The sequence below is a fragment of the Serratia sp. BNK-12 genome (assembly GCF_047456085.1).
Lineage (GTDB): Bacteria > Pseudomonadota > Gammaproteobacteria > Enterobacterales > Enterobacteriaceae > Serratia > Serratia liquefaciens.
In genome coordinates this window covers 2123602-2179631 of sequence record NZ_CP179896.1, presented here as the reverse complement: position 1 = coordinate 2179631, position 56030 = coordinate 2123602, and the positions used below count along the sequence as shown (strand labels likewise).

At 53.9% G+C, this 56030-nt stretch carries 56 protein-coding genes (1 of these 56 running past the window's edge); 24 read left to right on the top strand and 32 right to left on the bottom strand.

The genetic code is table 11. The features are described 5' to 3' along the window. Nucleotides 1-58 precede the first annotated feature (58 nt). Both ACMGG1_RS10020 and ACMGG1_RS10015 read left to right on the top strand, forming a co-directional pair. Nucleotides 59-619 carry a 3'-5' exonuclease gene (locus ACMGG1_RS10020; protein ID WP_115058663.1) on the top strand — a complete coding sequence of 187 codons (561 nt, stop codon included), beginning with the start codon at nt 59-61 and terminating at the stop codon, nt 617-619. Between the two features lie 109 nt (nt 620-728). After that, on the top strand, nt 729-1922 hold the full coding sequence (locus ACMGG1_RS10015; protein ID WP_259217514.1) for a multidrug effflux MFS transporter: 1194 nt from the start codon (nt 729-731) through the stop codon (nt 1920-1922). 3 nt (nt 1923-1925) lie between these two features. Here the strand turns inward: ACMGG1_RS10015 and dadX are convergent, their stop codons facing one another. Together dadX and ACMGG1_RS10005 are read right to left on the bottom strand one after the other, a co-directional pair. Continuing rightward, entirely contained in the window at nt 1926-2999 is a 1074-nt protein-coding gene (dadX, locus tag ACMGG1_RS10010) for a catabolic alanine racemase DadX (protein ID WP_142815094.1), read from the bottom strand. Nucleotides 3000-3072: 73 nt separating this feature from the next. Beyond that, nucleotides 3073-4377, bottom strand: coding sequence for a D-amino acid dehydrogenase (locus ACMGG1_RS10005; RefSeq protein WP_259217515.1), 1305 nt, complete (start codon nt 4375-4377; stop codon nt 3073-3075). Nucleotides 4378-4915: 538 nt separating this feature from the next. Between ACMGG1_RS10005 and ACMGG1_RS10000 the strand changes: the two genes are divergently transcribed. Continuing rightward, the gene (locus ACMGG1_RS10000; RefSeq protein WP_198639872.1) at nt 4916-6451 is read left to right on the top strand and encodes a SpoVR family protein; all 1536 of its coding nucleotides are present in this window, start codon (nt 4916-4918) and stop codon (nt 6449-6451) included. Between the two features lie 63 nt (nt 6452-6514). Here the strand turns inward: ACMGG1_RS10000 and fadR are convergent, their stop codons facing one another. Next, a complete protein-coding gene (gene fadR, locus ACMGG1_RS09995) occupies nt 6515-7234 on the bottom strand; it encodes a fatty acid metabolism transcriptional regulator FadR (protein ID WP_020827234.1) in 720 nt (239 codons plus the stop codon). 243 nt (nt 7235-7477) lie between these two features. Between fadR and nhaB the strand changes: the two genes are divergently transcribed. Further along, complete coding sequence (nhaB, locus tag ACMGG1_RS09990; RefSeq protein WP_020827235.1) at nt 7478-9049, top strand: sodium/proton antiporter NhaB; 1572 nt, start codon at nt 7478-7480, stop codon at nt 9047-9049. 124 nt (nt 9050-9173) lie between these two features. Further along, nucleotides 9174-9704, top strand: a complete 531-nt coding sequence (dsbB, locus tag ACMGG1_RS09985; RefSeq protein ID WP_020827236.1) for a disulfide bond formation protein DsbB — start codon at nt 9174-9176, stop codon at nt 9702-9704. Nucleotides 9705-10212: 508 nt separating this feature from the next. On the opposite strand, the gene ACMGG1_RS09980 is transcribed toward dsbB, so the two are convergent. Continuing rightward, complete coding sequence (locus ACMGG1_RS09980) at nt 10213-10659, bottom strand: YcgN family cysteine cluster protein (RefSeq protein WP_020827237.1); 447 nt, start codon at nt 10657-10659, stop codon at nt 10213-10215. 409 nt (nt 10660-11068) lie between these two features. Here ACMGG1_RS09980 and ACMGG1_RS09975 point away from each other — a divergent pair, with 409 nt between their 5' ends. Further along, entirely contained in the window at nt 11069-11317 is a 249-nt protein-coding gene (locus ACMGG1_RS09975; RefSeq protein WP_012145476.1) for a CsbD family protein, read from the top strand. A 68-nt stretch (nt 11318-11385) separates the two neighbouring features. On the opposite strand, the gene ACMGG1_RS09970 is transcribed toward ACMGG1_RS09975, so the two are convergent. The 3 genes from ACMGG1_RS09970 to ACMGG1_RS09960 all read right to left on the bottom strand — a co-directional run bounded on the left by ACMGG1_RS09970 (nt 11386) and on the right by ACMGG1_RS09960 (nt 13519). Then, entirely contained in the window at nt 11386-12042 is a 657-nt protein-coding gene (locus ACMGG1_RS09970; protein WP_044551811.1) for a fumarylacetoacetate hydrolase family protein, read from the bottom strand. An 83-nt stretch (nt 12043-12125) separates the two neighbouring features. Then, the gene (locus tag ACMGG1_RS09965; RefSeq protein ID WP_414161338.1) at nt 12126-13190 is read right to left on the bottom strand and encodes a lytic murein transglycosylase; all 1065 of its coding nucleotides are present in this window, start codon (nt 13188-13190) and stop codon (nt 12126-12128) included. Between the two features lie 56 nt (nt 13191-13246). Continuing rightward, a complete protein-coding gene (locus tag ACMGG1_RS09960; protein WP_414161337.1) occupies nt 13247-13519 on the bottom strand; it encodes a YcgL domain-containing protein in 273 nt (90 codons plus the stop codon). Nucleotides 13520-13655: 136 nt separating this feature from the next. On the opposite strand from ACMGG1_RS09960, the gene minC reads away from it, so the two are divergent. From minC to minE, 3 genes are read left to right on the top strand one after another with little or no spacing between them, the layout of a single operon-like run. Then, the gene (gene minC / locus ACMGG1_RS09955) at nt 13656-14357 is read left to right on the top strand and encodes a septum site-determining protein MinC (protein ID WP_020827241.1); all 702 of its coding nucleotides are present in this window, start codon (nt 13656-13658) and stop codon (nt 14355-14357) included. A 25-nt stretch (nt 14358-14382) separates the two neighbouring features. Beyond that, on the top strand, nt 14383-15195 hold the full coding sequence (gene minD, locus ACMGG1_RS09950) for a septum site-determining protein MinD (protein ID WP_020827242.1): 813 nt from the start codon (nt 14383-14385) through the stop codon (nt 15193-15195). Between the two features lie 3 nt (nt 15196-15198). Further along, complete coding sequence (gene minE, locus ACMGG1_RS09945; RefSeq protein ID WP_012145482.1) at nt 15199-15468, top strand: cell division topological specificity factor MinE; 270 nt, start codon at nt 15199-15201, stop codon at nt 15466-15468. Between the two features lie 233 nt (nt 15469-15701). Here minE and rnd read toward each other — a convergent pair whose 3' ends face one another. The 5 genes from rnd to ACMGG1_RS09920 all read right to left on the bottom strand — a co-directional run bounded on the left by rnd (nt 15702) and on the right by ACMGG1_RS09920 (nt 22188). Further along, complete coding sequence (gene rnd, locus ACMGG1_RS09940; RefSeq protein ID WP_041415435.1) at nt 15702-16823, bottom strand: ribonuclease D; 1122 nt, start codon at nt 16821-16823, stop codon at nt 15702-15704. Between the two features lie 89 nt (nt 16824-16912). Then, complete coding sequence (gene fadD / locus ACMGG1_RS09935; RefSeq protein ID WP_046373352.1) at nt 16913-18601, bottom strand: long-chain-fatty-acid--CoA ligase FadD; 1689 nt, start codon at nt 18599-18601, stop codon at nt 16913-16915. A 208-nt stretch (nt 18602-18809) separates the two neighbouring features. Next, nucleotides 18810-19400, bottom strand: coding sequence for a Slp family lipoprotein (locus ACMGG1_RS09930; protein ID WP_041415437.1), 591 nt, complete (start codon nt 19398-19400; stop codon nt 18810-18812). A gap of 101 nt (nt 19401-19501) precedes the next feature. Further along, entirely contained in the window at nt 19502-20203 is a 702-nt protein-coding gene (gene tsaB / locus ACMGG1_RS09925) for a tRNA (adenosine(37)-N6)-threonylcarbamoyltransferase complex dimerization subunit type 1 TsaB (RefSeq protein ID WP_122080638.1), read from the bottom strand. 80 nt (nt 20204-20283) lie between these two features. Further along, complete coding sequence (locus ACMGG1_RS09920; protein WP_046373351.1) at nt 20284-22188, bottom strand: ATP-dependent DNA helicase; 1905 nt, start codon at nt 22186-22188, stop codon at nt 20284-20286. 133 nt (nt 22189-22321) lie between these two features. Between ACMGG1_RS09920 and ACMGG1_RS09915 the strand changes: the two genes are divergently transcribed. Beyond that, a complete protein-coding gene (locus ACMGG1_RS09915; protein ID WP_020827248.1) occupies nt 22322-22666 on the top strand; it encodes a RidA family protein in 345 nt (114 codons plus the stop codon). Between the two features lie 50 nt (nt 22667-22716). Here ACMGG1_RS09915 and mdtI read toward each other — a convergent pair whose 3' ends face one another. From mdtI to zwf, 4 genes are all read right to left on the bottom strand, one after another. Next, nucleotides 22717-23046, bottom strand: coding sequence for a multidrug/spermidine efflux SMR transporter subunit MdtI (mdtI, locus tag ACMGG1_RS09910; protein ID WP_020827249.1), 330 nt, complete (start codon nt 23044-23046; stop codon nt 22717-22719). Beyond that, complete coding sequence (mdtJ, locus tag ACMGG1_RS09905; RefSeq protein WP_046373350.1) at nt 23033-23401, bottom strand: multidrug/spermidine efflux SMR transporter subunit MdtJ; 369 nt, start codon at nt 23399-23401, stop codon at nt 23033-23035. Before mdtJ ends, mdtI begins: the two co-directional genes overlap by 14 nt. Nucleotides 23402-23966: 565 nt before the next feature. Continuing rightward, nucleotides 23967-24608: a bifunctional 4-hydroxy-2-oxoglutarate aldolase/2-dehydro-3-deoxy-phosphogluconate aldolase gene (locus ACMGG1_RS09900; RefSeq protein ID WP_046373349.1), complete on the bottom strand. Its 642-nt coding sequence runs from the start codon at nt 24606-24608 to the stop codon at nt 23967-23969. Nucleotides 24609-24762: 154 nt separating this feature from the next. Continuing rightward, on the bottom strand, nt 24763-26238 hold the full coding sequence (gene zwf / locus ACMGG1_RS09895; RefSeq protein ID WP_020827252.1) for a glucose-6-phosphate dehydrogenase: 1476 nt from the start codon (nt 26236-26238) through the stop codon (nt 24763-24765). Between the two features lie 417 nt (nt 26239-26655). Here zwf and ACMGG1_RS09890 point away from each other — a divergent pair, with 417 nt between their 5' ends. From ACMGG1_RS09890 to ACMGG1_RS09880, 3 genes are all read left to right on the top strand, one after another. Next, on the top strand, nt 26656-27528 hold the full coding sequence (locus ACMGG1_RS09890) for a MurR/RpiR family transcriptional regulator (protein WP_020827253.1): 873 nt from the start codon (nt 26656-26658) through the stop codon (nt 27526-27528). 188 nt (nt 27529-27716) lie between these two features. Next, nucleotides 27717-29159 carry a pyruvate kinase gene (gene pyk, locus ACMGG1_RS09885; RefSeq protein ID WP_020827254.1) on the top strand — a complete coding sequence of 481 codons (1443 nt, stop codon included), beginning with the start codon at nt 27717-27719 and terminating at the stop codon, nt 29157-29159. A 107-nt stretch (nt 29160-29266) separates the two neighbouring features. Further along, a complete protein-coding gene (locus ACMGG1_RS09880) occupies nt 29267-30151 on the top strand; it encodes a leucine-rich repeat domain-containing protein (protein ID WP_414161336.1) in 885 nt (294 codons plus the stop codon). Between the two features lie 68 nt (nt 30152-30219). Here the strand turns inward: ACMGG1_RS09880 and lpxM are convergent, their stop codons facing one another. The 3 genes from lpxM to znuA form a co-directional block, all read right to left on the bottom strand. After that, a complete protein-coding gene (lpxM, locus tag ACMGG1_RS09875) occupies nt 30220-31188 on the bottom strand; it encodes a lauroyl-Kdo(2)-lipid IV(A) myristoyltransferase (protein WP_020827256.1) in 969 nt (322 codons plus the stop codon). 149 nt (nt 31189-31337) lie between these two features. Then, the gene (gene mepM, locus ACMGG1_RS09870) at nt 31338-32660 is read right to left on the bottom strand and encodes a murein DD-endopeptidase MepM (protein WP_041414635.1); all 1323 of its coding nucleotides are present in this window, start codon (nt 32658-32660) and stop codon (nt 31338-31340) included. 21 nt (nt 32661-32681) lie between these two features. Further along, nucleotides 32682-33647 carry a zinc ABC transporter substrate-binding protein ZnuA gene (gene znuA, locus ACMGG1_RS09865; protein WP_046373347.1) on the bottom strand — a complete coding sequence of 322 codons (966 nt, stop codon included), beginning with the start codon at nt 33645-33647 and terminating at the stop codon, nt 32682-32684. A 78-nt stretch (nt 33648-33725) separates the two neighbouring features. Here znuA and znuC point away from each other — a divergent pair, with 78 nt between their 5' ends. Together znuC and znuB are read left to right on the top strand one after the other, a co-directional pair. Further along, the gene (gene znuC / locus ACMGG1_RS09860) at nt 33726-34484 is read left to right on the top strand and encodes a zinc ABC transporter ATP-binding protein ZnuC (protein WP_020827259.1); all 759 of its coding nucleotides are present in this window, start codon (nt 33726-33728) and stop codon (nt 34482-34484) included. Further along, nucleotides 34481-35266 (top strand): zinc ABC transporter permease subunit ZnuB, encoded by a 786-nt coding sequence (gene znuB / locus ACMGG1_RS09855; RefSeq protein WP_020827260.1) that lies wholly within the window; start codon nt 34481-34483, stop codon nt 35264-35266. The genes znuC and znuB overlap by 4 nt, the downstream gene beginning before the upstream one ends. A gap of 69 nt (nt 35267-35335) precedes the next feature. Here the strand turns inward: znuB and ruvB are convergent, their stop codons facing one another. The 7 genes from ruvB to ACMGG1_RS09820 all read right to left on the bottom strand — a co-directional run bounded on the left by ruvB (nt 35336) and on the right by ACMGG1_RS09820 (nt 41220). Then, entirely contained in the window at nt 35336-36340 is a 1005-nt protein-coding gene (gene ruvB, locus ACMGG1_RS09850) for a Holliday junction branch migration DNA helicase RuvB (protein WP_020827261.1), read from the bottom strand. A 20-nt stretch (nt 36341-36360) separates the two neighbouring features. Next, nucleotides 36361-36975: a Holliday junction branch migration protein RuvA gene (gene ruvA, locus ACMGG1_RS09845; RefSeq protein ID WP_020827262.1), complete on the bottom strand. Its 615-nt coding sequence runs from the start codon at nt 36973-36975 to the stop codon at nt 36361-36363. A gap of 259 nt (nt 36976-37234) precedes the next feature. After that, nucleotides 37235-37756 (bottom strand): crossover junction endodeoxyribonuclease RuvC, encoded by a 522-nt coding sequence (gene ruvC, locus ACMGG1_RS09840; RefSeq protein WP_020827263.1) that lies wholly within the window; start codon nt 37754-37756, stop codon nt 37235-37237. 73 nt (nt 37757-37829) lie between these two features. Beyond that, nucleotides 37830-38573 (bottom strand): YebC/PmpR family DNA-binding transcriptional regulator, encoded by a 744-nt coding sequence (locus ACMGG1_RS09835; protein ID WP_020827264.1) that lies wholly within the window; start codon nt 38571-38573, stop codon nt 37830-37832. A gap of 19 nt (nt 38574-38592) precedes the next feature. Further along, nucleotides 38593-39039 (bottom strand): dihydroneopterin triphosphate diphosphatase, encoded by a 447-nt coding sequence (gene nudB, locus ACMGG1_RS09830; RefSeq protein ID WP_020827265.1) that lies wholly within the window; start codon nt 39037-39039, stop codon nt 38593-38595. Next, nucleotides 39039-40829, bottom strand: a complete 1791-nt coding sequence (aspS, locus tag ACMGG1_RS09825) for an aspartate--tRNA ligase (protein ID WP_128864709.1) — start codon at nt 40827-40829, stop codon at nt 39039-39041. The genes nudB and aspS overlap by 1 nt, the downstream gene beginning before the upstream one ends. Nucleotides 40830-41031: 202 nt before the next feature. Continuing rightward, nucleotides 41032-41220 (bottom strand): FmdB family zinc ribbon protein, encoded by a 189-nt coding sequence (locus ACMGG1_RS09820; protein WP_041415442.1) that lies wholly within the window; start codon nt 41218-41220, stop codon nt 41032-41034. Between the two features lie 241 nt (nt 41221-41461). Here ACMGG1_RS09820 and ACMGG1_RS09815 point away from each other — a divergent pair, with 241 nt between their 5' ends. The 5 genes from ACMGG1_RS09815 to cmoB all read left to right on the top strand — a co-directional run bounded on the left by ACMGG1_RS09815 (nt 41462) and on the right by cmoB (nt 45242). Next, nucleotides 41462-42040, top strand: coding sequence for a hydrolase (locus tag ACMGG1_RS09815; RefSeq protein WP_116690313.1), 579 nt, complete (start codon nt 41462-41464; stop codon nt 42038-42040). Between the two features lie 74 nt (nt 42041-42114). After that, nucleotides 42115-42930, top strand: a complete 816-nt coding sequence (locus ACMGG1_RS09810) for a DUF72 domain-containing protein (protein WP_046373344.1) — start codon at nt 42115-42117, stop codon at nt 42928-42930. Between the two features lie 102 nt (nt 42931-43032). Further along, nucleotides 43033-43428, top strand: coding sequence for an MAPEG family protein (locus ACMGG1_RS09805; RefSeq protein WP_020827270.1), 396 nt, complete (start codon nt 43033-43035; stop codon nt 43426-43428). 102 nt (nt 43429-43530) lie between these two features. Next, nucleotides 43531-44274 (top strand): carboxy-S-adenosyl-L-methionine synthase CmoA, encoded by a 744-nt coding sequence (gene cmoA, locus ACMGG1_RS09800; RefSeq protein WP_046373343.1) that lies wholly within the window; start codon nt 43531-43533, stop codon nt 44272-44274. Continuing rightward, entirely contained in the window at nt 44271-45242 is a 972-nt protein-coding gene (gene cmoB / locus ACMGG1_RS09795) for a tRNA 5-methoxyuridine(34)/uridine 5-oxyacetic acid(34) synthase CmoB (RefSeq protein ID WP_128864711.1), read from the top strand. The genes cmoA and cmoB overlap by 4 nt, the downstream gene beginning before the upstream one ends. A 51-nt stretch (nt 45243-45293) precedes the next feature. Here the strand turns inward: cmoB and ACMGG1_RS09790 are convergent, their stop codons facing one another. Further along, nucleotides 45294-45791 carry a hypothetical protein gene (locus ACMGG1_RS09790; RefSeq protein ID WP_232807799.1) on the bottom strand — a complete coding sequence of 166 codons (498 nt, stop codon included), beginning with the start codon at nt 45789-45791 and terminating at the stop codon, nt 45294-45296. A 336-nt stretch (nt 45792-46127) separates the two neighbouring features. Between ACMGG1_RS09790 and ACMGG1_RS09785 the strand changes: the two genes are divergently transcribed. Continuing rightward, a complete protein-coding gene (locus tag ACMGG1_RS09785; protein ID WP_259217537.1) occupies nt 46128-46250 on the top strand; it encodes a hypothetical protein in 123 nt (40 codons plus the stop codon). Nucleotides 46251-46820: 570 nt separating this feature from the next. Continuing rightward, nucleotides 46821-47915 (top strand): acyltransferase family protein, encoded by a 1095-nt coding sequence (locus ACMGG1_RS09780; RefSeq protein WP_128864713.1) that lies wholly within the window; start codon nt 46821-46823, stop codon nt 47913-47915. A gap of 113 nt (nt 47916-48028) precedes the next feature. Here ACMGG1_RS09780 and cutC read toward each other — a convergent pair whose 3' ends face one another. Continuing rightward, nucleotides 48029-48787: a copper homeostasis protein CutC gene (gene cutC, locus ACMGG1_RS09775; RefSeq protein ID WP_128864714.1), complete on the bottom strand. Its 759-nt coding sequence runs from the start codon at nt 48785-48787 to the stop codon at nt 48029-48031. 100 nt (nt 48788-48887) lie between these two features. Here cutC and ACMGG1_RS09770 point away from each other — a divergent pair, with 100 nt between their 5' ends. After that, nucleotides 48888-50039 (top strand): MalY/PatB family protein, encoded by a 1152-nt coding sequence (locus ACMGG1_RS09770; RefSeq protein ID WP_414161335.1) that lies wholly within the window; start codon nt 48888-48890, stop codon nt 50037-50039. Here the strand turns inward: ACMGG1_RS09770 and ACMGG1_RS09765 are convergent. Then, a complete protein-coding gene (locus ACMGG1_RS09765; RefSeq protein WP_122079624.1) occupies nt 50036-50599 on the bottom strand; it encodes a VOC family protein in 564 nt (187 codons plus the stop codon). The two genes, ACMGG1_RS09770 and ACMGG1_RS09765, sit on opposite strands and share 4 nt — an antisense overlap. A 918-nt stretch (nt 50600-51517) precedes the next feature. On the opposite strand from ACMGG1_RS09765, the gene argS reads away from it, so the two are divergent. Next, a complete protein-coding gene (argS, locus tag ACMGG1_RS09760) occupies nt 51518-53248 on the top strand; it encodes an arginine--tRNA ligase (protein WP_020827278.1) in 1731 nt (576 codons plus the stop codon). A 71-nt stretch (nt 53249-53319) separates the two neighbouring features. Here argS and murJ read toward each other — a convergent pair whose 3' ends face one another. The 3 genes from murJ to ACMGG1_RS09745 form a co-directional block, all read right to left on the bottom strand. Then, nucleotides 53320-54855 (bottom strand): murein biosynthesis integral membrane protein MurJ, encoded by a 1536-nt coding sequence (murJ, locus tag ACMGG1_RS09755; protein WP_041414637.1) that lies wholly within the window; start codon nt 54853-54855, stop codon nt 53320-53322. A 121-nt stretch (nt 54856-54976) separates the two neighbouring features. Beyond that, a complete protein-coding gene (locus ACMGG1_RS09750; RefSeq protein ID WP_048760132.1) occupies nt 54977-55897 on the bottom strand; it encodes a Gfo/Idh/MocA family protein in 921 nt (306 codons plus the stop codon). After that, a protein-coding gene (locus ACMGG1_RS09745) for a YceH family protein (RefSeq protein WP_414161334.1) crosses the window boundary here: on the bottom strand, nt 55890-56030 show its 3' end. The gene runs 504 nt beyond the window's last position; only the last 141 of its 645 coding nucleotides appear in the window; its start codon lies beyond the right edge, outside the window; its stop codon occupies nt 55890-55892. The genes ACMGG1_RS09750 and ACMGG1_RS09745 overlap by 8 nt, the downstream gene beginning before the upstream one ends.

The window sequence follows — 56030 nt, the reverse complement described above, 5'->3', positions numbered from 1 at the left end:
GCATCCTGATCCGGTTTGTAGTAACATTATTTTTATCTCTACCAGCCGGGAGTCCCCCATGCACCATCTGATGTTAGACATAGAAACGCTGGACATAAAACCGAGCGCGGTGATCCTGGTGGTGGCCGCCGTGTTTTTCGATCCCCAAACCGGCCAACTCGGTGCCGAATTTGAAAATGCCGTCAGCAGCCAAAAAGATCAGCCAGGCAGAACCATCAACCTGGATACCGTCGCCTGGTGGGCCAAGCAGTCAGATGAAGCACGCAAGCTGGCATTTGGCGGCACGGAGAGCCTCAAGCGCACGCTGACCAATTTGAGTCGCTTTATCCATATGAACAGCACTGACCAGGTTAAAGTCTGGGGCAATGGCAAGGAGTTCGACTGCACTATCCTCGAGCATGCCTTTCAGCAACTGGACATGCCCTGCCCGTGGAAGTTTTGGGACACACAGGACGTGCGTACGGTGATCACTCTGGCCGAATTGCTGGGCTTTAATCCGAAAAAAGAACGGGCATTCGAAGGCACACCTCATCGTGCGCTGGACGACGCCAAACATCAGGCCCGCTACGTGGCGGATACCATCTCCGCACTTTACTATCGCAAAGCCGCGTCGCTTTGATTCCAGTAAGTTAGGCATGCCGAAGGTCGGCCGATGTTTTGCCCCTTTCCATTTATCGCCAGAGTCTCTACTCTAGCCCTCTTTGTCACTCGGATGTGCTGTTTTTGTTATGCAAAAATTTCTGTTTCTGCTCCTTAGCCTGGTGCTGCTCGGCCCGCTGGGTATCGATCTTTATCTGCCAACTATCCCGGCCATCGCTCTTGGCCTTAACAGCAGTGAAGCGCTGATCCAGTCCACCATTTCACTGTTCATTTTGGTGCTGGGTCTTGGGCAGATTATTGCCGGGCCACTGGTGGACAACTACGGCCGCAAACCCGTGGCGCTGGCCGGTATCGTCATCTACATGATTGGTGCCGCCATGGCCGCGCTGGCCACCACCCCGACGGTGTTCGTCGCTTCACGTTTGCTGCAGGGCGTAGCGGTCTGCTGCACCGCCGTTGTGGCATTTAGCGGCGTGCGCGATCGGATGAACGGCGACGACGCGGCTCGCGCCTTCGGCTTCCTCAACGGCACGCTTAACATTATTCCCGCACTGGCCCCGCTGCTGGGTGGGTTACTGGCGGAAGCCTTAGGCTGGCGCGCGCCTTTCTGGTTCCTGGTATGTTATGCCCTGGCCGTGCTGGTGTTGATCGCTCTGCGCCTGCCGGAAACCCGCCCGGCAGATACGGTGCGTGTTAAAGGTTTACCGGTACGCCAATATGCTCGCATCCTCAAAGATCGCCGTTTTCTGTCCTTCGCCGTGGTCAACTCCGGCGCGATGGGTATGGCATTGACCTACGTCTCGCTGGCACCCAACGTGCTGATGGGCACCGCCGACCTGACGCCATTGCAATTCTCTCTGGTGTTTGGTGCCAACGGTTTTTGGATCATGCTGGTGAGTTTCTTTGCCAACCGCATCATTCACAAGGTGGGACGCCCGGTGTGTCTGGCAACCGGGGGAATTCTGATGGGTATCGGATGCGTAGGCCTGCTGCTCGGGGTTACCTGGCTTTCCGGCTCGGCGCAAACTCACTGGCTGGCCTATATGCTGCCCGTCGCCAGCGCCTGCGCGGGCTTAGCTTTCGTGATGGGCCCGGCGACCAGTTATGCGCTTGAGCCCTACTCCAACGAGGCCGGTGTCGCTTCTGCGCTGGTAGGTTTTGTGCAGATGGCCGGCGGCGCAGGCCTGGGTCTGTTGGCGATGGCGCTGCCGTTGCAGCCCAAGCTGTCGCTGGCGCTGGTGATGCTGGTAGGTTGCCTGCTGGCGCTGCACGCACGGCAGCGCAGCAAGCAAATCAAGGGGCAACTGAAGAAAATTGCCTGAGGCTCAGGCCTCGGTAACGATAGGCACTCTGGCGGCCAACGCCGTCAGCAATTCATAGCCCAGCGTGCCTGCCGCGGCAGCGACATCGTCAACCGGCAGGCGCCGCCCCCACAACTCCACTTCAGCACCAATATCGGCATGCGGGCAAGGCGTCAGATCGACCGCCAGCATGTCCATCGACACCGTACCCAGCGTTCGCGTCAGCACGCCATCCACCCAGACCGGCGTGCCCGTTTGCGCATGGCGCGGGTAGCCGTCTGCATAGCCGCAGGCTACCACCCCGATGCGTTGTGCACCTTCGGCGCGATAACGCCAGCCATAGCCAACCTGATCGTTCTGTTTTAGCGTTTGAACACCAATAATTTCGCTGCTCAAGGTCATCGTAGGCTGCAGCCCGCTGTCGGCAATATCCTGCGATTGGCCGCTCGGCGAAGCGCCATAGAGAACTATGCCCGGCCGCACCCAACTGCAATGGGTTTCCGGATGCCACAAGGTGGCGGCAGAGTTGGCCAGACAGCGCGGCGCAGTAATGCCCGCCGCCGCTGTCTTAATGGTCGCCATCTGCGCTTCGACGCCCTGTGGACCGTCGGCGGTGGCGAAATGGCTCATTAGCGTCAGGCTGGCAATATTGCTTATCTGCTGAGCTTTCAGCCAAACGGCGTGCAACCGCTCTGGGGCAAATCCCAGACGATTCATGCCGCTGTTCACTTTCAGGTAAACATCCAGCGGTGCCGATAGTTTGGCTTCGGCTATCGCCGCCAGTTGCCAATCGCTGTGCACCGAGGTCGTTAAACGGTAGCGATCCAACAGGGCTAAATCCTGCGCTTTGAAAAAACCTTCCAACAGCAAGATCGGTCCTTGCCAACCTGACTCGCGCAGCATAATCGCTTCGGCGAGATCCAACAGGGCAAAACCATCCGTTTGCGCCATGCTACGCCAAACATGTTTAATGCCATGACCATAAGCATTGGCCTTGACCACTGACCAGACTTTGGCACTTGGAGCACAGCGACGGACCACTTGCAGGTTATTTTCAAAGGCGCCAAGGTGCAGCGTGGCGGTAATCGGGCGAGGCATGGGAACTCCTACGGACCTGCGAATGCGGTCACGGACCTACATCCGCGACCGCAACATTGTCTAATTAAGGTTTTTAACGCGCGTGATGCACATCATTCAAGGGCGCAGTGTAAGCGCTGCGAAATCCGGCGCTGTAGCGCGCTACCGCCAGGTCATCTGACGGAATAGCCGGCGTGATGCCGGAAATCAGATCGGAAAGCAGCTGGCCAGAACCACAGGCCATTGTCCAACCCAGAGTGCCATGCCCGGTATTCAGGAACAGGTTTTTCAGCGAAGTCTTGCCGACAATCGGCGTACCGTCCGGCGTCATCGGACGCAAACCGGTCCAGAAAGTTGCCTCCTCCACCCGCCCACCGTTAGGGTAAAGATCGCGTACCACCATCTCTAGCGTCTCGCGGCGTTTTTGTTCGAGCTGGGTATTAAAACCGACAATTTCCGCCATGCCACCGACGCGAATACGCTGGTCGAAACGGGTGATGGCGATTTTGTAAGTTTCATCCAAAACGGTCGAGAATGGTGCCGCGGCCTCATCCGTAATGGGAATGGTCAGTGAGTAGCCTTTCAACGGATACACAGGGATCGAGACCAGATCGCGCAGCAGCGCGGTGGAATACGAACCAAAGGCCACCACGTAGCTGTCGGCCTTGAAGATCTCCCCGCCACATTGCACGCCGCTGATTTTATCCCCTTCCACCAGCAGGCGATCGACGCTGCGGTTATACAGGAAAGTCACGCCCGCTTGCTGGGCCAGCTTGGCCAACTGCTGGGTGAAGAGTTGGCAATCGCCGGTTTCATCGTTTGGCAGTTGCAGACCGCCGGTCAGCTTATGCGCCACCTGAGCCAGCGCAGGTTCGACGGTGGACAGTTGACTGGCTTCCAACAGTTTGTAAGGCACGCCGGCGTCTTCCAGCACCGCGATGTCCTTGGAGGCGCTTTCAAACTGTTGCTGGGTGCGAAACAGCTGCAGCGTACCGCCCTGACGGCCTTCGTACTGAATGCCGGTTTCCTGGCGCAACGCTTTGATGCAATCGCGGCTGTATTCCGCCAACCGCACCATGCGACCTTTGTTGGTCATGTAGTGTTCGGTGTTGCAGTTTTTCAGCATCTGCCACATCCAGCTCAGCTGGAAACGGCTGCCGTCCAAACGAACCGCCAGCGGCGCATGGCGCTGGAACATCCATTTGATTGCCTTCAACGGTACGCCAGGCGCAGCCCACGGCGCCGCATAGCCCGGCGAGATTTGCCCGGCGTTTGCCGCGCTGGTTTCCATGGCCGGACCAGGCTGACGATCGATTACCGTCACCTCATGCCCCGCCTTCGCCAAATACCAGGCACTGGCAACGCCCACCACCCCACTACCTAAAATTACCACTCGCATCGCTGACTCCAGCTCAAGGCTTCACAAAGCATAATCTTCTGCTCACAGGAAATTAACTCAGTGGAAAAATCCGTCCAACATCTTCATCATCAAACGTGACAACATTCACAATTAATTTATCGTTCATGGCCGGTTCTTTTGCAATAGCTACCTATAAATAGCGATAAGATGTTGTCAAAGGCAGATTAATGAGCGAAACGGCCCCTATTATGCTGTCATTGACAGCATTGAGAGCACCAAGAAAAGCTACAACGCGTAACAAGGTTTTAACAGAACATAAAAATGAAACAGGCCCACAGAAACAGAATAAAAAACCACTTAAAAGCCATTTCATCGAGATAACATTTCATACATATCCGCAGTCGCTTCAGCAGAAAAAACTCGCCCTAAAATGCCCCTGTCGCTTCCTGAGGCGGGAAGGCGACGTCAGATCGTTGAATTTTTAAGCTTTATATCATTATTACCTCTGCCCAGATTGAGCTACGATTGATCTAGGGTCTGCCGTTCGAGCAAGGTCCGTAATAACGAGGGTGCGCTGATGACTACTTCAACACATGAAAAGGTCAAGGAAGATAAACGTCTGAGCGATGGACCGGACTGGACGTTCGAGCTGCTGCAGGTGTATCTGGAGCACATCGATCGCGTAGCCAAACATTACAAGCTCGATACCTACCCGCATCAGATCGAGGTGATTACCTCAGAACAGATGATGGACGCCTATTCGAGCGTCGGCATGCCGATTAACTATACCCATTGGTCATTCGGTAAAAAATTCATTGAGACCGAGCAGCGCTACAAACATGGGCAGCAGGGGCTGGCCTATGAAATCGTCATCAACTCCAACCCTTGCATCGCCTACCTGATGGAAGAAAATACCATCACCATGCAAGCGCTGGTCATGGCGCACGCCTGCTACGGCCACAACTCGTTTTTCAAAAATAATTACCTGTTCCGCAGTTGGACCGACGCCAGTTCGATCGTCGATTATCTGCTGTTCGCCCGCCACTACATCAGTCAGTGCGAAGAACGCTACGGCGTTGAAGAAGTGGAGAAGCTGCTCGATTCCTGCCACGCGCTGATGAACTACGGCGTGGACCGCTATAAACGCCCGCAGAAGATTTCCCTGGTCGAAGAAAAAGCCCGCCAGAAGAGCCGCGAGGAGTATCTGCAAAGTCAGGTCAATACGCTGTGGAAGACCCTGCCGCGGGTAGAACGCGAAGAGGCGCCTGAACAAGCGCGTCGCTATCCAAGCGAGCCGCAGGAGAACATCCTCTACTTTATGGAGAAAAATGCGCCGCTGCTGGAACCCTGGCAGCGTGAGGTGCTGCGCATCGTGCGCAAAGTGAGCCAGTATTTTTATCCGCAAAAACAAACGCAGGTGATGAACGAAGGCTGGGCGACATTCTGGCACTACACCATCCTCAACCATCTTTACGATGAAGGCCGGGTGACCGAACGCTTTATGCTGGAGTTTTTGCACAGCCACACCAACGTGGTGTACCAGCCGCCTTACAATAGTCCTTATTACAACGGGATTAACCCTTACGCGTTGGGCTTTGCCATGTTCCAGGACATCAAGCGCATCTGTCAGTCGCCGACCGAAGAAGATCGCTACTGGTTCCCGGACATTGCCGGTAAAGACTGGCTGGAAACGCTGCACTTCGCCATGCGTGATTTTAAGGACGAAAGTTTTATCAGCCAGTTCCTGTCCCCGAAAATCATGCGTGACTTCCGGCTGTTCACCGTGCTCGATGACGACCGCAATAACTACCTGGAGATTGCGGCGATCCATAATGAGGCGGGCTATCGGGCGATCCGTCAGGAGCTGTCGGCGCAATATAACCTGAGCGACCACGAGCCGAACATTCAGATCTGGAATGTGGATTTGCGCGGCGATCGCTCATTGACGTTGCGTTATATTCCACAAGACCGGGCGCCGCTGGACAAAAGCCGGCGTGAGGTGATGAAACACCTGCATCGCCTGTGGGGCTTCGACATTATTCTGGAACAGCTCAACGAGGATGGCAGCGTCGAGCTGCTGGAACGTTGTCCGCCGCGGGCGACTCCGCTGTAGGATTTAGTGACCATGACAAAGGGGCGCCACTGGCGCCCCTTTTGCGTAATGCGAGAGGTGAAACTAACGGCGGGCTTCGGTCAGATCGCTCGGCATGGTGCCTTGCATGCTCTGCCAGATGGCCCCGCTGTCTTTACCGTAGTTACGCACGCAATCCATCACCTGATCGTACGACTTTTCATGGCACAGCGTCGACAGCTTGCTGTAGAAAGTCAGCGCCAGCTTGCGGGACTCCGGATTTGAGAAGTAGTAACGACCGACACGGGTGTACAGGCCTTTGAGGCCGTTGAAGATCAGACCGTAAATCGGGTTGCCGGAAGCGAATGCGAGACCGCGGAAAATTTCGTAGTCCAACAGGTTGAAAGCGTCCGCCTGATCTTCCACTTGAGTCGCTTTCGCCAAGACTTCCTGAGCAGCCTCAGGATGATTACGCACCGCTGCGCGAATAAAGATTGCGGCAATATTGGTACGAACCGACAGCAAGTTGTCGATCAACTGTGGAACACTTTTGTGATCGAGGCGTGCCACCGTCTCAAGAATATTGAGGCCGGATGTTTCCCAGAAATTATTTACTTTGGTCGGTTTGCCATGCTGAATGGTCAGCCAGCCATCACGGGCCAGGCGTTGTAAAACTTCGCGTAACGTGGTGCGCGTAACACCAATCAATTCTGAAAGCTCACGCTCCGCGGGCAAAATAGAGCCAGGAGGGAAGCGATTATTCCAGATACTCTCGATAATGTATTCTTCCGCGAAACCGGCAGGACTCTGCGCCTTTATGACCATGTGTTTGACGTTCCGTAGCAACGATAATCAGTAATAGTAGTCGGCTGATCATACCAGATCGCCTTGGCATGACATAGCGTGAGCGAAAAACATTAAACGAAAGTGTGCATAAAGTGGCAAAAAACGTGCAAAAACACCGCGTCAGAGAAATTTCACGTCGTAAAGCAAGCCCGTATTGCTTCTGCCCCTGCGGCATTGTTAGGGTAATATGTGACAACTTATTTTCAGGACGTGTAACGCATAATGGAAACGACTTTACGCAGTGCCCTGGTGAAAAACTTCCTCGGGCAATCACCTGACTGGTACAAACTGGCCATCCTCATCTTCTTGTTGGTCAATCCGCTGGTTTTCTTCCTGGTCGATCCCTTCATCGCGGGTTGGCTGCTGGTCATCGAATTTATCTTCACGCTGGCGATGGCGCTGAAGTGCTATCCCCTGCTGCCGGGCGGCCTGCTGGCCATTGAGGCGGTATTGATCGGCATGACCAGCCCCGATCGGGTGGGCGAAGAGATTGCCCATAATCTGGAAGTCCTGCTGTTGCTGATCTTTATGGTGGCCGGCATCTACTTTATGAAGCAGCTACTGCTGTTCGTCTTCACCAAGCTGCTGCTCAATATTCGCTCTAAAATACTGCTGTCTTTAGCCTTCTGTTTTGCGGCAGCATTTTTGTCCGCCTTCCTCGATGCGCTGACGGTGGTTGCGGTAGTCATCAGCGTCGCAACCGGTTTTTATTCGATTTACCACAACGTGGTGTCGAACCCTTCCGGCGGCGCTGCCGACGTCAACGACGACAGCAACCTGGTAAGCGACGATAACAAACAGACGCTGGAGCAGTTCCGCGCCTTTTTGCGCAGTCTGCTGATGCATGCTGGTGTCGGTACCGCGCTGGGCGGTGTGATGACCATGGTGGGCGAACCGCAGAACCTGATTATCGCCAAAAGCGCCGACTGGGGCTTTGTCGACTTCTTCCTGCGCATGGCGCCCGTCACTTTACCGGTATTGATCTGTGGTCTGCTGGTCTGCCTGCTGCTTGAGCGCTTCGGCGTCTTCGGCTACGGAGCAAAACTCCCGGAGCGCGTGCGCGAAGTGCTGACAGAGTTTGACCGCCAGGCGACTGCCGGGCGCAGTAAGCAAGAGCAGGTCAAATTAGTGGTTCAGGCACTTATCGGCGTTTGGCTGATTGTCGCCCTGGCCTTCCATCTGGCGGAGGTTGGCCTGATTGGCCTGTCGGTGATTATCCTCGCCACTTCCCTGTGTGGCGTAACCGATGAGCACGCCATCGGCAAAGCCTTCCAGGAGGCCTTGCCCTTCACCGCCCTGCTGACGGTATTTTTCACCGTGGTGGCGGTGATCATTGAGCAACACCTGTTTACCCCGGTGATTCAATTCGTTTTGCAGGCGGAACCCTCTTCCCAACTTTCGCTGTTTTATCTGTTCAATGGCTTGCTGTCTTCAGTATCCGACAATGTGTTCGTCGGTACGGTTTACATTAATGAAGCGCGCGCCGCATTTGAAAATGGCGCCATTTCCCTGAAGCAGTTTGAAATGTTAGCGGTCGCCATTAATACCGGGACCAATTTGCCGTCGGTCGCCACGCCGAATGGCCAGGCCGCCTTCCTGTTCTTGCTGACCTCCGCACTGGCCCCCCTGGTACGTTTATCCTATGGGCGAATGGTATGGATGGCATTGCCTTATACTGTGGTATTAACCCTGGTTGGTCTGTTGTGCGTACAGTTCACCCTGGCGCCCGTGACCGACCTGCTGACCCAGTGGCATTGGCTGACGCTGCCGTCGCTCGAAGCCGCTGCACACTAACCCTGTAAACCCGCTCCGCTGTCAGCGACTATTTTTGTGCTGAATCCGGCTCAGGTGGCTGGCAGCGGGGTTGAATTGGTTTACACTGCCAGTTCAATTGCTTACTGCATGGAAGAATAAATATATGTTGCAATTCTTTAACCGCTGCTCACAGGGGCGCGGTGCTTGGCTGTTGATGGCCCTGACTGCGCTGGCGCTGGAATTAGTCGCACTCTACTTTCAGCACGTAATGCTGCTGCAACCCTGTGTCATGTGCATTTACGAACGCTGCGCGCTGTTTGGTATTCTCGGTGCCTCGCTGCTGGGTGCCATCGCGCCGAAAACGCCGTTGCGTTATGCCGCTATTCTGCTGTGGATTTACAGTGCCTGGGAAGGCCTGCAGCTGGCATGGAAACACACCATGATCCAACTGCACCCTTCGCCGTTTAATACCTGCGATTTCTTCGTCAGCTTCCCGTCCTGGCTGCCGCTGGACAAATGGCTGCCTGCGGTGTTCCACGCATCTGGCGACTGTTCGGTACGCCAATGGGAATTCTTGACGCTGGAAATGCCGCAGTGGCTGGTTGGCATCTTTGCAGCTTATTTGTTGATTGCTATCGTTGTGCTGCTGGCGCAATTTGTCCGCCCACGCCGCCGCGATCTGTTTGGCCGCTGAGCATGACAGCATGAAAAACGGCGCCTCAGGGCGCCGTTTTTCATCGAGTGACTGATGATCTTCAGAGGTAATGCGAGATTAGGTATGTGTAAGGTAATAAACGAGCACTATTAGTGCTCCAGCTATGGCAAACAGGCGTATCATTTTCATTATTTTACTCTCGAAACTTAGCGTGAGAGCGCTCAAACTACCTAACATCAGGTTTAAAAAGAAGCATCTGGGCAGGATTTGACGCGTAATTTACATAACATTAAGTTAGAAGAGTAAAATGTCTTATCTACGAAAGCCTCGCTTCACTTTTTCGGTCTTACCTCACAAAAATTCTGGCGCAACGATTTTCCTCGCCACTCACTTCATACAAAAAAATTCATCATAGCGATGCATTATTGCATCGATATTTTGATGAAGTTTTATCAGAGAATCCCTATAATATCCGCAAGTTAATATTTAACGATTTCCCTGGTGTTGTTGTGTGTCTTGCCCCTCATCTTTGCAGGGGCTTTTTTCCTTATCTCGCCCAGCTCGGTTTGTTCAAGATGTGATCCTGCCAGTCCACCACTTCACTTTCCCGCACCGCAATATGCCGTACCGTAATACGCTCACCGTGCATCGCAGCTTTAGAACCGCTGACCAGCGGGTGCCACGCAAACAGCGGCTTGCCTTCACCAATCAAACGGTATGCGCAGGTCGGCGGCAGCCAATCGAAGGTGGTGAGGTTTTCACGCGTCAGTTTGATGCAGTCCTCTTCCAGCTCAAAGCGGCGCTCATAGTTGCGGCACTGGCACGACTTAATATTCAGCTGGTTACAGGCTACGTTGGTGAAATAAATCTCGTCGGTATCTTCGTCGATCAGCTTATTCAGACAGCATTGCCCACAACCGTCGCACAGCGATTCCCACTCTTGTTCTGACATTTCCGCCAGCGTTTTTTGTTGCCAAAAAGGGGTTTGTGACATGTTCGCGTCCGGTATAGGTAAATGAATAGATAACCTGCAAGCAGGTTTTGAGGGTGCACTATATAGATATCCCAGCCAAATGGAAAGGCTGAAAACACAATATAATCATAGCGATAACAATATGTTCGCTTAAAAAAAACGCTATTTAAAACAACGATATTCAACATTTTCGGCCAGTATTATCAGGCCGTTACCCTTGATGCTGAAAGGGATAAAACACACCAAGCATGTCGTCTAATTATACGTACAAAACTCAGGTCTATCATCCTTTCGTTTCCCTCTCATCCATATCCCTGTTCATCATTATTCACGGGTAAGATTCATCTCATAAAGCACATTTTGCCGCCAAGAAGCGCATATCCCTGCTATGTTTAATGTTCGCCTTTTGAATGAAGATAAGGAACCAAGTATGTTTGGGAAAGCAGAAGACAAAGTAAATGAAGCTGCCGGCGCCGTTGAAGAAGCTTTTGGTAAAGCAACGGACTCACCGGATCATCAAGTCAAAGGCGCAGCCCGCAAATATGCCTCTCAGGCCAGTTACGCGGCTCGAGATGCTGCCGATACGGTGCGGACTCAGGTTGAATCTAACCCGCTGGCCGGCGTAGCCATCGCCGCCGCCGTCGGGATTGTTTTCGGTTTCTTACTGGGCCGTAAATAAGCGTTTTGACCTATCGTCACCGAAAAAAAGGCCCTGCGGGGCCTTTTTTATTGCGTTTTACCCAGGTTTCAAATCACGCGTGTGGTCAGTGATTTACCGTTGAGGGTGACTTTCAGCATGTCGCCAGAGCTCATCGGGCCGACGCCCTGCGGCGTGCCGGTAAGGATAATGTCGCCTGCGCGCAACGTGAAAAAGCGGCTCATATAGCTGATCAACGGCAGGATCGGCGTGATCATGTCGCGAGTATTGCCTTGTTGTCGCACCTGGTCATTGACCGTCAGGGACAGCTCCGCATTTTGCGGATCGCCAAACTCCGCTACCGGTATAAACCCGGATATCGGGCAAGAACCGTCGAAACCCTTGGCTTTTTCCCAAGGCTGTCCCGCCTTCTTGAAGCCCGCCTGCAGTTCCCGCAGCGTCAGATCAAGCGCAACACCGTATCCGGCGATGGCACGCGCCACGCGATCTTCATTAGCCTGCTTTAGCGGCGTACCGATCAGCACAGCCAGCTCCACTTCATGATGTACCGAACCAAACTCTTTGGGGATCGCCACCGGCTGGCGAATATCGCACAGCGCCGTTTCAGGCTTGATAAACACTACCGGCTCTGCCGAGGTTGCACTGCCCATTTCCTTGATGTGATCGGCGTAATTACTGCCGACGCAAACCACTTTATTTACCGGAAAATCAAGTAATGAACCCTGCCAGTCTCTATGTTGATACATACCGCCTCTCCCTACAATCATGTAGGGGCTTAGCATGCTAAGCCCGTTATTCCACGCGCTGGTGGAGGCACCGCAGCCTTTTTCTATTGCCCGATACCGTCAGCCATCATACCCACACCGATCGCAAAATAGTAAGAGCGATTCCAGTGCATAATCGTGCGGAAATTATCATAAACCAGGAATGCCCGGCCCTGCATGTCATCCGGTGTGATCAGCCAACTTCGCAGGCTGGAATGCGGCAGCGCTGAACCATCCGGACGCCGCACCCCGCGTTTTTGCCATTCATTGACGCTGTGCGCCTGGCTATCCTTTAGCCCCACAGCCTCGGTGCTGAAGCCGGCAGGCAACCTGACCTCTCTGCCCCAACCCACACCACGCTGCCAGCCTTCGCTCGACAGATAGCGGGCCGTAGAGGCAAAGACATCGTCAACGTTGTTCCAGATATCAATGCGGCCGTCACCGTCGCCGTCCGCAGCATAGTTAAGGAACGACGTCGGCATAAATTGGCATTGCCCCATGGCACCGGCCCAGGAGCCTTTCAACTGCTCGCGGCTTACATGACCCTGCTCGAGGATTTGCAGCGCCGCCATCAGCTGTTGACTGAAGAACGCCTCGCGTCGCCCTTCAAAAGCCAAGGTGGCGAGCGCAGATATCACATCTTCACGCCCCTGGATTTTGCCGAAGGCGCTTTCCATGCTCCACAGTGCCACAACATAACGTCCCGGCACGCCGTAGTGCGCGGTGAGCCGCGAAAGCTTAGGATGATACTGCTGATATAGCGCACGGCCTTGTGCGATCTTGGCGGGTGGCAATACGCGTTTGAGGTAGTCGTCCAGCGTGATTTTCTTTTCCGGCTGATTACGGTCAGCCTTGATCACCCGATCGACAAAATGCACGTCGGTGAAAGCACTGTCGACAATCGCCGGGCTGATGCCCTGCGCCAGCGCCTGGCGCTTTAACTGTTCAACGTAGGCCGGGAACTGCGCAGGATCGCGACCCGTTTCAGAGAGTCGGCTCTGAGCCGCAGGAGTAGCTGTGCCCGACGAAGCTTCCGACGCCGATGTGGCCCCTTGCGCCATCGCCTGTTGGCCGACTGTGCATCCTAACGTCAACAGCGTCGATAGCAGGGTTATTGCCGACAATCTCATCACGCGGCTCCTTTATCAGTTTTGAGCGCTTCCAGCCTCTCCTACATCTTCGCAGGTTATTTTTTGTCGCCAGACAAATGCTGGTTTAATAAATTTTCCAACGGCGGGGGGACCTGAAGATAAAACCCTTCTTCTTTCAGGGCTTCTTTCACTTTCTCAATATCCGCCGAGGCTAACTTTTCCCGCTCTTCAAGGGAAAGCACCATTGCCAATTGCGGCGTACCGAAACTTTTCATCAGATCTTCCGGCACACGGGAGAAATCGTCTTTTTTTTCGACATAAAGATAAGTTTGATCGCGTTTAGAACTTCTATAGATCACACAAAGCATGTTTTTAACTCTATTTAATTGGGGCAGCGTCTTGCCTGGATATAACTCTGACTATAACATGCTTATAGTACTTCGGAATATCGCACCCCGATTGGTATTCCGGGGATTTAAAGTTGCTGAGACTGAGTCAGGATAGATGTCACAATCGCCAATTGAGCTAAAAGGCAGCAGTTTTACCCTATCGGTTGTTCATTTGCATAATTCGGAACCCGAGGTAATACGTCAGGCGTTACTGGAAAAAGTAGAGCAAGCGCCCGCTTTTTTGAAAAACGCCCCTGTTGTTATCAACGTTGCAACGCTGAACGGCGACGCAAACTGGAAAGAACTTCAACAGGCTGTCACGGCAGCAGGTCTGCGCGTTGTGGGTATCAGCGGTTGCAGAGATGAGCGGCAGAAACGCGCAATAACCCGTGCCGGGCTGCCGTTGCTGAACGAAGGCAAAGGCCAAAAGATGGCCACACCGGAACCGGCGCCTGCGCCAGCCCCGGTGGTGGATCCCAACGCCCCCGCCAAGACGCGCATCATCAGTACCCCTGTCCGTTCCGGCCAACAAATTTATGCCCGCAACAGCGATCTGATAGTGACCAGCAGCGTTAGCGCCGGCGCTGAATTAATTGCCGATGGCAACATTCACGTCTACGGCATGATGCGCGGTCGTGCGCTGGCCGGTGCATCAGGTGATACACAGTGCCAGATTTTTTGCACGCACCTGGGTGCTGAGCTAGTCTCTATCGCAGGGCAGTACTGGTTGAGCGACCAAATCCCGTCCGACTATGTCGGGCAGGCAGTACGACTCAGCCTGTTGGATAACGCTTTAACCATACAACCTTTAAATTAAGCCCTTTTGACAAGGAATCCATTTCATGGCACGCATTATTGTTGTTACATCGGGTAAAGGGGGCGTTGGCAAGACCACTTCAAGCGCGGCCATCGCTACCGGTTTAGCCCAAAAAGGAAAGAAAACCGTAGTGATCGATTTCGATATCGGCCTGCGTAATCTTGACCTGATCATGGGCTGCGAACGCCGGGTTGTTTACGATTTCGTTAACGTGATTCAGGGTGATGCCACACTGAATCAGGCGTTGATCAAAGACAAGCGCACCGAAAATCTGTTTATCCTGCCAGCTTCGCAAACGCGTGACAAAGACGCGTTAACCCGCGAAGGCGTTGAGAAGATCCTCAACGACCTGGGCGAAATGGATTTTGATTTTGTGGTTTGTGACTCTCCGGCGGGCATCGAAACCGGCGCACTGATGGCACTGTATTTTGCTGATGAAGCCATCATCACCACCAACCCGGAAGTCTCCTCGGTACGTGACTCTGACCGTATTCTGGGCATTTTGTCTTCCAAATCTCGCCGTGCCGAGAGAGGCGAATCGCCAATCAAGGAACACCTGCTGCTGACCCGCTACAACCCAGGTCGCGTCAGCCGTGGCGACATGCTGAGCATGGAAGACGTGCTGGAAATTCTGCGCATTCCATTGGTCGGCGTTATCCCGGAAGACCAATCCGTACTGCGCGCATCCAACCAGGGTGAACCGGTGATCCTCGACGCCGAGTCGGATGCCGGCAAAGCCTATGACGATACCGTTAGCCGCCTGTTAGGGGAAGAACGCCCCTTCCGCTTCATTGAAGAAGAGAAGAAGGGTTTCCTGAAACGCCTTTTTGGGGGATAAACCATGGCATTACTAGACTTCTTTCTGTCCCGCAAAAAGCAGACAGCCAATATAGCCAAGGAACGGCTGCAGATTATCGTCGCAGAGCGTCGTCGCGGGGACAGTGAGCCCCCGTATCTGCCTGATTTGAAACGCGATATTCTGGCGGTAATTTGCAAATATATTCAAATCGACCCTGAAATGCTGCACGTGCAGTTTGAGCAGAAAGGGGATGATATTTCGGTACTTGAACTCAACGTGACATTACCGGAATCGGAAGAAGTAACTAAATGAGTGTGACGCACTAATTACCCCCTGTATATTTTCTTGCAGGGGGTAACTGTATGCATAACCAGTTATTGAGATAAAAATCGCCTAATAATCGTTTTTAGCCTTTGGGATTAATCTCAATTAATCTTGCGTCACTGTTGTTTAAAGTAAATGCTGTCGGTAAGTGTTGTTATGGTTATTTCTAATAAATAATCGGAGCAGCGTTTCCTTACCCTGCCCCAAGTTTTACCACTCGATTAATAATCCTTCAAAATAGCCTGCAGTGGCGCCGCCAATAAATCACCGCGCCAACCGCTGATTAATTCTGGCAGGCTGTCAGCACCCTTCAATTTCCAATGCCAATTCAGCAGTTGGTTAATCTGTCGGCGCGATGCCAGTAATTCACTGCTCAACCCGCTTTGCTCACTGACAATGACGATCGCCGCCTTGATATCCTTGAACACTTTCTTGTAGCCCGGCTGATCGATCAGGTTCGACAACGGTGCTGGCAGTGCAGCCTCATCCAGCTCATTAGCCTCTGCCACCAGCGCCAACAGCGTTTTACCGTGATAACGAATTTCCGGACCGCTCAGGCCCAGAGAGTCCAATTCCCCCAGCGATGTCGGCATATGTCGCGCCACCTGCCAAAGGTTTTCCTCACGTACCACGAAGTTTACCGCCAGATCGCGCTCACGCGCCTGACGCAGGCGCCATTCAGCCAGCTTCTGCAAGCAGCCCAACTGACGCGGACGCAGTTGCCAGGCATTGGTGATTTCACGGTAGGCCAATTCTGGCGCCAGCGTCTCGCTACGGCGTTGGCATAGCAACAGGCATTCATTATTAGCGGCAGCCGTCCAACCGGCCTCTTCAGTTTCCTGAACCAGGCGTTTGGCCATCGGCAGCAGATAGAACACGTCAGCCGCCGCATAGACGCACTGTTTTTCCGTCAGCGGACGCGCCAGCCAGTCGGTGCGGGCTTCGCTTTTATCCAACTCCACCTGCATATACTCCGCCACCAGGGTCGCAAAACCGCAAGACAGCGGTCGACCGGTGAAGGCCGCCAGAATTTGGGTGTCCACCATCGGAGTCGGCAGCGTTTTGAACGCGTTGAGGAACACTTCCAGATCCTCACTGCCGGCGTGCAGGAACTTCACAATCTGAGTATTACTCAGCAGCTCGATAAACGGCTGCCATTGCTTGATTGGCAGGGGGTCAATCAGGGAGAGTTGTTCACCGTCGTATAACTGAATCAGGCCTAACTGCGGATAATAGGTGCGCGTTCTGACAAATTCGGTGTCCAGCGCTATCTGGGCATGCTTTTTCGCCTGCTCGCAGACCTGCTGCAATCCGGCATCGGTAGTGATCAACTGATAGTTCAAAACGTCATTCTCTTGGTCGCTTTCATGATTCAAACACAACAACGCCGGCATTCACCGGCGTTGTTGATCTGTAAGGCGTGGATGATAACCTAGGCGGCATCGGCCGCTGCAGGTTTTTTCTGCTCATCACGCAGTTCTCGCCGCAAAATTTTACCGACGTTAGACTTCGGCAACTCGTCACGGAACTCAACAATTTTAGGCACTTTATACCCGGTAAGCTGCCGACGACAATGGGTCAACAGCTCTTCTTTGGTCAGCGAAGCGTCTTTCTTCACCACGCAAATTTTAACCGTCTCACCGGTTACCTCATTCGGCACGCCAATCGCCGCGCATTCCAATACTTTCGGATGCTGACTGACCACATCTTCAATCTCGTTCGGGTATACGTTAAACCCGGAAACCAGGATCATGTCCTTCTTCCGGTCGACGACGCGGACAAAGCCCATATCGTCCACTGTAACGATATCGCCGGTCGCGAGCCAGCCATCTTTCAATACTTCATCGGTGGCATCCGGCCGCTGCCAGTAGCCTAACATAACTTGCGGTCCTTTGACCCACAGTTCACCCGGCTCACCAACCGGCACGTCCTGACCGTTATCGTCCACCAGTCGAATATCCGTCGAGGGTACAGGCAAACCGATACTGCCGCTGTAGTGTTTCAGATCGTAAGGGTTACCGGAGACCAGCGGCGCACATTCCGTCAGGCCGTATCCTTCCAGCAAGTGCTTACCGGTGGTTTTCTCCCACTTGTCCGCCACCGATTTCTGTACTGACATGCCGCCGCCGACGGAAAAACGCAGCGTGGAGAAATCCAGCTTGTGGAAGTCCTCGTTGTTCAATAGCGCATTGAACAGGGTGTTCACCCCACTCATGGCGGTGAACGGATATTTGCCCAGCTCTTTCACCAGCCCCGGAATGTCGCGTGGGTTGGTGATCAGCAAATTGCGCCCACCCAAATCGATAAACAGCAGGCAGTTCACCGTCAGCGCGAAAATGTGATACAGCGGCAGCGCCGTTACCACCAACTCCTGCCCTTCACGAAACAGCGGCAAATAGGCAGCTTTAGCCTGCTCCAGGTTGGCCTGCATATTACGGTGCGTTAGCATCGCGCCTTTGGCCACACCGGTAGTCCCACCGGTATACTGCAGGAACGCCAAATCGGTGTTGATAATATCGGGTTTAACATACTGTTGGCGACGCCCGCGCTGGAGCGCACTGCGAAAAGAAACGGCAGCCGGCAAATGGTATTTCGGCACCAGCCGCTTGATGTATTTGACGACGAAGTTAACCAGCGTGCCTTTGGCGGCGGAGAGCTGATCGCCCATACGCGTCAGGATCACATGCTTGACCTGGGTGTTGAACACCACTTTTTCCAGCGTGTGAGCAAAGTTGGAGACGATCACGATGGCACTTGCGCCACTGTCGTTCAGTTGATGTTCCAATTCACGTGGCGTATACAGCGGGTTAACGTTCACCACCACCATACCCGCACGTAAGATACCAAACAGCGCGATGGGATACTGCAACAGGTTCGGCATCATCAGAGCAACGCGGTCGCCTTTCTGCAGCCCCAGCTCATTTTGCAGGTAAGCCGCGAAAGCCCGACTACGTTCTTCCAGCTTGCGGTAGGTCATCACCTCACCCATGTTAATGAAAGCCGGTTGATCTGCGTAGCGCTGAACCGCATTTTCAAACATTTCGACCAAAGATGAATAACGATCGGCGTCGATCTCTGCCGGAACATCCGCCGGGTAACGTTTTAACCAGACCTTATCCAAGGTATTACTCCTGAAATTATTATTCATTATCATCATCGCAGCCCCCAAATATGCAGCCAAACCATAACAATATTTTAACTCAGCAGACCAGTTTGAGTTTTAAACAATATTCAGGTTGCGATGTACGTCACTAATTGGCGGTCATTCCCTACGCCAAAAGAATAAGGCGGCCGGAGCCGCCCTATTAAAATTTAACAACCAGCAAGCATTACTCGGTAACGATGGTTTGCACCTGCACTGGGCCAGGGTTGTACCAGCCATACCCCACGCCCCAACCGGGGCCCCAGGTACCGCTACGCCAGCCCCAGGGGCCCATCGGCGCCGGTGGCATCATCACCTGCTGAGACAGATGCCAGCGTTTGTAGCCAGTGGCATTCATGGTAACAAACTTGTACGGTGTCATGCCGATCTTGCCGTCTTTCACGCCGGTGATTGGCCCAACTACCGTCACTAACTGGCCCTTAAAATCAACCGGTTCCAGGAAGCCATTAACCGAGGCTATCAGACGACCCCGTGACGGCTCACCCAATATCGGCCGGGCGCCGGAATCGAGCGGCACGGCCGCAATTTCCAGTAACGTGCGCCCCTGCTCATTGGCAACGTTCACAACGGTACCGCCAAAGCGAGCTTCAGCGCCGACAAACAGGTTCGGCGCATTCTGTACCGAAGACAGCTGCTGCACCGGCGTTGCCGTGCTGCCTTTAATCGCATCAGGCACGGTTACGCAACCTGACAGCGCCAGCACGCTGCCGGCAATAGCCAGCAGCGACATTTTTTTACAAACAGTGCGGGTTAACATCGTCGCAATCTCCTGAAATGGCTGTAACTTTGACATCAATTCACGGAGCAAGTTGCAGATCATTCCTGTCCCTATTGCCGCCAAAGCACAATAGGTTGCGGCTATTCGCGCCCCGGCAATTTTTTCCAGGTGACTTCATTACGCAAATAGGTCGGCTCGGCATTTTCTACCGCCACCGCCAAACCCTGTTGCCAGGCATGCAGCGCCAACGGCAGCATATCTTCCGCCTGCGGTAACAACATTTGCCCATCGCTCAGGGTTAACGTGGAACCGGCAACCAAATCCGGATAGGTTTGCCAGCCGGTGCCGACATGCGCCCAGTGGCCTTGCAGACCTTGCGCACGCACCAGCGCCTGCGCCGGGGTAAGTACCGCTTCACCTTCACTTTCAAGCCAGTTACCGTCTTGCTGGCGTTCAAACTGACCCCAGTAGACTTCGCCCATACGCGCATCTATCGCCGACAGCACACGCTCAGCCCCGGTGAGTCGCCAGGCGCCCTGCGCCATGGTTTGCAGCGTGGAAACGCCCAGCAAGGGCAAGTCGGCGCCCAGCGCCAAGCCCTGAGCAATGCCAATGCCGATACGCACGCCGGTAAAGCTGCCTGGCCCACGGCCAAAAGCCAGCGCATCGAGCTGGCCAAGGGTGACCCCGGATTCCGCCAGCACCTGCTGCACCATAGGTAAAATACGTTGCGTATGCTCACGTGGGCACAGCTCAAACAGGGCGTGGATTTCGCCTTGATTCCAGATGGCAACGGAACAGGCTTCCGTCGCTGTATCGATCGCTAAAATTCGCGTGGACATGCCAACCTCAGGCGGGAAAAAAACAGGGTTTTTCATACAGGGCGCGCATTGTAGCACAGCCCTGGGGTCACGCCTATCCGCTAGCGATCTGCCTGCAGGAAGGCAATCGCCTGGGCGATATCGCGGGTACGCGGCGTCGGCGGCAGGCTATTGAGGAAAACTTCACCATAGGGGCGCATCACCAACCGATTGTCGCAAATCACCAGCACGCCGCGGTCGTCGGTATCGCGGATCAGGCGTCCAACCCCCTGTTTCAGGGTAATGACCGCGTCCGGAAGTTGCACATCGTTGAATGGGTCGCCGCCACGTAATCGGCAGTCTTCAATCCGGGCTTTCAACAACGGATCATCGGGTGAGGTAAACGGCAGTTTGTCGATAATCACGCACGACAATGCATCGCCGCGTACATCTACCCCCTCCCAGAAGCTGCTGGTCGCCACCAACAGGGCATTGCCGGCCTCGACAAACTGAGCCAGCAACTGCCCCTTGCTGGTTTCCCCCTGCAACAACACCGGCAAGGTCATGGTGGCACGGAACTCTTCCGCCAATTCCCGCATCATCTGGTGCGAAGTACAAAGGAAGAAGCAGCGGCCGTTATTGGCTTCAATCAGCGGCCGTAGCATGCGTGCCAATTGCCGCGCGCCGCCAGGCTGGTTTGGTGAGGGTAAAAAGCGCGGTACGCACAGCAAGGCCTGTTTGGCGTAATCGAATGGGCTGGCCAGCAGCAGCGTTTTGGCCTTATTCAACCCCAGACGCTCGGTAAAGTGGCCCATCTGCTCGTTAACCGACAGCGTTGCCGAGGTGAAAATCCAGCTGCCCGGTTTTTCATCCAGCAACTCACGGAAACGATCGGCCACCGTCAGCGGCGTCAACGCCAATACAAAGTGACGCGAGTTGCACTCATACCAATAGCTGAACCCCGGTTCATTGACCTCTTTCAAACGTTTGAGACGGGCACGATATAACGTAGCGCGTTCAAAAGCCGCGTCCAACAAGGCCGAACGGCCAAGGGAAAGTTTGACCACGTCATAACACAGCTCCAGCGCATCATCGAGCAGCAGCAAGGCGCGTTGTACATTGGGCTGGCTCAGCACCTCACGCAGGTTGCCGCGAAACCCTGGTTCTCCCAACATCAAACGAAAATCCTGCGTGCTTTGGCTGAGGCGGTCGGCGCTTTTTTGCAGCTGTGCGGCATCGCGCACTTCGGTGCGATAGGCAATGGAAATGTCTTTGGCCAGGTCCAGCAGTTGACGACTGGTCAGTTGCTTACCGAAATACTGGCTGGCGATATCCGGGATCTGATGCGCTTCATCGAAGATCATCACATCGGCCTCAGGGATCAGTTCGGCAAAGCCGCCCTCCTTCACCACCATATCGGCCAGGAACAGATGGTGGTTCACCACCACCACATCGGCATCCATCGCACGACGACGCGCTTTGACCACAAAGCAATCTTTATACAAAGGGCAATCGCTGCCCAGGCAGTTGTCGTTAGTGCTGGTCACCAGCGGCCAAACAAAGCTGTCTTCCGCCACGTCGCTGCAACTGCTGATGTCGCCCTCTTTGGTCATGGACGACCATTTGCGCAGATGGACCAGATCGATCAGCGTTTGCCCGGCCAACTCGCCGCCCGCCATCGACTGTTGCTCCAGACGTTCCAGACACAGGTAATTGGAGCGCCCTTTCAGCAGCGCCATCTTGCCTTTGTACTTCAGTGCCTTGGCCACGGTGGGCAAATCGCGTGCATAAAGCTGATCCTGCAACGCTTTTGACCCGGTGGAAATAATCACTTTGCGATCGGCCCGCAGTGCCGGCACCAGATAGGCGTAGGTTTTGCCGGTACCGGTGCCCGCTTCGACCACCAGTTCCTGCTTGAAATTAATGGCTTCGGTGACCGCTTCCGCCATCTGCCGCTGTGCTTCACGCGGTTTGAAACCCTTGATTGCCTGCGCCAGGGCGCCGTCTGTTGCGAAATCGTCTGCCACGCTATCTCTCTGCCGATGTAATTCAGCGCTAATTATGCCTATCCTGCCGCGTGGCTACCACCGACTTTATCGTCACACATTTCTGCCGATGGCTGTGTTACCCTTAACGCGATGATGATATGGAGATAATTGAATGAATATCGAACGAATTGATCCAGACAAACGTTGGTCCGAAGCCGTCGTTCACAACGACACCGTCTATTACACCAGCGTGCCGGAAAACCTGGATGATGACGCTACCGCCCAAACCGCGAACGCCCTGGCAGCAATTGACGTGATCCTGGCGCGCGTTGGGTCAGATAAAAGCCGGGTGCTGGACGCCACCATTTTTCTGGCCGACGATGCCGATTTTGCTGCCATGAACGCCGCCTGGGATGCCTGGGTAGTTGCGGGTAGCGCGCCGGTACGCTGCACCGTGCAAGCCAAATTGATGAATCCGAAGTACAAGGTCGAAATCAAAATTATTGCTGCGGTATAAACGAAAAAACCGCAGACGATAACGCCTGCGGTTTTATTTTTATCTGCTGCTTAAGCCAGCTTGATGATCACCATACCTGCCAGCAACAACACCAAACCAATCCAGCCTTTGGCATTCAGGCGCTGACCGAACAGGATCCAGCCGGCGGCGATTGTCGCGGCAATACCGAAACCACCCCACAATGCATAAGCCACCGACAGGTCTATCCCCTTCACCGCCTGTGCCAGAGCACTGAACGCCCCCAGCACCGACAGCAATGAAAGCAGGCCTAACCAGATTTTACGGAAACCGTCTGACATCTTCAGGAAGATGTTGGCGACAATTTCCAACACAATCGCCAGTCCCAAGAACCCAATGTGGTACAACTCAAGCTGTTGCATGGTTGTCACCTCGCGGGCTGGCCTGTTTTCGTGGTTTGCGGGTACCGGACTTCACCAACAAGATCCCGGCGATCAACGTCACCAGACCCAGCACCTTCAAGGCCGAGATCGGCTCATCGAACCACAATACGCTGAACAAGGTAATAAACAGGATACCGATCCCTTCCCACAGCGCGTAAGCAACGCCAAGGGCAACGCGTTTAATCGCCAATGACAGCATGACGTATGATGCAGTGATCATCACATACATCACAATGTGACCGGTCATGCCGCCGCTAACGCTGGCGTATTTCATCGACAGGGTACCGATAATTTCGGCCACGATGGCCAAGCCTAAAAAGATCCAATAAATCATAATTTCTCTCCCAAACGGCGAATAACGCACGCTAAGGCATATTTATCCCGATTTATCTCGTCAGACAGGCGCAACGAGGCGCTGAAGACGCAGAGATCCCTGGGGATAAACTGACCCAAACGTAATAAAGAAGTTTGCCCGGCTACGCGGAATGACGGAGGACTGAGCCTGTCACCAGCACCGGTTAAGGGAGAAAGACGCTATAGCTCGCTGCACCAGTGATGCTCACTGGCAAGGATGGCAGACAGGAAAAGCTGGCAAGTAGAGGTTCTGAGGGTAATTCCATTAGTTGTCATCATAATTATTCTCTATTCTCAGCCGCACATTATCTTGTTACACGGAGTGCGATTTGCCCAATATCCTCATCAAGTAAAATTTTCAACTGCGATAGTTGTACCATAGCCAAAAAAAGAAAGCAAACCGCCGTTTTCACAAAAACCATTAAAAAAAAGTTTAAAAATAAGAAAGTTAAGTAATTTAAAAATAAAAAAAGGCTCAACACGTCGTTGAGCCTTCGTTTAGCGTGGTGCGGGCAAATAATCGTCAAACCCAGACGCGGCGCGGGTTAGGCCGCAGCGCCACTGACCGCGGTACGTGCCAGTTCGGTGATGCGAGCGTAGTCGCCCTTTTCCAACGCATCGGCCGGAACCAACCAAGAACCGCCGATACACAACACGCTTTTCAGCGCCAGGTAATCACGGTAGTTGTTTGGCGTGATGCCCCCGGTCGGGCAGAAACGCACCTGCGGGAATGGGCCGCCGATCGCCTGCAACGCCTTCACGCCACCATTCGCTTCTGCCGGGAAGAATTTGAACTCACGCAGCCCGTGATCCATACCCAGCATCAGCTCTGAAACAGTGCTAATACCCGGAATCAAAGGAATCGTGCCTGCAGTTGCGGCCTTCAGCAGCGCGTCCGTCAGGCCGGGGCTGATAGCGAATTGCGCGCCGGCCTCGGTCACTGCCTGCAACTGCTGCGGGTTAATCACCGTACCGGCACCGATAATTGCCTCCGGCACCTCTGCCGCGATAGCGCGGATTGCCTCCATGGCGCAGTCGGTGCGCAATGTGACTTCCAGCACGCGCACACCACCGGCTACCAGCGCCCTGGCCAGCGGCACCGCATGTTCCAGCTTGTTGATCACTATCACCGGAACCACCGGGCCTGCGGTCAGGATCTGTTCTGCGCTGGTTTTCCAGTTTTTCATCGTTACTTCTCCATTACTTACGGGTTATCAATGGCACGCCCCTGCCACAGGGCCCCACGCATTAAAGCGTAGGCGTCCGGCCGTACCCCAAGTGATGTTGCGCCCCGGTACTGCGGGCAAAAAAATGCCGGCAGATAAGCTGCCGGCAGGGTGATTACTCGAACTCGTTCCAGGAACGGCCGTCACGGGTGATCATCGCCACTGAAGCGACCGGGCCCCAGGTGCCGGATTGGTACGGCTTAGGTGCCTCGTTATCCGCTTTCCACGCGTCCATAATGGAGTCAACCCACTTCCAGGCTTCTTCCACTTCGTCGCGGCGCACGAACAGCGCCTGGATGCCACGCATGGTTTCCAGTAACAGACGCTCATAGGCGTCAGCCACATGCTCCTGGTTGAAGGTTTCGGAGAAACTCAGATCCAGCTTGGTGGTTTGCAGACGGTGCTTGTGATCCAGACCCGGCACCTTGTTCAACACCTGAATTTCGATGCCTTCATCCGGCTGCAGACGAATGGTCAATTTGTTCTGCGGCAACTGCTGGTAAGAATCGCTGAACAGGTTCAATGGCGGGTTCTTGAAGTAGACCACCACTTCAGAACATTTGGTCGGCAGACGCTTACCGGTACGCAGGTAGAATGGCACGCCGGCCCACTGCCAGTTGTCGATATCAACGCGGATTGAGACGAAGGTTTCAGTATTGCTGCTTTTATTCGCCCCTTCCTCTTCCAGATAACCCGGCACCTTTTTGCCCTGCACGAAGCCAGCAGTGTACTGACCACGCACCGTGGTTTCACGTACATTGGTCTGATCGATGCGGCGCAGTGAACGCAGTACCTTCACTTTCTCGTCGCGAATACGGTCAGTCGTCAGATCCGCCGGTGGCGACATGGCAATCATGGTCAGGATTTGCAACAGGTGGTTCTGGATCATGTCGCGCATCTGACCGGCCTGGTCAAAGTAGCCCCAGCGCCCTTCAATACCCACCTCTTCCGCTACGGTGATCTGTACGGAGTCGATGGTGCGGTTATCCCAGTTGGAGGCGAACAACGAGTTGGCGAAGCGCAGCGCCAGCAGGTTCAGTACCGTCTCTTTACCGAGATAATGGTCGATACGATAAACCTGGCTCTCGTTGAAATATTCCGCGACCTGATCGTTGATCACGCGTGAAGAAGCCAGATCGGTGCCCAGCGGTTTTTCCATTACCACGCGCGCCGGCTCGTGGTTCAACTTGGCTTCGCCCAACCCTTTGCAAATCGCGCCAAAGGTGCTTGGCGGCATGGCAAAGTAGTTAATGGTGGTGCGATGTTTCTGGTCCAGCATTTTACCCAATTTGGTAAAGTTCTTGCTGTCGTTCACATCCAGGTTGCAGAAATCCAGGCGCGCGCTCAGCGTCGCCCAGAGCTCGTCATCCAGTTTTTCTTTCATAAAGGTGCCAAGCGCTTCCTTGACCACCTTGATATAGGCTTCTTTATCCCACTCGGCACGGCCGACGCCGATGATGCGGGTATCCGGATGGATATGACCGGCTTTCTCTAACTGGTACAGGGAAGGCAACAGCTTACGACGCGCCAAATCGCCTTTCGCGCCGAAAATAACCAGGTCACACGCCTGGGCTGTAGAGGTTACCGCCATGTTCATCTCCTCGTTGCAGGATATTTGTAATTTTCTTACATTACTAATGTACTCTCTTTGACTACGGCCAGTAAACCCGGATCAAAAGTAGAAAAAAAGCCCCAGAAAATGCAGTGTTAAGCGCTACCGGCTCTAAACGTAGGTGCCCGAGCCAAAAACTGTAATTTTCTGTCTTTTTTGATGCTCTTTTACCATTATGAAAGTTAGACACAGGTCATGTTCTGATGAAAAAAGCCTGCATACCCTCTGTCGACACTGCCAACGGTTACCAGCACGTAGTATATTTCCATTAAACCGGCATTGATTTCTCCTTTGATTGAAATCGACATACCCTATGGATTTCAAGTTATAGCAACTGCCATCACCCCGCTGTAGCTTGAAATGCGACGGGTATAAACCATGAGTGACCCTCGTTATATGAATACGCTGGAAAAAATCCAGAGTCATCTGGAGCTGCTGAGCAAATCTGAACGGAAAGTCGCTGAGGTGATCCTGGCCTCCCCGCAGACCGCCATCCACTCCAGTATCGCGACGCTGGCCAGAATGGCAGACGTCAGCGAACCCACCGTCAACCGTTTTTGTCGCCGTCTCGATACCAAAGGCTTCCCCGATTTCAAACTGCATCTTGCCCAAAGCCTGGCCAATGGCACTCCGTACGTAAACCGTAACGTGGAGGAAGATGACAGCGTCGATGCCTATACCGGTAAAATATTCGAATCGGTGATGGCCAGTCTGGATACAGTAAAGGCAAATTTGGATATTGCCGCAATCAATCGTGCGGTTGATCTACTTACCCAGGCAAAAAAAATCTCTTTCTTCGGTTTGGGGGCCTCTGCGGCGGTCGCTCACGACGCGATGAACAAATTTTTTCGCTTTAATATCCCGGTGGTCTACTTCGACGATATCGTCATGCAACGTATGGGCTGCATGAATTCCAGCGAAGGGGACGTAGTGGTGTTAATCTCCCACACCGGTCGCACCAAAAACCTGGTGGAAATGGCGCAACTGGCGCGTGAAAACGACGCCACGGTTATCGCCATCACCTCACGCGATACCCCTCTGGCGCACGAGGCAACCCTGGCGTTGTTGCTTGATGTTCCCGAAGATACCGACGTTTATATGCCGATGGTGTCACGAATTGCGCAATTAACGCTCATAGACGTGCTCGCCACCGGATTTACCTTGCGCAGAGGGGCCAAATTCAGAGATAACTTGAAGCGGGTCAAGGAAGCGTTGAAAGAATCGCGCTTTGATAAGGGTGTCGTTATCCCCAACAATTTCGACTCGTAACCGATGTGAAAAAACCTGTCGTTCAAGATCATCTGGACGGCGGCATTAGAGGCAGTACCCTGTTAAAACGCTCATGCGGGTAACCCAGGTGAAACATCAGTGTAGTAAAATTACATTTCACTCCAGGTTTCGTTATCCGACGTTATCGCAACACCAAAAATTTGCTTCACCAGTCAACGGAGTAATACATGTCCAGACGGCTCAGAAGAACCAAAATTGTTACCACCCTGGGTCCGGCTACTGACCGCGACAATAATCTGGAAAAGATCATTGCCGCAGGCGCAAACGTAGTTCGGCTAAACTTTTCCCACGGCACGGCAGAAGATCATCAGGCTCGCGCCGACAAAGTGCGCGAAATCGCTGCCAAGTTGGGACGTCACGTCGCTATTCTGGGTGACCTGCAAGGGCCGAAAATTCGTGTTTCCACCTTTAAGGAAGGCAAAATCTTCCTTAACATCGGTGATAAATTCCTGCTCGATGCCAACATGGCCAAGGGCGAAGGCGATAAAGAAAAGGTCGGTATCGACTATAAAGGCCTGCCTGCCGACGTGGTGCCGGGCGACGTACTGCTGCTGGACGACGGCCGCGTACAGTTGAAAGTGCTCGAAGTTCAGGGTATGAAAGTCTTTACCGAAGTGACCGTTGGCGGCCCGCTGTCCAACAATAAAGGCATTAACAAACTGGGTGGCGGCCTGTCCGCAGAAGCCCTTACCGAGAAAGACAAGGCCGATATCGTCACCGCAGCAAAAATCGGCGTCGATTATCTGGCGGTTTCCTTCCCGCGCACCGGCGAAGATCTGAACTATGCCCGCCGTCTGGCGCGCGATGCTGGCTGTCACGCCAAGATCGTTTCCAAGGTTGAGCGTGCCGAAGCCGTCTGCAGCGACGAAGCCATGGATGACATCATTCTGGCCTCCGACGTAGTGATGGTTGCCCGTGGCGATCTGGGCGTCGAAATCGGCGATCCTGAGCTGGTCGGCATCCAGAAAAAGCTGATCCGCCGTGCTCGCACCCTGAACCGTGCCGTGATCACCGCGACCCAGATGATGGAGTCGATGATCACCAACCCGATGCCGACCCGCGCCGAGGTAATGGACGTGGCGAACGCCGTGCTGGACGGCACCGACGCCGTGATGCTGTCTGCCGAAACCGCCGCGGGTCAATACCCGGCCGAAACCGTAGCCGCAATGGCGCGCGTTTGCCTGGGCGCGGAGAAGATCCCAAGCATCAATGTGTCCAAGCACCGCCTGGACGTACAGTTCGACAACATTGAAGAGGCTATCGCCATGTCTTCAATGTACGCAGCCAACCACCTGAAAGGTGTTACCGCGCTGATTGCCATGACCGAATCCGGCCGTACCGCACTGATGATGTCACGCATCAGCTCCGGCCTGCCTATCTTCGCCATGTCGCGCCATGAACACACGCTGAACCTGACCGCACTCTATCGCGGCGTGACCCCGGTGTACTTCGACAGCCATAACGACGGTGTTATAGCCGCCAATGACGCGGTTAACCGCCTGCGTGATAAAGGCTTCCTGGTCTCGGGTGACCTGGTGATCGTCACCCAGGGTGACGTGATGGAAACCGTTGGCACCACCAACACCAGCCGTATTCTGCGCGTCGAGTAATCTGTCCTGCCGCCGGCCGTTAACGCGGCCGGCATTTTTTCCCGCACCGCCCTTTCCCCCTGTTAAACTCGTCTCCTGTCGCCACCATGGCAAACGGAGAGGCTTCGATGCTTCATCAACACCCACAGCAAAACCGCACGGCACAAAGTCTGGATCTGGACGGTCAGGGGTTGGAAAATCTGGACGATACCTGTCTACAAGGCAACTCACTGCTAAAAATCAGTCTGTATAACAATCGGCTTCGGCAATTCCCACGGCAGATTTTGCAGCATGCCGATCTGCAGGTGTTGAACATCTCTTGCAACCAACTCAGCGAACTGCCAACTGAAATAGGCCTGTTGAAACAGCTGGCCATGCTCGATTGCGGCCATAACCAGGCCAACCAGATACCGGCCGGGATCGGTGAGCTGCGTGAACTGACTTATTTATACCTCAGCGATAACACCTTTCGCGATCTGCCCCTCGAACTGGGGCGGTTACATAAACTGCGGTATTTGAATGCGACAGATAACCAACTGAGCGAATTGCCTACGGCAATCGTGCAACTCGGCGCGCTGCAGGAACTGCGGCTTTACAATAACCAGATTGCCTCGTTGCCTGAGACATTCGGCCAGTTGACCGCCCTGCGGGAACTGCACCTGATGAATAATCGTCTGGTTGCACTACCAGAGCAAATAGCCCAACTCTCTGCGCTGAGGGTGCTGGATGTGGAAAATAACGCTATCAGCCAGCTGCCAACCACTTTGGGTCGGCTGGCCAACCTGGCTCACCTCAACCTCAGAACCAACCGCCTGCAACAGCTACCGACGTCTTTTGGTCAGCTTAAGGCACTGACCACGTTGGATCTGCGCGCTAACCGCCTAAGCGCCCTGCCTGACAGCCTGGCCGAGTTAACCCAGTTACAGCGGTTGGATCTGCGCTGGAACAACTTTGCCGAAATGCCTGCCGTGCTGGAGCCGCTGATTGCCCAAGGTTGCCTGGTGCATATTTGAACCGCCAGAAACAGCAAGGGCCAGTCACCCACAGATGACTGGCCCTTGGCCCGACGCCAAAACTGAGCTTAGCGGTATAAATCGTCGCGCGAATAGGGTTCTATTTCCCCTTCTTTACGCGTTTTCAGCAGTTTGAGGATCCAGGTGTACTGTTCCGGGTTGGGACCTACCAGATTCTCCACTTCTTCATTCATCCGGCGGGCAATGGTGCGATCGTCGGCCGTCGCCAGGTCGTCCATCGGCGGACGTATATGGATATCGAGCATGCTGGTTTTGCCGTCATACACCGGGAACAGCGGCACAATGGCCGCACGACAGACCTTCATCAGACGCCCGACCGCAGGCAGCGTAGCTTTATAGGTCGCAAAGAAATCCACGAATTCGCTGTGTTCTGCTCCGTGATCCTGGTCCGGCAAATAATAGCCCCAATACCCCTGACGCACAGAACTGATAAACGGCTTGATACCGTCATTACGCGCATGCATGCGACCGCCGAACTTGCGACGTACGGTGTTCCACAGATAATCGACCAGCGGGTTGCTTTGGTTATGGAACATCGCCGCCATCGGCTGACCACGAGCTGCCATCAGCATCGCAGGAACATCCACCGCCCACCCGTGTGGTACCAGGAAAATCACGTTACGCCCTTCTTCACGGATTTTATCCAGCACCTCTTCACCGTGCCAGCGAACGCGCTTCAACACTTTCTCAGGTTGGGTACAGGCCAGCTCCGCCATCAAGATCATCGATTGCGGAGCGGTGGCGAACATCTCGTCGATGATATGTTCACGCTCATTTTCGGGCAGCTCAGGCAGGCAGTACAACAGATTGATGCGCGCACGGCGTCGAGCGCCTTTTGCCACCTTGCCGGCCAATTTACCCACGGCGCCGAGCACAGGATCGCGCAGACGTGCAGGCACCAGTGAAATACCGGCCATTAACCCGGTTCCCAGCCAAACGCCCCAGTAGCGCGGATGGTAAAAGGCTTTCTGAAATTGCGGAATGAACTCTAGGTTCGATTTTTTCTCGTTTTGCATGCACAAGCTCTTAACATAGCGGTTCGGCTAATCATAATTGCAAAGGGTGATTTTGCAATTCACAACGGCGAAGCACCAATATAAAACAACATCGGCCCGTAATCAGGCCGATGGAATCACTGGCGCGGTAACGCGCCGGGGCAAAGGGATCAATCCAGCTGCAGCTGAGGCACCACTTCTTTCACCTGCGCCAGATAATCGCTGCGATCTTTACCGCTTAGCCCTTCTGAACGCGGCAGTTTCGCCGTCAGCGGGTTGACCGCCTGCTGGTTGGTCCACATTTCGAAGTGCAGATGCGGGCCGGTTGAGCGCCCGGTGTTGCCGGATAGCGCAATGCGATCACCCCGTTTCACCTTCTGGCCTGGCTTAACCAACAGCTTTTTCAGGTGCATATAACGCGTGGTGTACTGGCGACCATGGCGGATGGCCACGTAGTTGCCCGCGGCGCCGCTGCGTTTGGCGATCAACACTTCGCCGTCGCCCACCGCCAGCACCGGAGTACCGACCGGCATCGCGAAGTCGACGCCTTTGTGCGGCGCAATGCGCCCGGTGACCGGATTCACCCGGCGTGGGTTGAAGTTTGAAGAGATGCGGAACTGCTTCATGGTTGGGAAACGCATGAAGCCGCGTGCCAGGCCCGAGCCCTGACGATCGTAGAATTTACCGTCTTCGGCACGGATGGCGTAATAGTCTTTGCCGCCGGTGCGCATACGCACGCCCAGCAGCTGACTTTGTGCGCTCTTGCCGTCAAAATGTTCGCGGGACATCAGTACCGAGAACTGATCCCCTTTGCGCAGTTTGCGGAAATCCAACTGCCACTGCAGCGCTTTGATCACCGCATTGATTTCAGCACGGCTCAGACCGGCATCGCCGGCGCTGCTGACGAAGCTGCCGTTCAGACGACCGCTGATCACATTGTTGCGCCATTCGCCCTGCTGCGACTCCTGGGTTTCTTTGAAGTTGTTACCTACGCGGTCATAGGTGCGGGTTTCACGCCGGGAAACTTCCCAGGTCAAACGCTGCAGATCGCCGGCATCGTTCACCGTCCATGACAGCTGCTGGCCAATTTTCAGATTACGCAGATCGCGGTTTTGCGATGCCAACAGCGTGACATCCGACATATCTATGCCGTATTGGGTCAGAATGCTGCCCAGCGTATCACCGGTAGAAACAACATATTCATGCACGCCATCCTCGCCGGCGACCTTTTGGTCCAGCTCATCCTGTGGGATGTCATCATCGGGGGTGGCTTGGTCGAGATCGATCGGTTCGCTGGCTTCTGGCAGCAAGGATCGTAACTGGCTGGATTCTAACTCAATGCTTTTAACGATGGGGTTATGTTCTGGGTGATAAACAAAAGGCCGCCAGACGGCAACGGCCAATGTAACCACTGTCAGCGACCCCAGCATGACGCGGTGGGGCCGTGGCAGATTGTTATACGCCAGAGCGATAGTTCGGACTATCTGCTGCACTCGATTTTATCCTCATAATCTTTACTTCAGGCAGCTCACGTACTGGTTTGACAGCTGAGTCAGGAAGTTCCCGTAGCTGTCTTTCCCCAGTGCGATGCCGGTGCCCAGCGGGTCCAGCGTTCCAGAACGCACTTTGGTCCCTTTGGCAACGGCATTGATTACGGCCGGCCTGAATTGTGGCTCAGCAAAAACGCAGACTGCTTTCTGCTCAACCAACTGTGTTCGAATTTGGTGTAAGCGCTGTGCTCCAGGTTGGATTTCGGGATTCACGGTGAAATGGCCCAGCGGGCTCAAACCGAAATGTTTCTCAAAATAGCCGTAAGCATCATGAAAAACAAAATATCCTTTGCCTTGCACAGGCTTGAGCATGTTACCAACATTTTTGTCAGTTTGCGTCAGTAGATTCTCGAACTGGCGCAGGTTTGCGTCTAATTTGTCCTTATTCTGTGGCATAAGTTCCAATAACCTGTCGTGAATCGCGATCGCGGTCACTTTTGCCACTTCCGGAGACAGCCAAACGTGCATGTTATATTCGCCATGATGGTGCCCATCGCCCTCATCGTGATCGGCATGATTATGCGCATCCGTTGCATGATCATGGTCGTGTTCATGCTCATGATCGTCGTCTTCGCCCTTCATCAACAGCGGTTTTACTCCGCTCAGTTCGCTGATGGCCAATTGACGATTAGCCGACACCGGTGTTAGGGATTTGGTCAGAAAAGCTTCCATATCCGGGCCTACCCACACCACCAGATCGGCGGCACGCAGGCGTTGGATATCGGAAGGTCGCAAGGCGAAATCGTGCGGCGAGGCGCCATCCGGCAGCAGCACCTCGGTCGGCGTTACGCCATCGGCGATGGCGGAGGCGATAAAGCCCAGTGGGCGAATGGATGTCACTACCGCCGCAGAGGCGCTGCTCAGCGGTCCGGCCATCATCAGTGCGCTAGCCAGCAACGTGCGCTGCAGCCATTTATTTTTATGTGCCATTATCAGTAATCCCGTCGTTTTCATCAGCGAGGCGTGATATTATAACATTCGGTTAGTTCTGCAAAATGTAATCATGAGATGTCCACACTGACAACGCTAAAAAATATCTCCGTCTCCTTTGGTAACCGTAAGGTGCTGTCGAATATTTCGCTCAGCCTTCAACCGGGCCGTATTCTGACGCTGCTCGGCCCAAACGGCGCGGGCAAATCCACGCTGGTGCGCGTGGTACTCGGGCTGGTTGCGCCAACGGAAGGTACGCTGGAACGCGAACCGGGTCTGCGTATCGGTTACGTGCCGCAAAAACTGCACCTCGACGCCACCCTGCCACTCACCGTAAGCCGCTTTATGCGCCTGAAACCCGGCGTAAAGAAAGCCGATATTCTGCCCGCGCTGAAACGCGTGCACGCAGCGCACTTGCTCGATCAGCCGATGCAAAAACTCTCAGGCGGCGAGAATCAGCGCGTACTGCTCGCGCGGGCGCTGCTGAACAAACCGCAACTGCTGGTGCTGGATGAGCCAACGCAAGGGGTTGACGTCAACGGCCAACTGGCGCTGTACGATCTTATCGACCAACTGCGCAAAGAACTGGGTTGCGCGGTTCTGATGGTGTCCCATGACCTGCATCTGGTGATGGCGAAAACCGATGAAGTGCTGTGCCTCAACCAACACATCTGCTGTTCCGGCGCACCGGAAGTGGTCTCGATGCATCCTGAATTCATCGCCATGTTCGGCAACCGCGGTGCGGAGCAATTGGCGGTCTATCGTCACCACCATAATCACCGTCACGACCTGCAAGGACGAATTGTGTTGAAGAAAACCGGGGGCCGTGAGGCATGATCGAACTGTTATTACCCGGCTGGCTGGCCGGGGTGTTGTTGGCCGCCGCCGCCGGTCCATTAGGCTCCTTTGTGGTCTGGCGCCGGATGTCCTATTTTGGCGATACCCTGGCACACGCCTCTTTGCTGGGTGTGGCCTTCGGGCTGCTGCTGGACGTAAATCCTTTCTATGCGGTGATTGCCGTGACGCTGGTGCTGGCGCTGGTGCTGGTGTGGCTGGAGCGTCGTCCGCAACTTTCCGTTGACACCCTGCTCGGTATTATGGCGCACAGTGCGCTGTCGTTGGGGTTGGTGGTGGTGGCGCTGATGTCCAACGTGCGGGTCGACCTGATGGCCTATCTGTTTGGCGACCTGCTGTCGGTCACCTTCACCGATATCTGGATGATTGCCATTGGGGTCAGTGTCGTACTGTTGATCCTGTGGTGGCAGTGGCGCAACCTGCTGTCGATGACCGTCAGCCCAGAGCTGGCACATGTTGACGGGGTCAATCTGGTCCGTGCTCGTACCGTACTGATGCTGGTTACCGCCCTGACCATTGGTCTGGCGATGAAATTCGTCGGCGCGCTGATCATCACCTCACTGCTGATCATTCCGGCCGCTACCGCACGGCGCTTCGCCCGAACCCCTGAGCAAATGGCCGCCTACGCGGTGCTGGTGGGTGTGCTGGCAGTGACCGGTGGATTGGCCTTCTCGGCATTTTACGATACCCCGGCCGGCCCATCGGTGGTACTGAGTGCGGCGGTGCTGTTCGTCCTGAGCTTGTCCAGGAAGCAGCAAGCCTGACCTCCCTCTCGCAGATAGCAAAAGGGCCGCAATTAGCGGCCCTTTTTAATGCGGATTACGGCGTAATATTTACTCTTCGCGCACCATGCCAAAGTGCTTATAGGCATGATTGGTGGCCATGCGCCCGCGCGGCGTGCGTTGGATGAAACCTTGCTGGATCAGAAACGGCTCGATCACGTCCTCGATAGTTTCCCTTTCCTCGCCGATCGCTGCCGCCAGGTTATCCAGGCCCACAGGGCCGCCGGTGAACTTGTCGATTATCGCCAGCAACAGTTTGCGGTCCATGTAATCGAAGCCTTCGGCGTCAACGTTCAACATATCCAGCGCCTGCATCGCCACCTCGCCATTGATCACGCCATTGGCGCGGACTTCGGCAAAATCGCGTACCCGACGCAGCAAACGGTTGGCGATACGCGGTGTACCGCGCGCACGGCGAGCCACTTCATGTGCGCCCTCGTCCGACAGATCCAGCCCCAGACAGTTAGCGCTGCGTGAAACGATGTGCTGCAGATCGGCAACCTGATAAAACTCCAGACGCTGCACAATGCCGAAGCGATCGCGCAGTGGCGAAGTCAGGGAACCGGCGCGAGTGGTTGCCCCCACCAGCGTGAACGGCGGCAAATCGAGTTTGATCGAGCGTGCTGCTGGGCCTTCACCGATCATGATATCCAGTTGGTAATCTTCCATCGCCGGATACAGCACTTCTTCCACTACCGGAGACAGACGGTGGATTTCATCGATAAAAAGGACGTCGTGCGGTTCCAGGTTGGTCAGCATCGCCGCCAGATCGCCCGCCTTTTCCAGTACCGGCCCGGAGGTGGTGCGCAGGTTAACGCCCATTTCATTGGCAACGATGTTGGCCAGCGTGGTTTTCCCCAACCCGGGCGGGCCGAAGATCAGCAAATGGTCCAGAGCGTCGCCACGCTGCTTGGCAGCCTGAATAAAGATTTCCATCTGCTCGCGGACATGCGGCTGACCGACATACTCCGTCAGCAGCTTCGGCCGGATGGCGCGATCAAGAATTTCTTCTTCATTGATCGGCTCGGCAGAAATCAGGCGATCGGCTTCAATCATTCTCTACCCCTTATCGGCGCTTACAGCGCGGCACGCAGCGCGTCGCGGATCAGGGTTTCGCAATCTGCACCCGGCTTGGCGATTTTACTGACCATGCGACTGGCCTCCTGCGGTTTGTAGCCCAGCGCCACCAGCGCAGAGGCTGCTTCGGCTTCCGCATCCAGTTCGGCCGCTTTCGCCGCTGTGGCAGGAAGCGTGATTTCGCTGCTGCTGTTAAACAGATCGCCATTAAGCCCTTTGAAGCGGTCTTTCATTTCGACCACCAGGCGCTCTGCGGTTTTCTTGCCTACGCCCGGCAATTTTATCAGCGACGTGATCTCTTCACGCTCAACCGCGCTGACAAACTGCTGCGCTGACATGCCGGACAGAATGGCCAGCGCCAGCTTAGGGCCAACGCCGTTCACTTTAATCAGTTCGCGAAACAGCGCGCGCTCTTGTTTATCGTTGAAGCCATACAGCAGTTGGGCATCTTCGCGCACCACAAATTGGGTAAACACGATAGCCTCTTGCCCCAGCTCAGGCAGTTCATAAAAGCAGGTCATCGGCATATGCACTTCATAGCCCACGCCGTTTGCCTCCAGTAATACCAGTGGCGGTTGCTTTTCCAGAATATAACCTCTGAGACGACCTATCATTTACCCTCCTGCTGAATTCCTGAGCATGACCTTCTGCCATGCCGTGCTGCTAAAGCTTATAACATAAAAAAGGCTGGATGAATATCCAGCCTCATACTGCTGACAAAGTCCTCTATATTTAACATCAGCGATCTGAGTGCTAATAAAAACAAAGGATGATGTCTACAGGTTTACCCCAAACATCCGAAAACCACGCTTTTCGGGTGTTTGTTATCAAACTAAGGCTGGATGGATATCCAGCCTCGGAACTGATTAAGCGTTACTTTAAACGTCCACGCGCCAGGTTCAATCGCCCTTCGCTCATCCGCAGCACGTTTTGGCTGAGGTGACAGTGGGTAATGGCGATCGCCAGCGCATCGGCGGCATCGGCCTGAGGATTGGCCGACAGCTTAAGCAGCGAGCGCACCATATGCTGCACCTGTGCTTTTTCGGCCGCGCCGGTACCGACCACCGTTTGTTTAACCTGACGTGCCGCATACTCAAACACTTCCAAATTCTGGTTCACGGCAGCAACAATAGCCACGCCGCGCGCCTGCCCAAGCTTGAGCGCCGAATCCGGGTTCTTCGCCATAAACACCTGTTCAATAGCGAAAAAGTCTGGTTTAAACTGGGTAATGATTTCACTGACGCCCGCATAAATCAGCTTTAAGCGCGTCGGCATGTCATCCACTACGGTACGAATACAACCGCTGGCAATATAGCTCAACTGGCGGCCCTGCTGACGAATCAGGCCGTAACCGGTGACGCGCGATCCGGGATCGATACCGAGTATGATCGTCATCCCTACACCCACCTTGCGTTAAGCATTAACTTCGCCAGGCGCTGCCACAAGACAGCGCCGTACTTCAACCCCATTACAGCGTCGCAGCAACCTCGTCGGAGATCTCACCGTTGTGGTAAACCTCCTGCACGTCGTCGCAGTCTTCCAGCATGTCGATCAGGCGCAGCAGCTTAGGCGCGGTTTCTTCATCCATATCGGCTTTGGTCGATGGGATCATGGAAACTTCTGCCGATTCGGCGGTGAAACCGGCAGCGGTCAGCGCGTCTTTCACTTCACCCAGGTTTTCCCAGGCGGTGAAGACGTCGATAACGCCATCGTCGTAGCTGACGATATCTTCAGCACCGGCTTCCAGCGCAGCTTCCATCACCACGTCTTCATCCAGGCCCGCTGCGTAAGTGATCACGCCCTTCTTGGTGAACAGGTAAGCCACGGAGCCGTCGGTGCCGAGGTTACCGCCACACTTGGTGAAGGCATGACGCACTTCCGCCACGGTACGGTTGCGGTTGTCACTCAGGCACTCGATCATGACGGCAGTGCCGCCCGGGCCGTAGCCTTCATAAATGATGGTTTCCATATTGGTATCATCATCACCGCCTACCCCACGCGCGATGGCACGGTTCAGGGTGTCGCGCGTCATGTTGTTGGACAGCGCCTTGTCGATCGCCGCACGCAGACGCGGGTTAGCCCCCGGATCGCCACCGCCCAGTTTCGCGGCGGTCACCAGCTCGCGAATAATTTTGGTGAAAATTTTACCGCGCTTGGAATCCTGCGCTGCTTTACGGTGCTTTGTGTTGGCCCACTTACTATGACCTGCCATAAAAAATCTCCGAAAAAAATTACTGGACTGAATTAATCACAAACTCTTCAATCGCCTGCTGATTGCTCCAGGACTTGGTCAACTTCACGGCTTCCGCCGCCTCAAGCCACTGGTAGGCGTGATGCTCGGTAATCACCGGATCGCGCTCTTCAGGCAAAGCCAGACAGAACCAGTGCTCTTTATTGCGCGTGGTTCCCGGGGCATAGCGATGTCGCAAATGGACAAAGAGTTCAAACTCCACACAGCGCTGGCAATCGAACAACGGCAGTTTCTCTGCTTCGATATCGATGCCGACTTCTTCCATGACCTCACGCCGTGCGGCATGCGGCGGCGACTCATCTTCCTCCAGGCTGCCGGTCACCGACTGCCAGAATTCGGTATCATCGCGCCGCTGTAACATCAGCACCCGACCACTGGATTTGGCATAAATCACTACCAGAATAGACTCGGGACGCTTGTAGTTCATTACTGGTTCTCTACATTTGAATCGTCAGTCGCTTTCTTTACCACGCTGATTGCCAGCTCCTGCAACGACGCCGGGTTCGCGAAGCTTGGTGCTTCGGTCATCAAGCAGGCCGCAGCGGTGGTTTTCGGGAAGGCGATCACGTCACGAATGTTGTCGGTGCCGGTCAGCAGCATCACCAGACGGTCCAGACCGAAGGCCAAACCGGCGTGCGGCGGCGTACCGTACTTCAACGCGTCCAACAGGAAACCGAATTTTTCACGTTGCTCGTGTTCGTTAATACCCAGAATGCTGAATACCGTCTGCTGCATTTCGCTACGGTGAATACGCACGGAACCGCCACCCACTTCGTAGCCGTTAATCACCATGTCGTAGGCGTTGGCGATGGCATTGATTGGCGTGTTGGCCAGCTCTTCCGGGCTCATGTCGCGCGGTGCGGTGAACGGGTGGTGCATCGCTGCCAGACCACCTTCGCCGTCTTCTTCGAACATCGGGAAGTCCACGACCCACAGCGGTGCCCAGCTGTCCAGCTTGGTCAGTTCCAAATCACGGCCCAGCTTCAGACGCAGCGCGCCCATCGCATCGGTGACAATCTTGAAGCTGTCGGCGCCGAAGAACAGAATGTCGCCGCTCTGCGCGTTGGTACGCGCCAGAATTGCTTCCAGTACTTCTGCGCTGAGGAATTTAGCAATCGGGCTTTGTACGCCTTCCATGCCGGCGGCACGGTCATTGACCTTCAGCCAGGCCAGGCCTTTGGCACCATAGATGTTAACGAAAGTGCCGTACTCATCGATCAGCTTACGGGTCAGCTGCGCACCACCAGGTACACAGATCGCGGCAACGCGGCCTTTGGCATCGTTAGCCGGGCCGGAGAACACCTTGAATTCCACGTCCTTCACCAGATCGGCAACGTCCACCAGCTCCAGTGGGTTACGCAGGTCCGGCTTGTCCGAGCCATAGCGACGCATGGCTTCTTCGAAGGTCATGACCGGGAAATCACCCAGATCTACGCCCTTCACGTCCAGCCACAGTTCACGCGCCAGTTTCTCCATCACTTCACGCACCTGATCGGCGGTCATGAAAGAGGTTTCCACGTCGATCTGGGTAAATTCAGGCTGACGGTCGGCACGCAGGTCTTCGTCGCGGAAGCATTTGACGATTTGGTAGTAGCGGTCGAAACCGGACATCATCAACAGCTGTTTGAACAGCTGCGGCGACTGTGGCAACGCATAAAACTTGCCTTTATGTACGCGGCTCGGGACCAGATAGTCACGGGCGCCTTCCGGCGTGGCCTTGGTCAGCATCGGGGTTTCGATATCGAGGAAACCGTGGCTGTCCATAAAGCGGCGCACAAAGCTGGTGATTTTGGCACGGGTTTTCAGGCGATCGGCCATTTCCGGGCGACGCAGATCCAGGTAGCGGTATTTCAGGCGCGCTTCTTCGGTGTTGACCTGGTTGGAATCCAGCGGCAGTGGCTCGGAGCGGTTGATGATCTCCAGTGCATGGGCGAACACTTCTACTTCACCGGTAGCCATATCTTTATTGATCTGGCTGTCCGGACGGGCACGCACGGTGCCGACGATCTGGATGCAGAATTCATTGCGCAGGTCGTACGCCTTGTCGAACGCGGCCTTCTGGTCCGGATCGAAGAACACCTGCACGATGCCTTCGCGGTCGCGCATATCAATAAAGATCAGGCCGCCCAGATCGCGACGACGGTTGACCCAACCACACAAAGTGACTTCCTGGCCCACGTGAGACAGATTCAACTGCCCGCAATATTCAGTACGCATACGCTATCCTTTTGGCTTAAGCCGATGCCGCGCGGGCTTTTGGCGCCTGCCACGCGGCTGTTTTCTGATGAACTCAATACCCGTCATCTTTCAAGTTGCAGCGTTGTTATCTGCACTCTCTCACCCCAGTGACTTACTCAAGTAGGCACCAGAGGCGAGATAGCTGGCTGCCTGGCTGCAACTCGAAAGCTATAGGGTATATTTACTTGCCCGGTTTGAAGTCGGTTGCATACCAACCGGTACCCTTTAACTGGAAACCGGTGGAAGAAATCAGCTTGGTTAACGCGGGCTGCCTACACGCCGGACAATCCGTCAGCGGCGCATCGGAAAATTTTTGCAACTTCTCTAACCGGTGGCTGCAAGCACCACATGCATATTCATAAATCGGCATAGGTCGTTGGAGTAAAGTGAGCTGAAAAAAGGCGATCATTATAAAGGAAATTCATGCGCCAGATAAGTGCGAACACAGCTTTGTTGCAGCACTAAATGGTGTGTTTTTGCCCGAAGTAACACATTGATTAACAAATTTCTCATTAACCGGTGATGCTTTTTTCACGTAGCCTGAATCGATGCTTGTTTAGCGCGCTATCTAAGCTGCGCGTATTTCATCCACCTTGTCACGAGATATTTCCATGTTGAAACTTGATGCTCACACCACCGCACTGGTATTAATTGATTTGCAAAACGGCATCCTGCCCTTCGCCGGTGGCCCACACAGCGCCGAAAGCGTGGTGGCCAATGGCGCGCAGTTGGCGGCACATTTCCGTTCGCTGGGGGCACCGGTGATCCTGGTACGCGTCGGCTGGTCCGACTCTTTCGCCGAAGCGCTGAAACAGCCGGTGGACAAACCGTCTCCCGCCCCTGCCGGCGGATTGCCTGCCAACTGGTGGGAATTCCCGGCATCCCTGGCGGTGAGCGACCGCGACATTCTGGTGACCAAGCGCCAATGGGGTGCGTTTTACGGCACCGATCTTGACTTGCAACTGCGTCGCCGTGGCATTAAATCGGTGGTGCTGGGCGGTATCTCTACCAATATTGGCGTGGAATCTACGGCTCGCGCGGCCTGGGAACACGGCTACGAGTTAGTGATAGCCGAAGATCTCTGCAGTGCGCAAAATGCTGAAATGCACCAGTTTGCTTTCGATAATATCTTCCCGCGGTTGGCGCGTGTTCGCAGCACCCGCGAAATTGTTGCCGCACTCGACCAGTAACGCTAACTTGTAGAGGCGCCGCCTGCTGCGCCCACCTTTGACTGGCAGGGAAAATTAAGGAAGATGCTAGCTTGATGTATATCGGACTCCCACAGTGGCAACACCCGGCCTGGAATCGTATCGGGCTGCGCGATCTGGCGGATTACAGCCGCTATTTTAACTGCGTGGAAGGCAATACCACCTTCTACGCGTTACCCAAACTGGAAATAGTCCAGCGCTGGCGCGATATGACCACCGATGATTTTCGCTTCTGTTTCAAGTTCCCCGCCACCGTCAGCCATCAGGCTGCACTGCGTAACTGCGCCGCCGATCTGCAGGCATTTTACCACTGCTTGGGTCCGGTGCATCAGCGCATAGGCCAGCTGTGGCTGCAATTGCCGGCGGCGTTCGGCCCGGCGGAATTACCGGCGATGTGGCAGTTCTTCGACGCTTTGCCGAAAGAGTTTACCTATGGCGTGGAAGTGCGGCATCCGGCGTTTTTCGACAAAGGCGAGGAAGAGCGGCTGCTGAATCAGGGGTTACACCAGCGGGGTATCAACCGGGTGATCCTCGACAGCCGGCCGGTGCATCACGCCCTGCCCAACAGCGCCGCCGTGCGCGATGCCCAGCAGAAAAAGCCCAAGCTGCCGGTGCATGCTCTGGTCACCGCCAACAATCCGCTGGTACGTTTCATCGGCGGCGATGTGCTGCAAGATAACCTGCGCTGGTTCGACGCCTGGCAGCAGAAATTGCCCGTTTGGCAGCAACAGCACCAACCTTTTCTGTTTATACATACGCCGGATAATGGTGATTCCCCCCAGCAGGCACAGAAAATCTGGCAGCAGCTGTATCAGGCTATTCCGAATTTACCCCCTCCACCGGACTGGCCGGAGCAGGATGCGCTGTTTTGACCGATTAATCTGACCAATTACATCAGATTTTTCCTCGCGACAGTGATTGCAATGGCGGCTATGATGCTGGCTGCCAGTTTTGGTTAGGGAATGGAGTTAAAAATGGTAAGCGCGCTTTATGTAGTGCTCGGCGCATTGTTGTTGATCAAACTCTCTTATGACGTGGTTAGGTTAAGGATGCAATACCGTGTCGCCTACGGGGACGGCGGTTTTTATGAGCTGCAAACTGCAATCCGCGTTCACGGCAATGCCGTAGAATACATTCCTATCGCCGCAGTGCTGTTGGTGATCATGGAGATGAACGGCGCTGAAATATGGATGATCCATATTTGCGGTCTGATGCTGATGGCCGGCCGTTTGGTGCATTACTACGGTCTGCGTAACCGCGAGGTGCGCTGGCGTCGATCGGGCATGGCGGCCACCTACATTTCGCTGGTGTTAATGGTACTGGCCAATATTTTCTATCTGCCATGGGATCTTATTTTTAGCCTGCATTAATCCCCTGTTCGTCCTCAGGCGGCTACGCCGCCTGCTTCCGCTGCGCTTTTTGTCATTATCTGTTAGAATACGCCCCTTCGAATTCTGAACCGATTTTCCGCTATGCCAAACCGCGATACTCTTTTTTCTGCCCCGATCGCCAAATTGGGCGACTGGACCTTCGACGAACGCGTCGCTGAAGTGTTCCCTGACATGATCCAGCGTTCCGTTCCAGGCTATTCCAATATCATTTCCATGATTGGCATGCTGGCCGAGCGTTTCGTGCAGCCCGACAGTCGGGTTTACGACCTGGGATGTTCGCTGGGTGCAGCCACGCTGTCGATGCGGCGGAATATCAAGGTGGCGGGTTGCAACATCATCGCCGTCGACAACTCTCCGGCCATGGTCGAGCGCTGCCGCCGTCATATTGATGCCTTCCGCGCCGACACCCCGGTAGACGTTATCGAAGCCGATATCCTTGATATCAACATCGAAAACGCCTCGATGGTAGTCCTGAACTTTACCCTGCAATTCCTCGAACCCGCCGACCGCCTGCGCCTGCTGGAACAGGTTTACCGCGGTCTGCGCCCAGGCGGCGCACTGGTACTGTCGGAGAAGTTCAGCTTTGAAGATGCCGATGTCGGCGAATTGCTGTTCAACATGCATCACGATTTCAAACGTGCCAACGGTTACAGCGAGCTGGAAATCAGCCAGAAGCGCAGCATGCTGGAAAACGTCATGCTGACTGACTCCGTGGACGCCCACAAAGCCCGTCTGAAACAGGCCGGTTTTGAGCATGCGGAAGTCTGGTTCCAGTGCTTTAACTTCGGTTCACTGATCGCGTTGAAAGCGGGAGCCGCAGCATGATTGAGTTTGGCGATTTTTATCAACGCATCGCGAAAAGCAACCTCAGCCACTGGCTGGATACCCTGCCGGCACAGCTCAGCGCCTGGCAGCGCGAGTCGCTACACGGTAAATTCAAGCAGTGGTTTAATTCGGTTGAACATTTACCGGCACTGACCCCCACCCAGCTTGATTTGTTGCACGGCGTCCGTGCCGAGATGGAACCCCCTTTGTCGCCGGGCCAGTTGGAAGGCATTGAAAAGATGCTGCGCACCATGATGCCGTGGCGCAAAGGCCCGTTCTCATTGTATGGCATCGATATCGACACCGAATGGCATTCCGACTGGAAGTGGGATCGCGTATTACCGCACATTTCACCGCTGGCTGGACGCACCATTCTCGACGTCGGCTGCGGCAGCGGTTATCACCTGTGGCGCATGGTTGGCGCGGGTGCGCATCTGGCGGTGGGCATAGATCCGATGCAGCTGTTTCTGTGCCAATTCGAAGCGGTGCGCAAGCTGTTGGGCGGCGATCAACGCGCCCACCTGTTGCCGCTCGGTATTGAGCAACTGCCTGAGCTGGCCGCTTTCGACACGGTATTTTCAATGGGCGTGCTGTACCATCGCCGCTCACCGCTGGACCATTTGTATCAGTTGAAAAACCAGCTGGTTTCCGAAGGTGAGCTGGTATTGGAAACGCTGGTGGTGGAAGGCGATCGCCATCAGGTTCTGGTACCCGGTGACCGCTACGCGCAAATGCGTAACGTCTACTTTATTCCGTCAGCCGAAGCATTGAAATGCTGGCTGGAGAAGTGCGGTTTCGTCGACGTTAAAATCGCCGACATGTGCGTCACCAGCACCGAAGAGCAACGCCGTACCGATTGGATGACCAGTGAGTCACTGGCCGAATTCCTTGATCCACAAGACCCGAGCAAAACCGTCGAAGGCTACCCCGCGCCCTTGCGTGCCGTACTGGTAGCCAAGAAGCCCTAAAGTGAAAAACGTCAACACCTCGTCCCTATCGGGGTGATGACGTTACGCCCGTTATTTTCGCCAGGCCTCCAGCAAGTCCTTTTCCAGCACGCCGCTGGATTTGCATTCAAAGGGTTTCACTTTGTCATTGCCATCCGCAGCCGTCAGCCCGGCAACCCCGCTAACCTGCACCATGACATGACTTCCCTCCCCGGCGCTATAAATCTGCACCAGTATTCGATATTCCTCCGTCAGATTTGACGGGGTCGCCTGGTCGGTGCAATCCAGATAAAGCCCCGCCAGTTCGGCCTCGCTCCCGGCAGCCCCGATAACGCCAAGGCGACTGTCGGTCAACGTTGGGGTTATCCCTTTCGCGCTGAAAATGGCCAGGGTGCGCGTGAACAGTTCATCCGGTTTTCGGTTACCGATCAGGCTGCCGTCATCGGCTGCCGAAGGAACGGATGCATCACCTGTCGTGCCCTCGGCAGGTTGATTACCGGCTTTTGTCGGCCCATACACCGACACGCAACCTGTCAGCATCAGCAATGCGATAGCGGTTAGTCGTCTCATCGCCATTCACCTGTAATACAAAGAGGCACAGGCGCTTAAACAACAAATCAGCGATACAATCATCAGATAACGCATGCCACTCTCCTTAGCGGTAATAAGCTGCGACGCAGCCGGACAATGCAAGACAGGCCATCAACAACAAAATCAAATAACACTTCATGACTCCTCCATAACCGTACAAATCCCTGTGTTTTATGCAGCCATGTGAACTGGCTGACGACAGAGATTATTGCACTTGTTATGGCGCCGTCATTGGACGCCATCAGTGCCAGCGCTGACAGGGCAAGGTCGTCGAGGATCATGGAAATGAAATGTGGCATTGAAGATGCTCAATCTATGACTGACGGCTGGCACTTGCGTAGCGAGATCAACCTGTTTCATGACGACGCAACCTGCTCTTCGGTAAATCGCATCATCCTCATCGATCCTTCCGCTAAATGGTACGAAGATCATGCCTAAATGACGTCTCTGAATTGAGCTGGATTTCAGTCAGGATCACACGCCTAACAGTTTAATAATCAATCAAAACGTAAATATAGTCGTCAAACCAAAGGCTAACTAATGAAACTGGGGTTTACGCGCTGAAGCTGTAAAGTAGAGCGCAGTCTATAAAAACAAGCTCAACTACAGAATCCACTTCAATAATTTAATAATAAATCAATACATTAAAATCAATCCAACTCTGCATTCCTGAGATGCCCATCATTACCCGCAGTTTTTCAATGGATACCATACTGGCTAAAGTCTGATTTTTATAATTACCAGTCTTTCCCATTGACGAGGACAAAAAAACAAGAATCAAAATAATCCTAAGAATTTTCCTATATATCAATCACTAAAAATTTTCAAAAATACCATTGTAATTAACAATTTTCCTACTAAGATTTAACTTTAAATTTAAAAAATGAATCAGGAACAATGATATGTAATTAGTTCACAACCTATAGAGAGCAAAAATTTATGTTTGAATTTCTATTTTTAATAATTTATTCAAATGAATTAGAAACATAGTGCACGAGGACTTATAAGATGAAAAGGCTCGAACTTTTGGATTACGGACGTTTATTCGCTGCATTAATGGTTGTTCTTTATCATTATACATTCAATGGCATAAGCAATGGAAAAGTTTACTCCATTGACTTAATAACCAGCATATCAAACATTACAAAATATGGATATCTAGGTGTTGAGCTATTTTTTATGATCAGCGGATATGTAATATTTTATTCAGCTAAAAATAGAAGTGCAGCTAAATTCGCGACTTCTCGTGTCATACGACTTTACCCGGCCTATTGGTTTGCAATTCTCTTCACATCGTTGTTTGCGTTTTTCCTCGGCGGAAACTCAATGTCCGTAAATATTAAGGAAATCCTTATCAACCTCACCATGCTACAATCATTAATCGGTGTTGATAATGTTGACGGAGTTTACTGGACTCTAATATTTGAATTGAAATTTTATCTTTTTATATTTGCCATACTACTATTTGGGCTTAATAAGCATTTGGAAAAAATCATTGTCGCCTGGGGTGTAGTAATAATAATATCTTATTTTTTCGGCATGGAGAATCGTGTTTATCTTGGCGGATTTTATGGTTACTTTGTTTCCGGCGCCTTATTTGCAATGTTAAGAGAGCGTTTTACCCTACCAAGATTTTTAGTAATCACCTTCCTATATGTAATCAGTACTCTTTACATTACAAATCGCGTTGAGAGCACAGGAAACATCGTTTCCCCTGGTCATTCTCCTTATATCATCACAGCGGTAATAACATTGTTCTATCTATTTTTCTTCTTTCAGAACACTACAGCATCTGAAAAACTTAAATTAAAAGGTTCAAAATTAGCCGGGGCATTAACATATCCCGTATACTTAATTCATGCCCACTTTGGATATATGATGCTAAATAAATTCGCAACAAATGAAAATAAAATATTCGTCTACATAGCAATTATAACAACCGTTTTCATTATTGCCAGCCTGATGCATTTTATCATCGAAAAAAGACTGTCATTCGTTTGGAAGGCTTTATTTTCCACAGTTATAGAAAAACCCGTAACTCAAGCTCAAATTTATATCGACGCCGTTATTGCATCGCTAAGCAAAAAAAGGAAAATAGCTTAATCAACATTAAGCATAAAACTCCCAGTGACTTACTCTCGTGCATATAGTAAGCGTTAACCTCCATAAGCTCACCGGGCTTATAATATACTCCCACATTTCGCGCAAAGTGCTTGTCAGGCACTTTGCGCGAAAGGATCTACCAGAGCCAGCGAGTTTTTCATCGCTTCTACCATCTCGCCATCCACGCAATAGTGGCTGAACTCGTCAAACTCGCTGTCGGAACACATGGTGACACCCGCTTTACGATAGCGCATGGTCGAAGGCACCGCATGGCCGGAGGAGCTGTGCAGCTCCTGAATACCGATATCGACAAACTTGTGCAGGTTGCTGAGCCGCACGCCGGCACCGGCCATAATCACCGGTCCCTGGCTGGCCTGCACCAGATCGCGCAGTAAGGGCAATCCCAATTCCGCATTTTGCTGCTGGCCTGAGGTGAGTATCCGCGCCACGCCCAACTGCGTCAGTTGATCGAGCGCCACCAGCGGATTTTGGCACATGTCGAAAGCGCGGTGGAACGTCACCGCCATATTACCGCTCAAACGCATCACTTCTTGCATGCGCGGCAGATCGATATGCCCTTCTTCATCCAGCATGCCCACCACCACACCGGCAAAGCCCATATCGCGGATCTGGGCAATATCATGCTTGATAACGTCAAAATCCACCGCACCGTAGCAAAAATCCCCACCGCGTGGACGAACAATAGGGTGCACCGGCACACCGATCCTGTCGCGTGCCAGACGTAAAGAGCCATAGCTTGGCGTCAAGCCGCCCTCACTTTGGCTGGCACATAACTCTATACGATCGGCACCTGCCCGCTCGGCCGTCAGCGCGCAATCGACGCTATAGCAGCAAACTTCCAGTTTAATCATTGTCACCCCCAAATGACGGCTAACTTGCGACGGCCATTGTTAATTTTTCAATTTCTCATTTAGGCTCATAGTAAGCATAAGCCAGCTCAGGGTAGTAACTATGGCATTCAATTTTGATCTATGGGTAGACCGCAGTCACAGTGACAGCGTTAAGTGGGATAAATATCGCGGCCGCGACGTTATTCCGCTCTGGGTTGCCGATACCGACTTCCCGTCAGCGCCGGCAATTATTGATGCCTTGCAGCAACGCGTCGCTCATGCCGTATTCGGCTACGGTCATCCCTCCCCTGAGCTGATTGAGGTTTTTACCCGCCGTATGCTAGAGCGCTACGGCTGGCATATCAATCCTGAATGGCTGGTTTTCCTGCCTGGCCTGGTTTGCGGCCTGAATTTATGCGTGCGGGCTTTTACCACCGAGGGAGAAGGCACTCTGGCCCCCTCGCTAATCTACCCGCCGTTTCGTAAAGCAGCGAAATTTGCCGGCCGCACGCAGCTAGCGGTGCCGTTGACGCTGCAGGACCGGCGCTGGCTATTGGATTTTAGCGCTGTCGAAGCACAGCTCAGCGGTGCAGAGAGATTATTGATGCTGTGCAACCCGCAAAACCCGGGCGGCACCGTCTACCGCAGACAGGAGCTGTTGCAACAGCATGAGTTTGCCAAAAACCATAATCTGGTTGTTTGTTCAGATGAAATTCATTGCGATCTGTTGCTTGAACCGGGTTGTGAACACATCCCCTTCGCCACGTTGAATGATGATGCCGCCCAGCGCAGCGTCACGCTGATGTCGCCGTCGAAAACCTTCAATATCGCCGGTCTTGGTGCCTCAATGGCAATTATTCCCAACCCGGAGCTGCGCAAGAAGCTGGTCCGAGCGCGCAGCGGTATTGTGCCGGAGGTGGATGTGCTCGCATTGGTTGCTGCGCAGGCCGCTTACCAACATGGGCAAGAGTGGCTGGACGAACTGTTGGTTTATCTACGCGCAAACCGTGATTGGGTGATCGAGCGTATTAATGCCATGCCAGGGCTGGCACTGCAGCCCATCGAAGCCACCTATCTGGCCTGGATAGACTGCAGCCAACTGCCGGTCGATAACCCGCACGCCTTCTTTGAACAGGCCGGCGTAGGATTAAGCCCGGGTCTGGATTTTGGCAACCGGCATTTTGTTCGTTTGAACTTTGGCTGCCGGCGCGAACTGCTCAGCCAGGCGCTAGACCGCATGCTGCTGGCCACCCGCTCGCTGCAGCCCAATTAACCCTGTTCGCTGGCGACAATGTCCCGGATGGAATAAGGATGGAATTTGATCGTCACGGTGCCGTCGGTGATCGCCAGCGTTGGATTCGGTAAACGTTCGCCTTCTCCCTTTGGTGAGCTTTGTTTCAGTTTGATGCCCGGAGCCAGCAGCGCTTCATCCGGCAGGTGGGCCAACGCACGCGCATAAAGCGTGGCCGGTTCGCCGCTAAGCACCAGCTCTACGTGTTCCCAACCTTCGTGCGGATAGCGCTTGTCTCCGGGATAAGGCAGCTCCACGCAGTCGATCTGCCAAGGCCCCACCTTAAGTGGCTGCTGAAGATCAAACAGGCAAATCGGACGGCCATTGATCATCGCCTCTGACAGCAGTGAACCACACTGCTCTAACCCCAGTCGCCAGCGTTCAGCGGTAGTGTTTTGATGGCAGCGCAGCGAAACGTGGTCTGCAGTGAACTGGGACAGATCCAGCTGCAGTTTTTCAGCAAACTGGCTCAGCGCCTGCTCAAAACGCGGCAGATCCAGCGCTAAATCGTGAAGTTCGGCAATGGCCGGAAAGCTAGTCATAGGGTCCTCGAAACAACAAAAGCGGTTTTCAGGGGGGTAATTTACACGCCTGAGACGTTGCTATCCACCTGACCGGTCCGGGAAACTGAAATTTTTAACCTCAAAATGCGCAGGGTAAAATGCCCTCCCGTGAAGTCCGGCCAAAGTACAAAAGGAGTATTAACGCAGAAGCTATTATCTGCTTCATTTGACATCAGCCAAGATCCAATTTCAGATGAAAGTTAACGCATAAGTTTATAGCTTTTTCTTATGATTGACGGATTGAGAATATTACTAACTTATTAAGCCTGATAATTCACCTGTTCTGGTATTCATATATGCTTAAAAAATAGTTAACGCTAGCGTAGTAAAAAGGCCATAAAAAATACGTGAAAATAAAAAAAACAATAAATACAATGATTTATATAAATTTATTTTATTTGCAATCTGAGAATCTTCCTAAACATCCCGTGGGTAATTGCGTGAAAATATCAATTAGGCTACTTTAGTGAAAATTGAGCCGGAGACGATCCTTTATGTTCCTTTTAATAATATCCCTGTTATTAGTGATTATTGCCGCCTATGCGATATACCGTCACTTCAAATCACGTCGCAATAATACGCTGGACGCTGGGCGCAGAAACAAAAAACACTAAGTTTGCTATTTGATTTTTCCATGAGCTTATTCTTTTTGTCCGTCTGAATTATCCGCTCCGTGACCCATTCTCCTCGCCCCTTCGTGGGCCAGCCACGATGCAATGCCTTATCACGCCGTCTTTCACCTTCCCCCGCGCCAACTGCTGACGTAACCCATCAGATCGGTTACAATTACAGGCTGTTTTGTGGTGGGTCGGCGTGTTGACGCGTGGCCAGTAAAACCACCTTTGAATCCCGCAGGGGCATGGCATACGGCCCCTCGTTCGTCATTAAGGTAACCCGGTGAATATTCAGGTTCTTCTTTCAGATAAAGTCAGCCAGGCGCTGATTGCCGCAGGCGCGCCAGCCGATTGCGAAGCGCAGGTCCGTCAGTCCGCAAAAGCGCAGTTTGGCGACTATCAGGCCAATGGCGTGATGTCCGTTGCCAAGAAACTCGGCATGCCGCCACGCCAGTTGGCGGAAAAAGTGGTGCAACTGCTTGATCTCGGCGACGTCGCCAGCAAAGTGGAAATTGCCGGTCCAGGCTTTATCAATATCTTCCTGAACAGCGACTGGGTCGCGCAGCAAACTGATTTGGTGCTTGGCGCGCCAAAACTGGGCATTGCTCCCGTCAAACCGCAGACCATCGTGATTGACTACTCTGCGCCCAACGTGGCGAAAGAAATGCACGTCGGCCACCTGCGCTCCACCATTATTGGTGACGCTGCGGCACGCACTCAGGAATTCCTGGGGCATAAAGTGATCCGCGCCAACCACGTGGGTGACTGGGGTACCCAGTTCGGCATGCTGATTGCCTATCTGGAAAAAATGCAGAACGAAAACGCCAGCGATATGGGCCTGTCCGATCTGGAGCAGTTCTATCGTGAAGCAAAGAAACACTATGATGAAGACGCCGAGTTCGCCGAACGCGCCCGTGCCTACGTGGTAAAACTGCAAGGCGGCGATCAATACTGCCTGAAGATGTGGCGTAAGCTGGTCGACATCACCATGGCGCAGAATCAGCTGACCTATAACCGCCTGAACGTCACCCTGACCGAAGACGATGTAATGGGTGAAAGCCTGTACAACGCGATGCTGCCGGGCATCGTGGCCGATCTCAAGGCCAAGGGGCTGGCGGTAGAAAGCGAAGGCGCCACCGTGGTGTTCCTCGACGAATACAAGAATAAAGACGGCGAGCCTATGGGTGTCATTATCCAGAAGAAAGATGGCGGCTACCTGTACACCACCACCGACATCGCCTGTGCAAAATACCGCTATGAAACTCTGGGCGCCGACCGCGTGCTCTACTACATCGACTCACGCCAGCATCAACATTTGATGCAGGCCTGGACCATCGTGCGTAAAGCCGGTTATATCCCAGACTCCCTCTCGCTGGAGCACCACATGTTCGGCATGATGCTGGGTAAAGACGGCAAGCCGTTCAAAACCCGTTCAGGCGGCACGGTGAAACTGTCCGATCTGCTGGATGAAGCGGTCGATCGTGCAGGCAAGCTGATCGCCGAGAAAAACCCGGACATGCCAGCGGAAGAGATGCAAAGCCTGGCCAATGCCGTAGGCATTGGTGCGGTTAAATACGCCGACCTGTCGAAAAGCCGCACCACCGACTATATCTTCGACTGGGACAACATGCTGGCGTTTGAAGGCAATACCGCGCCTTACATGCAATATGCTTATACCCGTGTGGCTTCCGTATTCAAACGTGCCGGTGTCGACGAAAGTAATCTGACCCTGCCGCTGGTGATGACCGAAGAGCGCGAAATTGCGCTGGCGACCCGCCTGCTACAGTTTGAAGAAGTGATCACCACCGTGGCGCGCGAAGGTACCCCGCACGTGATGTGTAGCTACCTGTACGATCTTGCGGGCCTGTTCTCCGGCTTCTACGAGCACTGCCAGATCCTGAATGCAGACAGCGAAGAAGCGCGCCAGAGCCGCCTGAAGCTGGCACTGTTAACCGCCAAAACGCTGAAAATCGGTCTGGATACGCTGGGTATCGAAACCGTCGAACGTATGTAAGTCATCACGCTTAATACGAGAAAGGGTCGCCGAGGCGACCCTTTTTATATTCTGAAAGTGGGAAAGCCCAGTTACGCCACTCGCCGAGCAAAATCGCGCGGACGGAAACCCAAGCCTGCCAATACGCCGAAGTAAGCCACAATACCTGCTACCACTACCACTGCCAGACGCAGCAGGCGTGCCAGCATATTGCCCTGATCCCAGGCAGGCATCAGCCACATCACTCCGACCAATACTACCGACATCACGATCACCGCAATCACCAGTTTAGTCAGGAACAGAGCCCAACCCGGTTGCGGGTGGAAAATCTTCTGCTTGCGCAACTGCCAATACAGCAGCGAAGCGTTAATACAGGCTCCCAGACCAATCGACAGCGAAAGCCCCGCATGCTTTAACGGACCGATAAACATCAGGTTCATCACCTGGGTTAAGATCAACGTGATAATGGCAATCTTAACCGGCGTTTTAATGTCCTGACGCGAATAGAACCCTGGCGCCAACACCTTCACGACGATCAATCCCATCAGTCCCACCGAATAGGCCACCAGCGCACGCTGGGTCATGGCGGCATCGAAGGCGTTGAACTTGCCGTACTGGAACAAAGAGACGGTCAGCGGCTTGGCCAGAATGCCCAGAGCTATGGCGCTCGGCAGCGCCAGCAGGAAGCACAGGCGCAGCCCCCAATCCATCAAACGCGAATATTCATCGTGGTTGCCGCTGGAAAAACTTTTCGCCAGCGACGGCAACAGGATGGTTCCCAGCGCCACGCCCAGTACGCCGGAGGGGAATTCCATCAGGCGGTCGGCATAGTACATCCAGGATACCGAACCGGAGACCAGGAAGGAGGCGAAAATGGTATTGATGATCAGTGAGATCTGGCTGACCGAGACGCCGAAAATGGCTGGCCCCATCTGACGCATCACTCGCCATACGCCCGCGTCGCCAAGCTTGAGGCGCGGCAGCACCAGCATGCCGATCTTCTTCAGATGCGGGAGCTGGTAGCCCAATTGCAGCACGCCGCCCACGACGACCGCCCAGGCCAGCGCCATCACCGGCGGATTGAAGTAAGGTGCGGCAAACAGCGCGAACCCAATCATGCTGACATTAAGCAACGTCGGCGCAAACGCCGGGATCGAAAAACGGTTCCAGGTATTAAGGATTGACCCCACCAATGACGCCAGCGAGATCAGCAGAATATACGGAAAGGTCACCCGCAGCAGCGACGAGGTCAACGCGAATTTGTCCGGTGAATCGACAAAGCCCGGCGCGGTAATGTAAATCACCCATGGGGCGGCCAGCATCCCCAACACCGTCACCACGGCCAACACCAGCGTCAGCAGTCCGGAAACGTAAGCGATAAAGGTACGCGTTGCTTCTTCTCCCTGCTGGCTTTTGTATTCGGCCAGGATCGGGACAAAGGCTTGCGAAAAGGCCCCCTCGGCGAAGATGCGCCGCAGCAGGTTAGGCAGTTTGAACGCCACGAAGAAGGCGTCCGTTGCCATACCGGCACCAAATACCCGCGCCACGATGGCGTCACGGGCAAAGCCCAGCACCCGTGAAAACATCGTCATAGAGCTGACGGCTGCCAGTGATTTTAGTAGGTTCATGTGGTTTTTTGATGTGCCCTGTAAATGTCGACGCCTGCATCAGCAGGCGTCAGTAAAACTATCGGCTAAGTTTACCCGTACGTCGCAGAATAGCTACTCTCATATGTTACATGGAGTTATGTTACAAATTGGCGTCTCGCAACAGGCGTTCAATCACCCGCTGGGCAGCGATCGCCTGCTCTCCGGCAGTTTCCGGCAGCGTTTGGTTACTGACGGAGGCAAGGAAATGACGGATCGCGCCGTCAAAACCGCGCTGCGCCAGCGTGGTTTGCCAGCCGGGTGCCGGCTGTTCCAGCACGCCTTGTGAATCTTCCCGCAGCCACTGACGCATATCGTTTACTTGATAGATTGCGCCATCCGTTACCGCCTGTACGCTTTCGCGCTGGCTGCCGGCCCGACGATGCATACTGGTGGTCACCAGCGTTTCTCCGCATTCAAAATGGTGTTCGGCATAAACCAACTCACCGACATCGTTAATGCGCAGACTACCGCTAAGCCGTTGCCCAGCGTCGCCGCCCAACCACAGTGCGGTGTCCACCACGTGCAGGTAATCGTCCAGCAGGGTAAAGCGCGCATCGTTGGGTCCGACGCTGTCGGCACGATGTTTATCCATACGAATCGACGCCGGTTGGTTCATATCCTGCTTCAACTGACGGTACAGCGGTGCAAAGCGACGGTTAAAGCCAACCATCAGCGCCTTGCCCTGTTTTTCAGCCAGGGCCAGTAGCTGTTCGCCCTGTTCCACGGTCTCCGCCAGCGGCTTGTCGACATAAACGTGAACGCCATATCGCAGCAGCTCGCCAATCACCTGAAAATGGCTGGCGGTGCTGCTGTGAACGAACACCGCATCACACTGCTGCGCCAGGCTGTCGAGCCCCGAAAAACAGGCCATGCGATAGCTGTCACAAATGGGCTGTGCCTTTTGCTGATTCGGGGAGAAACCGCCGACTAACGTCCAGTCTGCCGCCTGGCTGAGGATCGGCAGATAAGCCTTTTGAGCAATACCGCCCAACCCCACCACGCCAACGCGTAATTTACTCATGCGATCCCCGCTCCAATAACGCCTGCACTTGCTGTTTAAGCTGCGCCACTTCGTTTTCCAGCGTACTCACTCGCTCGTGTAAATCGCTGTCATTGGCCGTTGATGCTTCCGCAGGTGCCTCGTCAATCTGGCC

Excerpts from the sequence above, each read along its gene's own strand:
- nhaB (WP_020827235.1), top strand. The coding sequence starts at position 7,478 with ATGGAAACGACTTTACGCAGTGCCCTGGTGAAAAACTTCCTCGGGCAA.
- ACMGG1_RS09960 (WP_414161337.1), bottom strand. The coding sequence starts at position 13,519 with ATGCTTTGTGTGATCTATAGAAGTTCTAAACGCGATCAAACTTATCTT.
- tsaB (WP_122080638.1), bottom strand. The coding sequence starts at position 20,203 with ATGTCCACGCGAATTTTAGCGATCGATACAGCGACGGAAGCCTGTTCC.
- ACMGG1_RS10020 (WP_115058663.1), top strand. The coding sequence starts at position 59 with ATGCACCATCTGATGTTAGACATAGAAACGCTGGACATAAAACCGAGC.
- ACMGG1_RS09880 (WP_414161336.1), top strand. The coding sequence starts at position 29,267 with ATGCTTCATCAACACCCACAGCAAAACCGCACGGCACAAAGTCTGGAT.
- ACMGG1_RS09890 (WP_020827253.1), top strand. The coding sequence starts at position 26,656 with ATGAATACGCTGGAAAAAATCCAGAGTCATCTGGAGCTGCTGAGCAAA.
- aspS (WP_128864709.1), bottom strand. The coding sequence starts at position 40,829 with ATGCGTACTGAATATTGCGGGCAGTTGAATCTGTCTCACGTGGGCCAG.
- fadR (WP_020827234.1), bottom strand. The coding sequence starts at position 7,234 with ATGGTCATAAAGGCGCAGAGTCCTGCCGGTTTCGCGGAAGAATACATT.
- murJ (WP_041414637.1), bottom strand. The coding sequence starts at position 54,855 with ATGAACCTACTAAAATCACTGGCAGCCGTCAGCTCTATGACGATGTTT.
- minE (WP_012145482.1), top strand. The coding sequence starts at position 15,199 with ATGGCATTACTAGACTTCTTTCTGTCCCGCAAAAAGCAGACAGCCAAT.
- ACMGG1_RS09785 (WP_259217537.1), top strand. The coding sequence starts at position 46,128 with ATGACTGACGGCTGGCACTTGCGTAGCGAGATCAACCTGTTTCATGAC.
- zwf (WP_020827252.1), bottom strand. The coding sequence starts at position 26,238 with ATGGCGGTAACCTCTACAGCCCAGGCGTGTGACCTGGTTATTTTCGGC.
- ACMGG1_RS09835 (WP_020827264.1), bottom strand. The coding sequence starts at position 38,573 with ATGGCAGGTCATAGTAAGTGGGCCAACACAAAGCACCGTAAAGCAGCG.
- ACMGG1_RS10015 (WP_259217514.1), top strand. The coding sequence starts at position 729 with ATGCAAAAATTTCTGTTTCTGCTCCTTAGCCTGGTGCTGCTCGGCCCG.
- minC (WP_020827241.1), top strand. The coding sequence starts at position 13,656 with ATGTCACAATCGCCAATTGAGCTAAAAGGCAGCAGTTTTACCCTATCG.
- ACMGG1_RS10000 (WP_198639872.1), top strand. The coding sequence starts at position 4,916 with ATGACTACTTCAACACATGAAAAGGTCAAGGAAGATAAACGTCTGAGC.
- cmoB (WP_128864711.1), top strand. The coding sequence starts at position 44,271 with ATGATTGAGTTTGGCGATTTTTATCAACGCATCGCGAAAAGCAACCTC.
- ruvC (WP_020827263.1), bottom strand. The coding sequence starts at position 37,756 with ATGACGATCATACTCGGTATCGATCCCGGATCGCGCGTCACCGGTTAC.
- ACMGG1_RS09770 (WP_414161335.1), top strand. The coding sequence starts at position 48,888 with ATGGCATTCAATTTTGATCTATGGGTAGACCGCAGTCACAGTGACAGC.
- ACMGG1_RS09970 (WP_044551811.1), bottom strand. The coding sequence starts at position 12,042 with ATGTATCAACATAGAGACTGGCAGGGTTCATTACTTGATTTTCCGGTA.
- znuA (WP_046373347.1), bottom strand. The coding sequence starts at position 33,647 with ATGGCACATAAAAATAAATGGCTGCAGCGCACGTTGCTGGCTAGCGCA.
- ACMGG1_RS09915 (WP_020827248.1), top strand. The coding sequence starts at position 22,322 with ATGAATATCGAACGAATTGATCCAGACAAACGTTGGTCCGAAGCCGTC.
- ACMGG1_RS09810 (WP_046373344.1), top strand. The coding sequence starts at position 42,115 with ATGTATATCGGACTCCCACAGTGGCAACACCCGGCCTGGAATCGTATC.
- ruvB (WP_020827261.1), bottom strand. The coding sequence starts at position 36,340 with ATGATTGAAGCCGATCGCCTGATTTCTGCCGAGCCGATCAATGAAGAA.
- ACMGG1_RS10005 (WP_259217515.1), bottom strand. The coding sequence starts at position 4,377 with ATGCGAGTGGTAATTTTAGGTAGTGGGGTGGTGGGCGTTGCCAGTGCC.
- ACMGG1_RS09980 (WP_020827237.1), bottom strand. The coding sequence starts at position 10,659 with ATGTCACAAACCCCTTTTTGGCAACAAAAAACGCTGGCGGAAATGTCA.
- ACMGG1_RS09820 (WP_041415442.1), bottom strand. The coding sequence starts at position 41,220 with ATGCCGATTTATGAATATGCATGTGGTGCTTGCAGCCACCGGTTAGAG.
- mdtJ (WP_046373350.1), bottom strand. The coding sequence starts at position 23,401 with ATGATTTATTGGATCTTTTTAGGCTTGGCCATCGTGGCCGAAATTATC.
- znuB (WP_020827260.1), top strand. The coding sequence starts at position 34,481 with ATGATCGAACTGTTATTACCCGGCTGGCTGGCCGGGGTGTTGTTGGCC.
- dadX (WP_142815094.1), bottom strand. The coding sequence starts at position 2,999 with ATGCCTCGCCCGATTACCGCCACGCTGCACCTTGGCGCCTTTGAAAAT.
- cutC (WP_128864714.1), bottom strand. The coding sequence starts at position 48,787 with ATGATTAAACTGGAAGTTTGCTGCTATAGCGTCGATTGCGCGCTGACG.
- ACMGG1_RS09975 (WP_012145476.1), top strand. The coding sequence starts at position 11,069 with ATGTTTGGGAAAGCAGAAGACAAAGTAAATGAAGCTGCCGGCGCCGTT.
- nudB (WP_020827265.1), bottom strand. The coding sequence starts at position 39,039 with ATGAACTACAAGCGTCCCGAGTCTATTCTGGTAGTGATTTATGCCAAA.
- ACMGG1_RS09780 (WP_128864713.1), top strand. The coding sequence starts at position 46,821 with ATGAAAAGGCTCGAACTTTTGGATTACGGACGTTTATTCGCTGCATTA.
- ruvA (WP_020827262.1), bottom strand. The coding sequence starts at position 36,975 with ATGATAGGTCGTCTCAGAGGTTATATTCTGGAAAAGCAACCGCCACTG.
- mdtI (WP_020827249.1), bottom strand. The coding sequence starts at position 23,046 with ATGCAACAGCTTGAGTTGTACCACATTGGGTTCTTGGGACTGGCGATT.
- ACMGG1_RS09765 (WP_122079624.1), bottom strand. The coding sequence starts at position 50,599 with ATGACTAGCTTTCCGGCCATTGCCGAACTTCACGATTTAGCGCTGGAT.
- dsbB (WP_020827236.1), top strand. The coding sequence starts at position 9,174 with ATGTTGCAATTCTTTAACCGCTGCTCACAGGGGCGCGGTGCTTGGCTG.
- ACMGG1_RS09750 (WP_048760132.1), bottom strand. The coding sequence starts at position 55,897 with ATGAGTAAATTACGCGTTGGCGTGGTGGGGTTGGGCGGTATTGCTCAA.
- ACMGG1_RS09805 (WP_020827270.1), top strand. The coding sequence starts at position 43,033 with ATGGTAAGCGCGCTTTATGTAGTGCTCGGCGCATTGTTGTTGATCAAA.
- ACMGG1_RS09900 (WP_046373349.1), bottom strand. The coding sequence starts at position 24,608 with ATGAAAAACTGGAAAACCAGCGCAGAACAGATCCTGACCGCAGGCCCG.
- minD (WP_020827242.1), top strand. The coding sequence starts at position 14,383 with ATGGCACGCATTATTGTTGTTACATCGGGTAAAGGGGGCGTTGGCAAG.
- ACMGG1_RS09930 (WP_041415437.1), bottom strand. The coding sequence starts at position 19,400 with ATGTTAACCCGCACTGTTTGTAAAAAAATGTCGCTGCTGGCTATTGCC.
- pyk (WP_020827254.1), top strand. The coding sequence starts at position 27,717 with ATGTCCAGACGGCTCAGAAGAACCAAAATTGTTACCACCCTGGGTCCG.
- lpxM (WP_020827256.1), bottom strand. The coding sequence starts at position 31,188 with ATGCAAAACGAGAAAAAATCGAACCTAGAGTTCATTCCGCAATTTCAG.
- cmoA (WP_046373343.1), top strand. The coding sequence starts at position 43,531 with ATGCCAAACCGCGATACTCTTTTTTCTGCCCCGATCGCCAAATTGGGC.
- ACMGG1_RS09815 (WP_116690313.1), top strand. The coding sequence starts at position 41,462 with ATGTTGAAACTTGATGCTCACACCACCGCACTGGTATTAATTGATTTG.
- znuC (WP_020827259.1), top strand. The coding sequence starts at position 33,726 with ATGTCCACACTGACAACGCTAAAAAATATCTCCGTCTCCTTTGGTAAC.
- ACMGG1_RS09965 (WP_414161338.1), bottom strand. The coding sequence starts at position 13,190 with ATGAGATTGTCGGCAATAACCCTGCTATCGACGCTGTTGACGTTAGGA.
- ACMGG1_RS09790 (WP_232807799.1), bottom strand. The coding sequence starts at position 45,791 with ATGAGACGACTAACCGCTATCGCATTGCTGATGCTGACAGGTTGCGTG.